The organism is Massilia sp. Dwa41.01b (genome assembly GCF_014171775.1).
GTDB lineage: Bacteria > Pseudomonadota > Gammaproteobacteria > Burkholderiales > Burkholderiaceae_D > Telluria.
The window spans coordinates 801,277-858,947 of the sequence record NZ_CP050454.1; the positions used below are offsets into that span (position 1 = coordinate 801,277).

38 protein-coding genes, 2 tRNA genes, 9 rRNA genes, 6 pseudogenes and 1 riboswitch (2 of these 56 only partly in view) are annotated in these 57,671 nt (G+C 61.7%); of the genes and pseudogenes, 23 read left to right on the top strand and 32 right to left on the bottom strand.

What is annotated here, in order from left to right:
• Positions 1 to 469: the 5' portion of a ribulose-phosphate 3-epimerase gene (rpe, locus tag G4G28_RS03655; RefSeq protein WP_182990888.1), read on the bottom strand. 203 nt of this gene lie to the left of the window's left edge; the window shows 469 of its 672 coding nt (coding positions 1-469); its start codon is at positions 467 to 469; its stop codon lies beyond the left edge, outside the window.
• 160 nt (positions 470 to 629) lie between these two features.
• Between rpe and apaG the strand changes: the two genes are divergently transcribed.
• Positions 630 to 1,004, top strand: coding sequence for a Co2+/Mg2+ efflux protein ApaG (gene apaG, locus G4G28_RS03660; protein ID WP_182990889.1), 375 nt, complete (start codon positions 630 to 632; stop codon positions 1,002 to 1,004).
• Here apaG and G4G28_RS03665 read toward each other — a convergent pair whose 3' ends face one another.
• A complete protein-coding gene (locus G4G28_RS03665) occupies positions 1,005 to 1,166 on the bottom strand; it encodes a hypothetical protein (protein ID WP_182990890.1) in 162 nt (53 codons plus the stop codon).
• Between the two features lie 11 nt (positions 1,167 to 1,177).
• Here G4G28_RS03665 and G4G28_RS03670 point away from each other — a divergent pair, with 11 nt between their 5' ends.
• From G4G28_RS03670 to G4G28_RS03690, 5 genes are all read left to right on the top strand, one after another.
• A complete protein-coding gene (locus tag G4G28_RS03670) occupies positions 1,178 to 2,410 on the top strand; it encodes a murein transglycosylase A (protein ID WP_183108058.1) in 1,233 nt (410 codons plus the stop codon).
• A gap of 181 nt (positions 2,411 to 2,591) precedes the next feature.
• Positions 2,592 to 3,035, top strand: coding sequence for a hypothetical protein (locus G4G28_RS03675; protein ID WP_182990891.1), 444 nt, complete (start codon positions 2,592 to 2,594; stop codon positions 3,033 to 3,035).
• A 168-nt stretch (positions 3,036 to 3,203) separates the two neighbouring features.
• The gene (locus G4G28_RS03680) at positions 3,204 to 4,016 is read left to right on the top strand and encodes a DUF2145 domain-containing protein (protein ID WP_182990892.1); all 813 of its coding nucleotides are present in this window, start codon (positions 3,204 to 3,206) and stop codon (positions 4,014 to 4,016) included.
• A 125-nt stretch (positions 4,017 to 4,141) separates the two neighbouring features.
• Positions 4,142 to 4,576: a hypothetical protein gene (locus tag G4G28_RS03685; RefSeq protein WP_182990893.1), complete on the top strand. Its 435-nt coding sequence runs from the start codon at positions 4,142 to 4,144 to the stop codon at positions 4,574 to 4,576.
• On the top strand, positions 4,573 to 5,388 hold the full coding sequence (locus tag G4G28_RS03690) for a DUF2145 domain-containing protein (RefSeq protein ID WP_182990894.1): 816 nt from the start codon (positions 4,573 to 4,575) through the stop codon (positions 5,386 to 5,388). Before G4G28_RS03685 ends, G4G28_RS03690 begins: the two co-directional genes overlap by 4 nt.
• A 39-nt stretch (positions 5,389 to 5,427) precedes the next feature.
• Here the strand turns inward: G4G28_RS03690 and G4G28_RS03695 are convergent, their stop codons facing one another.
• Positions 5,428 to 6,726 (bottom strand): MFS transporter, encoded by a 1,299-nt coding sequence (locus tag G4G28_RS03695; protein ID WP_229425435.1) that lies wholly within the window; start codon positions 6,724 to 6,726, stop codon positions 5,428 to 5,430.
• 70 nt (positions 6,727 to 6,796) lie between these two features.
• Here G4G28_RS03695 and G4G28_RS03700 point away from each other — a divergent pair, with 70 nt between their 5' ends.
• The 4 genes from G4G28_RS03700 (at position 6,797) to rrf (G4G28_RS03715) (ending at position 13,002) form a co-directional block, all read left to right on the top strand.
• Positions 6,797 to 7,573, top strand: a complete 777-nt coding sequence (locus G4G28_RS03700; RefSeq protein ID WP_182990895.1) for an enoyl-CoA hydratase — start codon at positions 6,797 to 6,799, stop codon at positions 7,571 to 7,573.
• A 500-nt stretch (positions 7,574 to 8,073) separates the two neighbouring features.
• Positions 8,074 to 9,604 (top strand): 16S ribosomal RNA (locus G4G28_RS03705).
• A 285-nt stretch (positions 9,605 to 9,889) separates the two neighbouring features.
• Positions 9,890 to 12,765 (top strand): 23S ribosomal RNA (locus G4G28_RS03710).
• A gap of 124 nt (positions 12,766 to 12,889) precedes the next feature.
• Positions 12,890 to 13,002, top strand: a 5S ribosomal RNA gene (gene rrf, locus G4G28_RS03715).
• The 16S, 23S and 5S rRNA genes sit together here, the layout of an rRNA operon.
• Before the next feature lie 461 nt (positions 13,003 to 13,463).
• On the opposite strand, the gene G4G28_RS03720 is transcribed toward rrf (G4G28_RS03715), so the two are convergent.
• Both G4G28_RS03720 and rtcR read right to left on the bottom strand, forming a co-directional pair.
• Positions 13,464 to 13,937 carry a DUF6328 family protein gene (locus tag G4G28_RS03720; RefSeq protein WP_182990896.1) on the bottom strand — a complete coding sequence of 158 codons (474 nt, stop codon included), beginning with the start codon at positions 13,935 to 13,937 and terminating at the stop codon, positions 13,464 to 13,466.
• Between the two features lie 90 nt (positions 13,938 to 14,027).
• Positions 14,028 to 15,632 (bottom strand): RNA repair transcriptional activator RtcR, encoded by a 1,605-nt coding sequence (rtcR, locus tag G4G28_RS03725; RefSeq protein ID WP_182990897.1) that lies wholly within the window; start codon positions 15,630 to 15,632, stop codon positions 14,028 to 14,030.
• 226 nt (positions 15,633 to 15,858) lie between these two features.
• Between rtcR and G4G28_RS03730 the strand changes: the two genes are divergently transcribed.
• The 7 genes from G4G28_RS03730 (at position 15,859) to rrf (G4G28_RS03760) (ending at position 23,706) form a co-directional block, all read left to right on the top strand.
• Complete coding sequence (locus tag G4G28_RS03730) at positions 15,859 to 17,094, top strand: RtcB family protein (protein ID WP_182990898.1); 1,236 nt, start codon at positions 15,859 to 15,861, stop codon at positions 17,092 to 17,094.
• 37 nt (positions 17,095 to 17,131) lie between these two features.
• Complete coding sequence (rtcA, locus tag G4G28_RS03735) at positions 17,132 to 18,163, top strand: RNA 3'-terminal phosphate cyclase (protein WP_182990899.1); 1,032 nt, start codon at positions 17,132 to 17,134, stop codon at positions 18,161 to 18,163.
• Positions 18,164 to 18,550: 387 nt separating this feature from the next.
• Positions 18,551 to 20,081, top strand: a 16S ribosomal RNA gene (locus tag G4G28_RS03740).
• An 88-nt stretch (positions 20,082 to 20,169) separates the two neighbouring features.
• Positions 20,170 to 20,246 (top strand) — tRNA-Ile (locus G4G28_RS03745).
• 22 nt (positions 20,247 to 20,268) lie between these two features.
• A tRNA-Ala gene (locus G4G28_RS03750) sits at positions 20,269 to 20,344 on the top strand.
• A gap of 249 nt (positions 20,345 to 20,593) precedes the next feature.
• A 23S ribosomal RNA gene (locus G4G28_RS03755) occupies positions 20,594 to 23,469 on the top strand.
• A 124-nt stretch (positions 23,470 to 23,593) separates the two neighbouring features.
• Positions 23,594 to 23,706, top strand: a 5S ribosomal RNA gene (gene rrf, locus G4G28_RS03760).
• A gap of 145 nt (positions 23,707 to 23,851) precedes the next feature.
• On the opposite strand, the gene G4G28_RS03765 is transcribed toward rrf (G4G28_RS03760), so the two are convergent.
• From G4G28_RS03765 to cobT, 14 genes and pseudogenes are all read right to left on the bottom strand, one after another.
• Entirely contained in the window at positions 23,852 to 24,268 is a 417-nt protein-coding gene (locus G4G28_RS03765) for a DUF2061 domain-containing protein (RefSeq protein WP_182990900.1), read from the bottom strand.
• Between the two features lie 94 nt (positions 24,269 to 24,362).
• Positions 24,363 to 25,817 carry a cobyric acid synthase gene (locus tag G4G28_RS03770; protein ID WP_229425437.1) on the bottom strand — a complete coding sequence of 485 codons (1,455 nt, stop codon included), beginning with the start codon at positions 25,815 to 25,817 and terminating at the stop codon, positions 24,363 to 24,365.
• On the bottom strand, positions 25,814 to 26,680 hold the full coding sequence (locus G4G28_RS03775) for a cobalamin-binding protein (RefSeq protein ID WP_182990901.1): 867 nt from the start codon (positions 26,678 to 26,680) through the stop codon (positions 25,814 to 25,816). Before G4G28_RS03775 ends, G4G28_RS03770 begins: the two co-directional genes overlap by 4 nt.
• Positions 26,677 to 27,657 carry a threonine-phosphate decarboxylase CobD gene (cobD, locus tag G4G28_RS03780; protein WP_183108431.1) on the bottom strand — a complete coding sequence of 327 codons (981 nt, stop codon included), beginning with the start codon at positions 27,655 to 27,657 and terminating at the stop codon, positions 26,677 to 26,679. The genes G4G28_RS03775 and cobD overlap by 4 nt, the downstream gene beginning before the upstream one ends.
• 12 nt (positions 27,658 to 27,669) lie before the next feature.
• Positions 27,670 to 28,601, bottom strand: a pseudogene (gene cbiB / locus G4G28_RS03785) (adenosylcobinamide-phosphate synthase CbiB); the annotation flags it as partial.
• Positions 28,595 to 29,146 (bottom strand): annotated as a pseudogene (gene cobU, locus G4G28_RS03790) (bifunctional adenosylcobinamide kinase/adenosylcobinamide-phosphate guanylyltransferase). The pseudogenes cobU and cbiB, both read right to left, overlap by 7 nt.
• Before the next feature lies 1 nt (position 29,147).
• Positions 29,148 to 30,424: pseudogene (locus G4G28_RS03795) on the bottom strand (cobyrinate a,c-diamide synthase).
• Between the two features lie 9 nt (positions 30,425 to 30,433).
• Positions 30,434 to 31,060, bottom strand: a complete 627-nt coding sequence (gene cobO / locus G4G28_RS03800; protein ID WP_182990902.1) for a cob(I)yrinic acid a,c-diamide adenosyltransferase — start codon at positions 31,058 to 31,060, stop codon at positions 30,434 to 30,436.
• 31 nt (positions 31,061 to 31,091) lie between these two features.
• Positions 31,092 to 32,101: pseudogene (locus tag G4G28_RS03805) on the bottom strand (FecCD family ABC transporter permease).
• 29 nt (positions 32,102 to 32,130) lie between these two features.
• A complete protein-coding gene (locus tag G4G28_RS25205) occupies positions 32,131 to 33,309 on the bottom strand; it encodes a TonB-dependent receptor domain-containing protein (protein WP_229507881.1) in 1,179 nt (392 codons plus the stop codon).
• On the bottom strand, positions 33,294 to 34,040 hold the full coding sequence (locus G4G28_RS25210) for a TonB-dependent receptor (protein WP_229507882.1): 747 nt from the start codon (positions 34,038 to 34,040) through the stop codon (positions 33,294 to 33,296). Before G4G28_RS25210 ends, G4G28_RS25205 begins: the two co-directional genes overlap by 16 nt.
• A gap of 63 nt (positions 34,041 to 34,103) precedes the next feature.
• A riboswitch (cobalamin riboswitch) is annotated at positions 34,104 to 34,325 on the bottom strand.
• Positions 34,326 to 34,343: 18 nt separating this feature from the next.
• Positions 34,344 to 34,850, bottom strand: a complete 507-nt coding sequence (locus G4G28_RS03815) for a histidine phosphatase family protein (protein WP_374011281.1) — start codon at positions 34,848 to 34,850, stop codon at positions 34,344 to 34,346.
• A 37-nt stretch (positions 34,851 to 34,887) separates the two neighbouring features.
• A pseudogene (locus tag G4G28_RS03820) lies at positions 34,888 to 35,671 on the bottom strand (adenosylcobinamide-GDP ribazoletransferase).
• 3 nt (positions 35,672 to 35,674) lie between these two features.
• Entirely contained in the window at positions 35,675 to 36,721 is a 1,047-nt protein-coding gene (cobT, locus tag G4G28_RS03825) for a nicotinate-nucleotide--dimethylbenzimidazole phosphoribosyltransferase (RefSeq protein ID WP_182990906.1), read from the bottom strand.
• Positions 36,722 to 37,194: 473 nt separating this feature from the next.
• Between cobT and G4G28_RS03830 the strand changes: the two genes are divergently transcribed.
• From G4G28_RS03830 to rrf (G4G28_RS03840), 3 genes are all read left to right on the top strand, one after another.
• Positions 37,195 to 38,725, top strand: a 16S ribosomal RNA gene (locus tag G4G28_RS03830).
• A gap of 277 nt (positions 38,726 to 39,002) precedes the next feature.
• Positions 39,003 to 41,878, top strand: a 23S ribosomal RNA gene (locus G4G28_RS03835).
• Between the two features lie 124 nt (positions 41,879 to 42,002).
• Positions 42,003 to 42,115 (top strand): 5S ribosomal RNA (gene rrf / locus G4G28_RS03840).
• Between the two features lie 359 nt (positions 42,116 to 42,474).
• On the opposite strand, the gene G4G28_RS03845 is transcribed toward rrf (G4G28_RS03840), so the two are convergent.
• From G4G28_RS03845 to G4G28_RS03870, 7 genes and pseudogenes are all read right to left on the bottom strand, one after another.
• Positions 42,475 to 42,816 (bottom strand): DUF1840 domain-containing protein, encoded by a 342-nt coding sequence (locus G4G28_RS03845; protein WP_182990907.1) that lies wholly within the window; start codon positions 42,814 to 42,816, stop codon positions 42,475 to 42,477.
• 179 nt (positions 42,817 to 42,995) lie between these two features.
• Positions 42,996 to 43,325 (bottom strand): hypothetical protein, encoded by a 330-nt coding sequence (locus tag G4G28_RS25215; RefSeq protein WP_229425439.1) that lies wholly within the window; start codon positions 43,323 to 43,325, stop codon positions 42,996 to 42,998.
• Positions 43,298 to 44,563, bottom strand: a complete 1,266-nt coding sequence (locus tag G4G28_RS03850) for a hypothetical protein (RefSeq protein ID WP_229507883.1) — start codon at positions 44,561 to 44,563, stop codon at positions 43,298 to 43,300. Before G4G28_RS03850 ends, G4G28_RS25215 begins: the two co-directional genes overlap by 28 nt.
• Positions 44,560 to 45,291, bottom strand: coding sequence for an ABC transporter ATP-binding protein (locus tag G4G28_RS03855; RefSeq protein WP_182990908.1), 732 nt, complete (start codon positions 45,289 to 45,291; stop codon positions 44,560 to 44,562). The genes G4G28_RS03850 and G4G28_RS03855 overlap by 4 nt, the downstream gene beginning before the upstream one ends.
• The gene (locus G4G28_RS03860; protein WP_183108059.1) at positions 45,291 to 45,818 is read right to left on the bottom strand and encodes a hypothetical protein; all 528 of its coding nucleotides are present in this window, start codon (positions 45,816 to 45,818) and stop codon (positions 45,291 to 45,293) included. The genes G4G28_RS03855 and G4G28_RS03860 overlap by 1 nt, the downstream gene beginning before the upstream one ends.
• 52 nt (positions 45,819 to 45,870) lie before the next feature.
• Positions 45,871 to 47,387: pseudogene (locus tag G4G28_RS03865) on the bottom strand (YifB family Mg chelatase-like AAA ATPase).
• A 373-nt stretch (positions 47,388 to 47,760) separates the two neighbouring features.
• Complete coding sequence (locus tag G4G28_RS03870) at positions 47,761 to 48,456, bottom strand: adenine phosphoribosyltransferase (RefSeq protein ID WP_182990909.1); 696 nt, start codon at positions 48,454 to 48,456, stop codon at positions 47,761 to 47,763.
• A gap of 132 nt (positions 48,457 to 48,588) precedes the next feature.
• On the opposite strand from G4G28_RS03870, the gene G4G28_RS03875 reads away from it, so the two are divergent.
• Complete coding sequence (locus G4G28_RS03875; RefSeq protein ID WP_182990910.1) at positions 48,589 to 51,405, top strand: pitrilysin family protein; 2,817 nt, start codon at positions 48,589 to 48,591, stop codon at positions 51,403 to 51,405.
• A gap of 130 nt (positions 51,406 to 51,535) precedes the next feature.
• On the opposite strand, the gene G4G28_RS03880 is transcribed toward G4G28_RS03875, so the two are convergent.
• The 6 genes from G4G28_RS03880 to G4G28_RS03905 form a co-directional block, all read right to left on the bottom strand.
• Entirely contained in the window at positions 51,536 to 52,132 is a 597-nt protein-coding gene (locus G4G28_RS03880) for a DUF2239 family protein (RefSeq protein ID WP_182990911.1), read from the bottom strand.
• Between the two features lie 193 nt (positions 52,133 to 52,325).
• The gene (locus tag G4G28_RS03885; RefSeq protein ID WP_183108060.1) at positions 52,326 to 52,796 is read right to left on the bottom strand and encodes an OmpH family outer membrane protein; all 471 of its coding nucleotides are present in this window, start codon (positions 52,794 to 52,796) and stop codon (positions 52,326 to 52,328) included.
• A 34-nt stretch (positions 52,797 to 52,830) separates the two neighbouring features.
• Complete coding sequence (locus G4G28_RS03890) at positions 52,831 to 53,310, bottom strand: hypothetical protein (RefSeq protein WP_183108061.1); 480 nt, start codon at positions 53,308 to 53,310, stop codon at positions 52,831 to 52,833.
• On the bottom strand, positions 53,307 to 53,750 hold the full coding sequence (locus G4G28_RS03895; RefSeq protein ID WP_183108062.1) for a hypothetical protein: 444 nt from the start codon (positions 53,748 to 53,750) through the stop codon (positions 53,307 to 53,309). The genes G4G28_RS03890 and G4G28_RS03895 overlap by 4 nt, the downstream gene beginning before the upstream one ends.
• 64 nt (positions 53,751 to 53,814) lie before the next feature.
• Positions 53,815 to 56,349 carry an adenosylcobalamin-dependent ribonucleoside-diphosphate reductase gene (locus G4G28_RS03900; protein ID WP_183108063.1) on the bottom strand — a complete coding sequence of 845 codons (2,535 nt, stop codon included), beginning with the start codon at positions 56,347 to 56,349 and terminating at the stop codon, positions 53,815 to 53,817.
• 33 nt (positions 56,350 to 56,382) lie between these two features.
• The gene (locus tag G4G28_RS03905) at positions 56,383 to 56,637 is read right to left on the bottom strand and encodes an accessory factor UbiK family protein (RefSeq protein WP_182990916.1); all 255 of its coding nucleotides are present in this window, start codon (positions 56,635 to 56,637) and stop codon (positions 56,383 to 56,385) included.
• A gap of 269 nt (positions 56,638 to 56,906) precedes the next feature.
• Between G4G28_RS03905 and G4G28_RS03910 the strand changes: the two genes are divergently transcribed.
• The gene (locus tag G4G28_RS03910; RefSeq protein ID WP_182990917.1) at positions 56,907 to 57,653 is read left to right on the top strand and encodes a TorF family putative porin; all 747 of its coding nucleotides are present in this window, start codon (positions 56,907 to 56,909) and stop codon (positions 57,651 to 57,653) included.
• Positions 57,654 to 57,666: 13 nt separating this feature from the next.
• Positions 57,667 to 57,671: the beginning of a P-II family nitrogen regulator gene (gene glnK, locus G4G28_RS03915; protein ID WP_182990918.1), read on the top strand. 334 nt of this gene lie beyond the right edge of the window; 5 of the gene's 339 nt are visible here — the first part of the coding sequence; the start codon lies at positions 57,667 to 57,669; its stop codon lies off the right edge, out of view.

Genomic DNA, 57,671 nt, shown 5'->3' on the forward strand with positions numbered 1-57,671 from the left:
TTTTTTTCAGCGCTTCGGGGATGAAGGATTGGCCGCCGAAACCCGGATTCACCGACATGATGAGGATCATGTCGATCTTGTCCATCACGTGCTCGAGGTAGTGCATTGGCGTGCCCGGGTTGAACACCAGGCCGGCCTTGCAGCCGTTATCGCGGATCAGCTGCAGGGTGCGGTCGATGTGCTCCGACGCTTCCGGATGAAAGGTGATGATGTTGGCGCCGGCCTTGGCGAAGTCGGGGATGATGCGGTCGACCGGTTTGACCATCAGGTGCACGTCGATCGGCACCTGCACGTGCGGGCGGATCGCCTGGCAGACCAGCGGGCCGATGGTGAGATTCGGCACGTAATGGTTGTCCATCACGTCGAAGTGGATGATGTCGGCGCCTGCCTCGACGACGTTGCGGACTTCCTCGCCCAGGCGGGCGAAATCGGCGGACAGGATGCTGGGAGCGATGCGGTAAGTGGTCATTGCGGTGGCCGTGCGGTTAGGGATAGCCGCTATTTTACGCCGACGTGCCCCGCAGTCGCGCGCAGCCCGGTTTTGGCACACGGAGTATCATGTTCCTTTACGCGCGGTGGCATGCCTTGGCCTGTCCGCGTTCCTGCTAATAACGAGAAGAGGGAAGCCGATGGCTGCCTACGATTTCACCGTCAACGTCCGTACCCAATACCTGCCCGAACAGTCCAAGCCTGACCGCGACCTGTACGTGTTCTCCTATACGATCACGATCCGCAACAGCGGCGAAGTGCCGGCCCAGCTGATCGCGCGCCACTGGGTGATCACCGATACCAATAACCGTGTGCAGGAGGTCAAGGGCCTGGGCGTGGTCGGGCACCAGCCGCTGCTCAAACCCGGCGAGCAGTTCGAATACTCGAGCGGCACCCAGCTGGCCACGCCACAGGGCTCGATGCACGGCGAGTACTTCTGCGTGGCCGAGGATGGCCACCGTTTCGAAGTCAGGATTCCCGAGTTCGTGCTGACGCAGCCGAGCATGCTGCACTGATCATGGTTCGCGTGGCGGCTCGCCCTGTTCCGCGGGGCGCGTCGGCAGTTCTTCGCGCAGCGGCCGTTTGCGCTCGTCAGGGCGGCCCGAGAACATCGTCCACCACACGATAAACACGAGCAGGAAGAATGCCACGCCTGCTTCCACCATCAAGATCCACATAGACTGTCCTTATGCAATCGATACGCCGCAGAATAGTGCGCAGTGTACCTGCCTCCCTGGCCGCCGTGGCCCTTTTGCTGGCCGCTTGCGGTACGCCACCCCAGCAGCCGCCGGCACCGGTGCCCCCGAAACAGCCGGATGTGGTGATGCCGCCGCCGGTGGGGCCGGTCGGCATTCCCGTTCCCACGCCTGCACCTGTTCCCGTGCCGCCGATGACGCCGGTGTCCTTCGACACGCTGCCGGGCTGGCAGCAGGACGACCTGCGCCAGGCCTGGCCGGCCTTTCTCGCCTCCTGCCGCGTGCTGGCGAAAAAGCCCGACTGGAGCGCGGCCTGCGCGGCGACAGGCGGCGTGGATGCCGGCGACAGCGACGCCATCCGCCGCTATTTCGAAACGTATTTCGTGCCGAACCAGATGCGCATGCCCGACGGCGCGGACTACGGTCTCATTACCGGCTATTACGAGCCGATGCTGCGTGGTGCGCGCAAGCGCGGCGGCGCGTTCCAGACGCCGCTGTACCGGGTGCCGGACGACCTCATCACGGTTGATCTGGGATCCGTCTACCCGAGCCTGAAGAACATGCGCCTGCGTGGCCGCCTGGTCGGCAAGACGGTGGTGCCCTACAGCACCCGCGCCGAGATCGACCGCGCCCCCATCGCAGGCAAGGAACTGGTGTGGGTGGACGATCCGGTCGAGGCTTTCTTCCTCGAGGTGCAGGGTTCGGGCCGGGTGCGCATCGAGGAAACCGGCGAGACGGTGCGCCTGGCCTTCGCCGACCAGAACGGCCACCCGTATAAAGTGATCGGGCGCTGGCTGGTGGAGCAGGGGCAGTTGCCGGCCGACGGCGTGTCGGCGCAGAGCATCAAGGCCTGGATAGCGGCCAATCCGCAGCGCCGCCAGGAACTCTTCAACGTCAACCCGAGCTATATCTTCTTCCGCGAGGAGCGCCTGCCCGACCCGGGCGTAGGACCCAAGGGCGCGCTCGGCGTGCCGCTCACACCCGAGCGCTCGGTGGCGGTCGACCCCTCGCAGGTGCCGCTGGGGGCGCCGCTCTTCCTGTCCACCACGCACCCGGCCAACGAGGCGCCGCTGCAGCGCCTGATGATGGCGCAGGACACCGGCGGGGCAATCCGCGGCGCGGTGCGGGCGGACTTCTTCTTTGGTTTCGGCGGCAATGCGGCCGAGTACGCGGGGCGGATGAAGCAGCGCGGGGCGATCTGGGTGCTGTTGCCCAAGGGTCCCTGACGAATCGGCTCCCTGCGATCTTTCCGCCAGGGGCTGGTATCGGAATCCGCACCGTGGCGGCGTGCCAGGCAATACCAGATGGAGGCAAATTGCGTGCGATAGCGGCTTCGAATAGGGTGGCGCAGTCTTGAACGACATGACACGGCCACCCGGCCGGGTCGTCCACCCCGAAGGAGTTCGCATGCGCCACGCACTGTTTGCCTTGCCACTTGCCGCCCTCTTGCTGACGTCCAGCGCAAGCGCCGGTCAAACCTATTCCCTGTCCGAAGCCAGCGTTGGCGCATCGGCCATCGTCGTCCTGGTGCCGCTCAGTGTGGTCGTGGTCGGCTCGCAAGCCATCGCGAACACGGTGGACGAGCTCAGTTCCCGCAAGCGCTGGCACGTCACCGAGATCGAACCGCAAGGCCGGAACACGACCGTGCGGATGTGCAGCGACGACGACAAGGTCACGCTGGACATGAACGTGCCGGCCGCAACCGCCCGCACCCACGCCCTGCAGGCTGGCGACGCCCTCGAGATGGAGCGCGTCGGCAAGGCCGGCTTCGCGGTCAGGAAGGGGCAGGCCACGGTGGGCGTGCTGTCCGACCCGGGCGCGGGCATGGTCCATTCGAAGGCCCGCAGCTAAGTACTCGACCGAAAATAAATGGGAATTTTGGCAAACAGAACTGGATGCGGTGCAAGACGGCGAGAGCGCCGCAGTGCGAGCACTGCCCCGCAAGCGGACGCGAGCCGACGCAGCAACGCGCCGGTTCTGGAAGCCAAAAACACATTTATTTTTGGGTGAGTACTTAGCATGCGCCGCTTTCTGCTGACGCTGGTCCTGGCGCTGGCGGCCGGCACGTCGATGGCCGGCACGCCCTGTGAAGGAACACCCGCCACGCCCGCACAGGTGCGCATGAGCCTGCAGATGGCGGACGCGACCCGCGCCGCACTCGAGTCGATCGACGACGAAGTGGTGCTGATTGCCCGCGTCGGCCAGGACCTGGGCAAGTACGGCCTGACCTATTCGCACATGGGATTTGCCGTGCGCGAGCATCCGGCAGGGGCCTGGTCGATCGTCCACAAGCTCAACGGCTGCGGCACGGCCACGTCCGGCCTGTATGACGAAGGCCTGGTCAACTTTTTTTCGGACTCGCCGTTTCGCTACCAGGCCGGCATCTGGCGCCTGGCTCCCGGCGCGCAGGCACGGCTGAAGAAAGCCTTGCTCGGCAAGAAGGCCAAGGATTATTTCGAACCGAACTACAGCCTGGTCGCCTATCCATTCAGCACGCGCTACCAGAATTCGAATGGCTGGGTGCTGGAAATGCTGGCCTTTGCCGTCGCGCCGGAAGACGAGGCGAACACCCGTCTGAGTGCCCAAGCCTGGCTGAAGGGAAGCGGCTACCGGCCGACCCAGCTCGAACTGGGCACCATGACCCGCCTGGGCGCACGCATGACCAAGGCGAACGTCGCCTTCGACGACCATCCGCCCGAGCTGCGCTGGAGCGGCCATATCCAGACCGTCACGGTCGACTCCATCGTCACCTGGCTGCGTACGCTGCCGGATGGCTGCCAGGCGATGGGGTGTCCGGAAGCGCGCGTGGTGTTGCCGGGGGCTGCGAGGTAAGCCCGAACAAGGCGTGGCGTTGCACTGCTGTTCAATATCGGCTAAGCTTGCATGTTTCCGAAAATGCAACTTTGGCGGAATCTGCCATGCGAATGTTCCGCTGCCAAGACCTGATTGGACAGACCATGCGCGCCGCATCCCTCATTGCCCTCCTGCTTTCCGCCAGCATCGCGACACCGGCATCCGCCGACGAGCAGATACCGCCATGGGCCTTGTCTCTTGCCCTGTCGATCGCACCTTTCTATATGTCTTCCCAGGCCGCTGGAGACTTGTCCAAGTCGACGTCGGGCGACCCGGCCAAGAACAAGCAGTGGCAGGTCGCGGCAATGCGCACCGAGGGCGACAGGACGGCACTCGAACTGCGCAGTGAGGATGGGGCGACGCGGGTCGACACGATGGTGAGCAGCGCCATCGCACGCGCGCACGCTGTGAAGCTGCATGACACCCTGGAGATCGAAGCGATCGGCCAGACCGGCTTCGCAGTCAAGAAAGCGGGGGCCACCCTGGTCGTGATGGTGCGTCCCGACACCGGTCTGCTGCATTCGAAGGCCCGCACGTGATCCTGCGCCGCCTCGTGCTGGCAGCCGTTCTCGCCACCGCGGCGGAAATGGCGCTGGCGGGGCGGCAGTGCGTAAGCCAGGAGGTAGCGCCTGAGCTGTCGCGCCTGAGCATGCACATCGGCGATGCGACGCGCGCCGCGCTCGGCGCGATCGATGACGAGGTCGTACTCATCGCACGCGTCGGGCAGGATTTGTCGAAATACGGGCTGACCTATTCGCACATGGCGTTTGCGGTGCGCGAGCACCCGGATGGGGCCTGGTCGGTCGTGCACGAGCTGAATCGTTGCGGCACCGGCGAATCGGCGCTGTACGACGAAGGGCTGGTCAACTTTTTCGCCGATGCGCCATTTCGCTACCAGGCCGGCATCTGGCGCCTGGCGCCGCACGCGCAGCGCCGCCTGAAAACCGCTTTGCTTGGCACGCAGGCCAAGGACTACCATGAGCGGCACTACAGCGCGGTGGCCTATCCCTTCAGCGCGCGCTACCAGAATTCGAACGGCTGGGTGCTGGAGATGCTGGCCTTCGCGTTTGCCGAGGAAGGCGAGGTAACTGACCGGGCGGGTGCCCAGGCCTGGCTGAAAACGCACGCGTATGTGCCGAGCCAGGTCGAAGTCGGCACGCTGCTCCGGTTCGGTGCGCGCGTCATCAAGGCGAATATCGCTTTCGACGACCATCCATCCGCGTTGCGCCGGGAGGGACACATCCGGCTTGTCACGGTCGATTCCATCGTTACCTGGCTGCGTACGCTGCCGGATGCGTGCCAGGCGACGGGGTGTCCGGAGATGCGGGTGGTGTTGCCTGGGGCCCGGTAACGCTGCGCATCCGGTAATCGACCTCCTATATAGACAGCGTCACTCGTTCACATGCCGCAGGCGCGTACCGCTCACGGCGCTTATCGCCAGCACGACCGCGCCGGCGGCGACGAGGACCAGCGCGGTGCGCACGCTGGTGCGCTCGGCCAGCATGCCCGCTGTCATGGCGCCGAGCGGGGCGCTGGCCACCGTCAGCGAACGCATCGTCGCCACCATCCGGCCCAGCACGGCGTCGGGCGTGACACGCTGGCGCAAGGCGACGTAGGGCACGAAGAACAGCGTTGCGCCGCAATCGAGCAGGAAGACAACGATGCCGTAGGCGATCGCGGTCGCCGCGCCGCTGCCGAACAGGCCGGCCGGAATGGCGGGCATCAGGGCGAAGCCCAGGGTGCAGACGCACAGGCCGACCAGGATTGCGCGGCCGGTGCCATAGCGTGCCGATAGCGGCTTGACGAGGATCGAGCCGGCCAGGATGCCGAGGCCGCCCAGCATTTGCGCCGTTCCCATCACGCCCGGCGCCATGCCGAGCACGCGCGTGGCGAACAGGACGTGCAGCGCGAGGTAGCCATAGAACAGCAGGTGCCAGAAGCCCGCCGTCCAGGCGAGCGTGCGCAGCAGCCGGTGATTCCAGACAAAGACCAGGCCCTCGCGGATTTCGTGCATGGGATGGGTGTTGGTGGGCGGGGGCTGCGGCTCGCGGGCACGAATCCGGCGCAAATTCCCTAACGAGGCAATGAAAGCGCCGACCGTGCACAGCAGCGCGACCGGCGCGCCGAGCAGCTGCACCAGCACGCCCGCCATGCCCGGGCCGACCAGGCGCGCTGCCGATTCGGTGGCGGCGAGCTTTGAGTGGGCATCGACCAGTCCGTTGCGGCCGACGATAAAGGTGAGGAACACCTGTTCCGCACTGCCGCCGACGACCAGGCCGCTGCCGATCACGAAGCCGACCGCATACAGCCAATGGATGCTCAGCAGACCCAGCCACCAGGCTAGCGGCACACTCGCGAGGGCGGTGGCGACCATGATGTCGCTGCACATCATGATCGGCAGGCGCCGCCGGCGGTCGAGGAGCACGCCGGAAGGCAGCCCGAACAGCAGGAAGGGGAGCGATTCGAGTGCGGCGAGCGTGCCCATCTGGCTTGGCGTCGCATGCATCAGCAGGACGGCACAGATCGGCAGGGCCAGCAGGGTGATCTGGGACCCGAAATTCATCAGCGTGCTGCTGAGCCAGAGGCGACGGAAGTCGCTGTTTTGCAGCAGGCGGTCGCTGGCCAGGGCACTGAGGGCCTTGCGGAGGGAGACGATGATGAGCTCGCGTCGAAATTGCTGAAACAGCAATGATACCCGCCTTGTTCGCGGGAGGAGGCGCTACAATCGCAGGGTGTTCAATCTACTTGAAGGGTGCCCCATGGAATATAGTGACCTGCTGATCGAAAACCACGGCAAGGTGGTCGTCATTCGCCTGAACCGTCCGAAGGCGATGAATGCGCTGAACGACAACATGATGAACGAGCTCGGCCATGCGCTCTACCAGTACGATGCCGACCCGGCCGTCAACGTCATCGTCCTGACCGGCAGCGAAAAGGTTTTTGCAGCAGGCGCCGATATCGCCGCCATGGCCAACTACACCTATGCCGACACTTATCCAGGTAACTATATTGGCCGCAACTGGGAACATATCCTCAATGTGCGCAAACCCGTGATCGGCGTCGTCGCCGGTTATGCCCTGGGCGGCGGCTGCGAGCTGGCCATGATGTGCGACTTCCTGATTGCCTCCGACGCCGCCAAGTTCGGTCAGCCGGAAATCAAGGTCGGCGTCACCCCGGGTGCGGGTGGTACCCAGCGCCTGCCGCGTGCGATCGGCAAGTCGAAAGCCATGGACATGCTGTTGACGGCGCGCATGATCGACGCGGCCGAGGCCGAGCGCACCGGGCTGGTGTCGCGCGTCTTCCCAGCCGACAGCCTGATGGAAGAGGCGCTCAAGGTGGCCAATACCATCGCCGAGATGCCGGTGTCGGTGGCGATGGCGATCAAGGATTCCGTCAACCGTGCCTACGAGACCACCCTCACCGAGGGCGTGCGTTACGAGCGGCGCTTTTTCCACGCCGCATTCGGTACGCCGGCGCAAAAAGAGGGAATGGCGGCGTTCCTGGAGAAACGCAAAGCGAATTTCGAGGGGATGTAGATTCCCGTCGGCCAATCAGGCAGCCGAGTCTGCCTGGTAATATCTTGCTGGAAATTGCAGAAAAAAAAGTGCGCAACAAGGTCTTGCGCACCCTTCGCGAACTTTGTTATGATTCGCCTCCGCTTCGGGGCTCAGTGCAAAACGTTAACGAAATCAAGTAGTTAAGTATGCAACAGGCGAAGAAGAGGAAAAAAAGAAGTTGACGACGCAAACGAAACACTGCATAATCTCACTTCTCTGCTGCTGACGAACAAAACGATTCGCGACAAAGCAGCAAGGCAGTACCGCCCTCGGCGGGAGCCAAAGTTCTTTAACAATTAACAGTCGATAAGTGTGGGCGTTTGATGAGGGTGCCGGCTGACTAGTTCAGCTGATTACTTAAATTATCAAATGTTCACAAAAGTATTAACGTTGCTTAGCAATGAGCGATGGTCAGTATCTTGAGTGGGCGACTCCGCTAGTAATAGCGGATGACACGAAAGTGTCAACAAACAGAGATTGAACTGAAGAGTTTGATCCTGGCTCAGATTGAACGCTGGCGGCATGCTTTACACATGCAAGTCGAACGGCAGCACGGGCTTCGGCCTGGTGGCGAGTGGCGAACGGGTGAGTAATATATCGGAACGTACCCAAGAGTGGGGGATAACGTAGCGAAAGTTACGCTAATACCGCATACGATCCAAGGATGAAAGCAGGGGACCGCAAGGCCTTGTGCTCCTGGAGCGGCCGATATCTGATTAGCTAGTTGGTAGGGTAAAGGCCTACCAAGGCGACGATCAGTAGCTGGTCTGAGAGGACGACCAGCCACACTGGAACTGAGACACGGTCCAGACTCCTACGGGAGGCAGCAGTGGGGAATTTTGGACAATGGGCGCAAGCCTGATCCAGCAATGCCGCGTGAGTGAAGAAGGCCTTCGGGTTGTAAAGCTCTTTTGTCAGGGAAGAAACGGTAGAGGCTAATATCCTCTGCTAATGACGGTACCTGAAGAATAAGCACCGGCTAACTACGTGCCAGCAGCCGCGGTAATACGTAGGGTGCAAGCGTTAATCGGAATTACTGGGCGTAAAGCGTGCGCAGGCGGTTTTGTAAGTCTGTCGTGAAAGCCCCGGGCTCAACCTGGGAATTGCGATGGAGACTGCAAGGCTTGAATCTGGCAGAGGGGGGTAGAATTCCACGTGTAGCAGTGAAATGCGTAGAGATGTGGAGGAACACCGATGGCGAAGGCAGCCCCCTGGGTCAAGATTGACGCTCATGCACGAAAGCGTGGGGAGCAAACAGGATTAGATACCCTGGTAGTCCACGCCCTAAACGATGTCTACTAGTTGTCGGGTTTTAATTAACTTGGTAACGCAGCTAACGCGTGAAGTAGACCGCCTGGGGAGTACGGTCGCAAGATTAAAACTCAAAGGAATTGACGGGGACCCGCACAAGCGGTGGATGATGTGGATTAATTCGATGCAACGCGAAAAACCTTACCTACCCTTGACATGTCAGGAATCCTTGAGAGATCAGGGAGTGCCCGAAAGGGAACCTGAACACAGGTGCTGCATGGCTGTCGTCAGCTCGTGTCGTGAGATGTTGGGTTAAGTCCCGCAACGAGCGCAACCCTTGTCATTAGTTGCTACGCAAGAGCACTCTAATGAGACTGCCGGTGACAAACCGGAGGAAGGTGGGGATGACGTCAAGTCCTCATGGCCCTTATGGGTAGGGCTTCACACGTCATACAATGGTACATACAGAGGGCCGCCAACCCGCGAGGGGGAGCTAATCCCAGAAAGTGTATCGTAGTCCGGATCGCAGTCTGCAACTCGACTGCGTGAAGTTGGAATCGCTAGTAATCGCGGATCAGCATGCCGCGGTGAATACGTTCCCGGGTCTTGTACACACCGCCCGTCACACCATGGGAGCGGGTTTTACCAGAAGTAGGTAGCTTAACCGCAAGGGGGGCGCTTACCACGGTAGGATTCGTGACTGGGGTGAAGTCGTAACAAGGTAGCCGTATCGGAAGGTGCGGCTGGATCACCTCCTTTCTAGAGTAGCACCGGAGTCAGCCTCAAAACTGAACTCATCATCAAGCGTTCACACTTATCGACTGTCAATAAGAACTGTATTTAGCTGAAGCGGAAAGCTTGAGCTAAGTGTAGTTTTTGTTCTTTAACAATCTGGAAGAAGTAAAGTTTTTTTAAGCGTGCAAACGCATCAGCAATGATGGGTGAGCACACTTAGGGTAGTAGTAAAGTATCAACAAACATGCAACAAGCTGTACTCCTTGAACTATGACGCTCCCTGGTGCGAACCAGGGGCTAACGTTATAGGGACAAGCGAATAAGTGCACATGGTGGATGCCTTGGCGATTACAGGCGATGAAGGACGTAGTAGCTTGCGATAAGCTGCGGGGAGTGAGCAAACACACTTTGATCCGCAGATTTCCGAATGGGGAAACCCGGCCTTTTAGGTCATTGCATACTGAATACATAGGTATGCAAAGCGAACGCGGCGAACTGAAACATCTAAGTAGCTGCAGGAAAAGAAATCAACCGAGATTCCCAAAGTAGTGGCGAGCGAAATGGGAAGAGCCTGTACGTGATAGTCGGACTGATAGTGGAAGTCTTTGGAAACAGACGCCATAGCGGGTGATAGCCCCGTACACGAAATCAGACCGGTGGTACTAAGCGTACGACAAGTAGGGCGGGACACGAGAAATCCTGTCTGAACATGGGGGGACCATCCTCCAAGGCTAAATACTCGTAATCGACCGATAGTGAACCAGTACCGTGAGGGAAAGGCGAAAAGAACCCCGGGAGGGGAGTGAAATAGATCCTGAAACCGTGTGCATACAAACAGTCGGAGCGGACTTGTTCCGTGACGGCGTACCTTTTGTATAATGGGTCAGCGACTTACATTCAGTGGCGAGGTTAACCGAATAGGGGAGCCGTAGAGAAATCGAGTCCGAACAGGGCGACAGTCGCTGGGTGTAGACCCGAAACCAAGTGATCTACCCATGGCCAGGATGAAGGTGCGGTAACACGCCCTGGAGGTCCGAACCCACTAATGTTGAAAAATTAGGGGATGAGCTGTGGGTAGGGGTGAAAGGCTAAACAAACTTGGAAATAGCTGGTTCTCTCCGAAAACTATTTAGGTAGTGCCTCAAGTATCACCATCGGGGGTAGAGCACTGTTATGGCTAGGGGGTCATTGCGACTTACCAAACCATTGCAAACTCCGAATACCGATGAGTGCGAGCTTGGGAGACAGACGTCGGGTGCTAACGTCCGGCGTCAAGAGGGAAACAACCCAGACCGCCAGCTAAGGTCCCAAAGATTGGCTAAGTGGAAAACGAAGTGGGAAGGCTAAAACAGTCAGGATGTTGGCTTAGAAGCAGCCATCATTTAAAGAAAGCGTAATAGCTCACTGATCGAGTCGTCCTGCGCGGAAGATGTAACGGGGCTAAGCCAGTCACCGAAGCTGCGGATATGCATTTATGCATATGGTAGGAGAGCGTTCTGTAAGCCTGCGAAGGTGTCTTGTAAAGGATGCTGGAGGTATCAGAAGTGCGAATGCTGACATGAGTAGCGATAATGCGGGTGAAAAGCCCGCACGCCGTAAGCCCAAGGTTTCCTGTTCAACGTTCATCGGAGCAGGGTGAGTCGGCCCCTAAGGCGAGGCAGAGATGCGTAGCTGATGGGAAGCAGGTTAATATTCCTGCACCGTCGTATGATGCGATGGGGGGACGGATCGCGGAAGGTTGTCTGACTGTTGGAATAGTCAGTTTCTGCTTCATAGAAGGCACTTAGGCAAATCCGGGTGCGTAATTCAAGGGAGCGGGACGAGCGGCCTTGTGCTGCGAAGCAATCGGAAGTGGTTCCAAGAAAAGCCTCTAAGCTTCAGTCATACGAGACCGTACCGCAAACCGACACAGGTGGGCGAGATGAGTATTCTAAGGCGCTTGAGAGAACTCGGGAGAAGGAACTCGGCAAATTGGTACCGTAACTTCGGGAAAAGGTACGCCCCGGTAGCTTGACCACTTTACTGTGGAAGGGTGAAAGGGTTGCAATAAACTGGTGGCTGCGACTGTTTAATAAAAACACAGCACTCTGCAAACACGAAAGTGGACGTATAGGGTGTGACGCCTGCCCGGTGCTGGAAGATTAAATGATGGGGTGCAAGCTCTTGATTGAAGTCCCAGTAAACGGCGGCCGTAACTATAACGGTCCTAAGGTAGCGAAATTCCTTGTCGGGTAAGTTCCGACCTGCACGAATGGCGTAACGATGGCCACACTGTCTCCTCCCGAGACTCAGCGAAGTTGAAATGTTTGTGATGATGCAATCTACCCGCGGCTAGACGGAAAGACCCCATGAACCTTTACTGTAGCTTTGCATTGGACTTTGAACCAATCTGTGTAGGATAGGTGGGAGGCTTTGAAGCGGGGACGCCAGTTCTCGTGGAGCCATCCTTGAAATACCACCCTGGTTTGTTTGAGGTTCTAACCTTGGTCCGTTATCCGGATCGGGGACAGTGCATGGTAGGCAGTTTGACTGGGGCGGTCTCCTCCTAAAGTGTAACGGAGGAGTTCGAAGGTACGCTAGGTACGGTCGGACATCGTGCTAATAGTGCAATGGCATAAGCGTGCTTAACTGCGAGACCGACAAGTCGAGCAGGTACGAAAGTAGGACATAGTGATCCGGTGGTTCTGTATGGAAGGGCCATCGCTCAACGGATAAAAGGTACTCTGGGGATAACAGGCTGATTCCTCCCAAGAGTTCATATCGACGGGGGAGTTTGGCACCTCGATGTCGGCTCATCACATCCTGGGGCTGTAGCCGGTCCCAAGGGTATGGCTGTTCGCCATTTAAAGTGGTACGTGAGCTGGGTTTAAAACGTCGTGAGACAGTTTGGTCCCTATCTGCCGTGGGCGTTGGAAATTTGAAGGGGGCTGCTCCTAGTACGAGAGGACCGGAGTGGACGAACCTCTGGTGTACCGGTTGTCACGCCAGTGGCATTGCCGGGTAGCTAAGTTCGGAAGAGATAACCGCTGAAAGCATCTAAGCGGGAAACTTGCCTTGAGATGAGATTTCCCGGAGCCTTGAGCTCCTTGAAGGGTCGTTCGAGACCAGGACGTTGATAGGCTGGGTGTGGAAGTGCAGTAATGCATTAAGCTAACCAGTACTAATTGCCCGTACGGCTTGTCCCTATAACCTTAGCAGGATGTAGATTCAAGAATACAGCGCTGTTTGTTGATACAGCTGCTACCACTTACTTCTTCCAGATTCAGAGCAGCGTTACCCACAAGGGAAACGATGCTCGTACAAGTCATGCCTGATGACCATAGCAAGTCGGTCCCACCCCTTCCCATCCCGAACAGGACCGTGAAACGACTTTGCGCCGATGATAGTGCTGCAACCAGTGTGAAAGTAGGTTATCGTCAGGCTAGTTATAAGAGAAAAACCCGCTGATTGCGATCAGCGGGTTTTTTTTCGTCTTGAAAACCCCGCCGGGTCAGGTCCGCACTGTGGAGCCTCACCTCCGCGGGGTTTTTGCGTTCGGGCGGCTGTTTTTGCGTAAGGTTCGCAACCCGTCCTCGCGGCCGCTGGTCTCGATACGCCAACGCGGAGGTAGTCTATGCATTGCTCCAGCAGCGGACTTGTGAACACGCGATCCACCCCTGCAAGCGCACGCGGAGACCGAGTCATCACTCATCCGTCGCTTCAACACAGGCTGGGCAGACACTTGTCACCGTCGCATCCCCCCCGATTATCAGGACCTCGGGTAAACAAGTGCCGCCCAGTTCTGGTATGTCTGTACCCAACTAAAAAAACAGCTGGCTTATGTACGACATTCCGATAACCCGGCGGTTCCATTCCCTCATCGATTTCTCTGCAAGCCTGCAGATCAAGGCGTGCGGCCTCGAGCCAGAACGTGCCGACGTGCATGAGTAGGCAGCACGAACCACAGTGCGATCAACAGTGCAAAGGTGCCAGCCCCCGACAAAAGGCTGAGCGGCAGCCATTCTGTGACCGCATGAACGACCGTGAACATGTCGAGGGCCAGGCCGCCGGCCAGGGGCAGGAGGGCGCCGCGGATCAGCCAGGCAGAGAGCCGGGCCATTCGCCGGTTGGCCTGGCCATGGCAGGTGCGGTAATACACCGCCGGGGTCATTACCATGGCAATCGCGGTCACCACCGTCGCCAGCCCGAGCACATGGCAAGCCTTGGCATAGTTCGCCAGTTCCGCGAACCGTTCGCTGAATACGGCGATCGTCTGGAAGCCGAATAATGCCTGGACACCAGGAAGGATGACCCGCGCTTCCTCGATGATATGACGCATTTCCGCGTCGCTGTCCTGTTCTACTGTCGCACTTTCCATAGGTGGACAGTACCTGCAAACAGGCGATTTCCGCGCACGGTTGAGCTAGATAGCGCCCACCAATGCGCCCGCGCTCGGCCCCCACACGGATCAGGCTGCCGGCGCGACAACCTGATCCCAACTCAGCGCAAAGCGCAGCAGGTATTTCTTGAGGCGGTCCGCATCGTTCGGCCTGGCTTTTGCCTCGCGTGAAACGCTGTAGAGCTTGCGTCCAGCATCGGACAGGCTTTTCGACTGGCGGCATATGGCGATCACGCTGGAGAGCTGCAGCGCATCGAACAGGTCGAGACCATCGGCCGCTTCCTGCCCGACCAGGTCCGCCAGCGCGACCGGCCCCTCGATCGCGCGCGCCGTGCGAGGACGCCATAGCCGCTGCAGGCGGGCGATTTCGTCGTCGGCAATGGCTTGCGTGACGCGCCCGGATTCGGCGAGGGTCGCCATGCGGGTGACCGACGCCCACAGGTCACGGAAATTCCCGCTCCAGGCAGCATCGGGCGACATCGCAAAGCGCATGTAACGCTCGCGCGCTTCGCGGTTCAGGCGCACCATCTGCCCGTTTTCCTCGCCGAACCGCGCGAGCAGATATTCCAGGTTCGGTTCGATGTCTTCCGCGCGCTCGCGCAGTCCCGGCAAGGCATAGGTCCACAAATTGATGCGCGCGTACAGGTCTTCGCGAAACCGTCCCGCCAGCACCTCCTGTGCCAGGTCGCGATTGGTGCCAGCAATGAGTAGGAAATCGCTGCGCACTTCGTTGTCGCTGCCGACCGGCAGGAAACGCTTCTCTTCGATGGCAGTGAGCAGCATCGCCTGCTCGTCCAGTCCCAGTTCTCCTATCTCGTCAAGGAACAACAGGCCCTTGTCGGCACTACGCAGCAGGCCGGGGCGATCGGCGGCGGCCCCGGTGAAGGCGCCTCGGGTGTGTCCGAACAGGGTGGAGGCGGCGCCGTCGCCATGCAGCGTTGCACAGTTCACTTCGACGAAACGGCCATCGATCTGGTGGCGCGCTTTTTTCAACTCGTACACCCGGCGTGCCAGGAAGGACTTGCCGGCACCGGTCGGTCCCATCAGCAGCATCGGCGCGCGCGAGCGGATGGCGACCCGCTCGATCTCGTCGATCATGGCATTGAAGCGCGGGTTGCGCGTGGCGATCCCCGACTTCAGGAAGGCGACGCCTTCGGCCTGTTCGCGCGAGTAGCGCTGGGCAATCTGGTCGTAACGCGACAAGTCCAGGTCGATCAGGGCATAGGTTCCAGGCGCTACTTGTCCCGCGCGCGGGGGTGAAGTCTGTACCAGGCGGCCCGGGAAGAAACGTGCCTCGGTCATCAGGAACATGCAGATCTGCGCAACGTGGGTGCCGGTCGTGATATGGATCCAGTAATCCTCGTTTTCCGGATCGAAGGGATAGCCTTTGGCGAAGTCGAACAGCGCGCCGTACACCTCCTCGAAATCCCAGGCGTCGCGTATTGCCAGCTGATGCGGTACTACCCGCGTCTCGGGCGATACCGAGCCGATATCAGCCGTGACCTGATCGATCAGGTTACCGATACGGCCGCTATAGAGCAGCTCGAAACGGTCGACCAGCACGTCTTCATGCTGGGTCAGCGCGACGGTCGGGCGCCAGCGCTCCCAGCGTTTTGGATCCTTGCCGCTATCGAGATTGGTGCCAACGAAGCCGAGTACCACCGTTTTCTTCATGCGTATCCGTATAAATTCTTATCTATCCGGATAATTTACCATTTGGAAACGAATTAGCAAAATAGTGTGTCGTTTACCTCTTTGCAGTAAAAACGCAGCAATAACAAGCACTTATATGAAGAGGGTGGGGCTCTGGCAAGGTGCTGGCACAGTGTTTGCAATAGAAGAGGTACAACACGAAAACGACAACCTGGGCGCAGTCCCTTCAATAAGACGAGAACGCAGAATGAAAAATCAAGACTACGATGTGATGGATGTTCCCGATGGCCGCCACCTGAAGATGTGGACCCGCGGCGTGCCGGTCGAAGAGGCGGCAAAGCAGCAGCTGACGAACACCGCGAAGATGCCCTTCGTGTACAAGCACATCGCCGTGATGCCCGATGTCCACCTCGGTAAAGGGTCGACCATCGGTTCCGTTGTGCCAACGCTGGGCGCGATCATTCCCGCGGCCGTGGGCGTGGATATCGGGTGCGGCATGATGGCGGCGAAGACCACCCTGACGGCGAACGATCTGCCGGACAGTTTGAACCCCTTGCGTACTGCAATCGAGCGCGCGATCCCGCACGGCATGTCGCCGAAGACCCGTGGATTCCGTGGCCGCGACCAGGGTTCATGGAACACGCCGCCGCAGGCCGTCGACGCTGCTTGGGCCCAATTGGCTGAAGAATTCGATACGATCTGCCTCAAAACGCCGCGGCTGCGCAATACGAATAACCATCGTCACCTGGGTACGCTCGGCGGAGGTAATCACTTCGTCGAAGTCTGCCTGGACGAGGTGGGGTTTGTCTGGTTCATGCTCCACTCGGGGTCGCGCGGCGTGGGTAACGCGATCGGCACCTATTTCATCGAATTGGCCAAACAGGACATGCGCCGCCATTTCATCAACCTGCCCGACGAGGACCTGGCGTATCTGGCGGAAGGCACGCAGCACTATGACGATTACGTCGACGCGGTAAGCTGGGCGCAGAAATTCGCGCGCACGAATCGCGAGGTCATGATGCGGAACCTGATCGCAGCCGTGCGCACGGTGATCACCAAGCCCTTCGAGACGCAAGTGGAAGCAGTGAACTGCCACCACAATTATGTGCAGAAGGAAGAGCACTTCGGGCGCGAGGTGCTAGTCACCCGCAAAGGCGCGGTGTCGGCACGTGCGGGCGAACTGGGCATCATTCCGGGCTCGATGGGCGCGAAGAGTTTTATCGTACGCGGCAAAGGGAATCCGGACAGTTTTAATAGCTGCAGCCATGGGGCCGGGCGTACCATGAGCCGCAACGAGGCGAAGCGCCGTTTTACGCTCGATGACCAGGTACGGGCGACGGAAGGTGTCGAATGTCGCAAGGATGCCGATGTCATCGACGAAATTCCGATGGCTTACAAGGATATCGACGCGGTGATGCATGCCCAGCGCGACCTGGTCGAGGTGGTGCATACGCTCAAGCAGGTGGTGTGCGTCAAAGGTTGACGTTCGCCCTATAACAATAAGAAATGGGATGTAAAAAATGATAGAACTCGATGGCGCCACCGGCGAAGGCGGCGGCCAGATACTGCGCACGGCCTTGACCCTGTCCATGATTACCGGGCAGCCTTTCCATATCGCGAATATCAGGGCGAACCGGCCCAAACCCGGATTGATGCGTCAGCACCTGGTGGCGGTCCAGGCGGCGGCCGAGGTAAGCGGCGCGACTGTCACCCATGCGCAGGTTGGCTCGACCGAGCTGACCTTTACGCCTGGGCGGATACGCGCGGGCGATTACCAGTTCGCGATCGGCACGGCCGGCAGCTGCACGCTGGTCTTGCAAACCCTGATGCTCGCCTTGCTGCATGCAGACGGTCCATCGACCATTCGCATCAGTGGCGGCACACATAACGCCATGGCGCCCCCGGTACAGTTCCTGCAGCTGGCTTACTGCCCATTGTTGGCATCCATGGGTGCGGAGGTAGAGATCGAACTTCTGCGTTACGGCTTTTATCCGGCCGGCGGAGGCAGTGTCGCAGCAAGCATCAAGCCATGCGCGAGACTAGGCCGGATTGAGCTGATGGCGCCAGGGCGCCTGGTGAGCGGGCAGGCGCAGGCATATTTTGCCGGCATTCCAGCAAGTGTCGGCACGCGAGAGCTGGACACGGTTGCAAAAATCCTGAAGTGGGAAGAGGCGCAGTTGCACATGCGCCAACTGCCGCGCGAGCAGGGGCCGGGCAACGCTTTGCTCATCACCGTCGAACATGAGGCGGTCACCGAAGTGTTTGCCGGCTTTGGCGCCAAAGGCGTCAGCGCCGAGACCGTGGCGCGCCATGCGGCATCCGAAGCGCGTGCCTACCTGGCCTCGGGCGCGGCCGTGGGCGAACACCTGGCCGACCAGTTGATGTTGCCGATGGCGTTGGCCGGAGGTGGCCGGTTCACGACATCCACCGTTTCCGGTCACGCCAGCACGAACGCGGCCGTGATCGAGCGTTTCCTTCCGGTGTCGGTATCGTTCGCAGCCGGGGAGCGGGGGTATACCTGTGCAATCGAAAGCACTTGCCAAGCCGGGTGAGCGTTTGCTATAGTTCGCCTCCGCTTCGGCGCTGATGCAAAACGTTAACGAAATCAACTAGTTAAGTATGCAACAGGCGACGAAGAGGAAAAAAGAAGTTGACGACGCAAACGAAACACTGCATAATCTCACTTCTCTGCTGCTGACGAACAAAACGATTCGCGACAAAGCAGCAAGGCAGTACCGAATAAAGTTCTTTAACAATTAACAGTCGATAAGTGTGGGCGTTTGATGAAGGTGCCAGCTGACTAGTTCAGCTGATTACTTAAATTATCAAATGTTCACAAAAGTATTAACGTTGCTCAGCAATGAGCGACGGTCAGTATCTTGAGTGGGCGACTCCGCTAGCAATAGCGGATGACACGAAAGTGTCAACAAACAGAGATTGAACTGAAGAGTTTGATCCTGGCTCAGATTGAACGCTGGCGGCATGCTTTACACATGCAAGTCGAACGGCAGCGCGGGGGCAACCCTGGCGGCGAGTGGCGAACGGGTGAGTAATATATCGGAACGTACCCAAGAGTGGGGGATAACGTAGCGAAAGTTACGCTAATACCGCATACGATCTAAGGATGAAAGCAGGGGACCGCAAGGCCTTGTGCTCCTGGAGCGGCCGATATCTGATTAGCTAGTTGGTAGGGTAAAGGCCTACCAAGGCGACGATCAGTAGCTGGTCTGAGAGGACGACCAGCCACACTGGAACTGAGACACGGTCCAGACTCCTACGGGAGGCAGCAGTGGGGAATTTTGGACAATGGGCGCAAGCCTGATCCAGCAATGCCGCGTGAGTGAAGAAGGCCTTCGGGTTGTAAAGCTCTTTTGTCAGGGAAGAAACGGTAGAGGCTAATATCCTCTGCTAATGACGGTACCTGAAGAATAAGCACCGGCTAACTACGTGCCAGCAGCCGCGGTAATACGTAGGGTGCAAGCGTTAATCGGAATTACTGGGCGTAAAGCGTGCGCAGGCGGTTTTGTAAGTCTGTCGTGAAAGCCCCGGGCTCAACCTGGGAATTGCGATGGAGACTGCAAGGCTTGAATCTGGCAGAGGGGGGTAGAATTCCACGTGTAGCAGTGAAATGCGTAGAGATGTGGAGGAACACCGATGGCGAAGGCAGCCCCCTGGGTCAAGATTGACGCTCATGCACGAAAGCGTGGGGAGCAAACAGGATTAGATACCCTGGTAGTCCACGCCCTAAACGATGTCTACTAGTTGTCGGGTTTTAATTAACTTGGTAACGCAGCTAACGCGTGAAGTAGACCGCCTGGGGAGTACGGTCGCAAGATTAAAACTCAAAGGAATTGACGGGGACCCGCACAAGCGGTGGATGATGTGGATTAATTCGATGCAACGCGAAAAACCTTACCTACCCTTGACATGTCAGGAATCCTTGAGAGATCAGGGAGTGCCCGAAAGGGAACCTGAACACAGGTGCTGCATGGCTGTCGTCAGCTCGTGTCGTGAGATGTTGGGTTAAGTCCCGCAACGAGCGCAACCCTTGTCATTAGTTGCTACGCAAGAGCACTCTAATGAGACTGCCGGTGACAAACCGGAGGAAGGTGGGGATGACGTCAAGTCCTCATGGCCCTTATGGGTAGGGCTTCACACGTCATACAATGGTACATACAGAGGGCCGCCAACCCGCGAGGGGGAGCTAATCCCAGAAAGTGTATCGTAGTCCGGATCGCAGTCTGCAACTCGACTGCGTGAAGTTGGAATCGCTAGTAATCGCGGATCAGCATGCCGCGGTGAATACGTTCCCGGGTCTTGTACACACCGCCCGTCACACCATGGGAGCGGGTTTTACCAGAAGTAGGTAGCTTAACCGCAAGGGGGGCGCTTACCACGGTAGGATTCGTGACTGGGGTGAAGTCGTAACAAGGTAGCCGTATCGGAAGGTGCGGCTGGATCACCTCCTTTCTAGAGTAGCACCGGAGTCAGCCTCAAAACTGAACTCATCATCAAGCGTCCGCACTTATCGACTGTTGAACAAGAAGAACACAGTTTCGGGGCTGTAGCTCAGCTGGTTAGAGCACCGTGTTGATAACGCGGGGGTCGTTGGTTCGAGTCCAACCAGCCCTACCAAGTTATTGGAAGTATCCGATAAGGGGGATTAGCTCAGCTGGGAGAGCACCTGCTTTGCAAGCAGGGGGTCGTCGGTTCGATCCCGTCATCCTCCACCACCACTTGGTAGTATCGAAGAGCCTGAAAGTACAAACGTAAGCAAGTCGTTGAAGACTGCCGCTTAGGTTTGGTCTTTTAGAGATCACTGTTGTTCTGTTCTTTAACAATCTGGAAGAAGTAAAGTTTTTTTAAGCGTGCATGTAAAAATGCACACTTAGGGTAGTAGTAAAAGTATCAACAAACATGCAACAAGCTGTACTCCTTGAACTATGACGCTCCCTGGTGCGAACCAGGGGCTAACGTTATAGGGACAAGCGAATAAGTGCACATGGTGGATGCCTTGGCGATTACAGGCGATGAAGGACGTAGTAGCTTGCGATAAGCTGCGGGGAGTGAGCAAACACACTTTGATCCGCAGATTTCCGAATGGGGAAACCCGGCCTTTTAGGTCATTGCATGCTGAATACATAGGCATGCAAAGCGAACGCGGCGAACTGAAACATCTAAGTAGCTGCAGGAAAAGAAATCAACCGAGATTCCCAAAGTAGTGGCGAGCGAAATGGGAAGAGCCTGTACGTGATAGTCGACTGGATAGTGGAACGGATTGGAAACTCCGGCCATAGAGGGTGATAGCCCCTTACACGAAATTCAGACGGTGGTACTAAGCGTACGACAAGTAGGGCGGGACACGAGAAATCCTGTCTGAACATGGGGGGACCATCCTCCAAGGCTAAATACTCGTAATCGACCGATAGTGAACCAGTACCGTGAGGGAAAGGCGAAAAGAACCCCGGGAGGGGAGTGAAATAGATCCTGAAACCGTGTGCATACAAACAGTCGGAGCGGACTTGTTCCGTGACGGCGTACCTTTTGTATAATGGGTCAGCGACTTACATTCAGTGGCGAGGTTAACCGAATAGGGGAGCCGTAGAGAAATCGAGTCCGAACAGGGCGACAGTCGCTGGGTGTAGACCCGAAACCAAGTGATCTACCCATGGCCAGGATGAAGGTGCGGTAACACGCCCTGGAGGTCCGAACCCACTAATGTTGAAAAATTAGGGGATGAGCTGTGGGTAGGGGTGAAAGGCTAAACAAACTTGGAAATAGCTGGTTCTCTCCGAAAACTATTTAGGTAGTGCCTCAAGTATCACCATCGGGGGTAGAGCACTGTTATGGCTAGGGGGTCATTGCGACTTACCAAACCATTGCAAACTCCGAATACCGATGAGTGCGAGCTTGGGAGACAGACGTCGGGTGCTAACGTCCGGCGTCAAGAGGGAAACAACCCAGACCGCCAGCTAAGGTCCCAAAGATTGGCTAAGTGGAAAACGAAGTGGGAAGGCTAAAACAGTCAGGATGTTGGCTTAGAAGCAGCCATCATTTAAAGAAAGCGTAATAGCTCACTGATCGAGTCGTCCTGCGCGGAAGATGTAACGGGGCTAAGCCAGTCACCGAAGCTGCGGATATCCTTTATTGGATATGGTAGGAGAGCGTTCTGTAAGCCTGCGAAGGTGTCTTGTAAAGGATGCTGGAGGTATCAGAAGTGCGAATGCTGACATGAGTAGCGATAATGCGGGTGAAAAGCCCGCACGCCGTAAGCCCAAGGTTTCCTGTTCAACGTTCATCGGAGCAGGGTGAGTCGGCCCCTAAGGCGAGGCAGAGATGCGTAGCTGATGGGAAGCAGGTTAATATTCCTGCACCGTCGTATGATGCGATGGGGGGACGGATCGCGGAAGGTTGTCTGACTGTTGGAATAGTCAGTTTCTGCTTCATAGAAGGCACTTAGGCAAATCCGGGTGCGTAATTCAAGGGAGTGGGACGAGCGGCCTTGTGCTGCGAAGCAATCGGAAGTGGTTCCAAGAAAAGCCTCTAAGCTTCAGTCATACGAGACCGTACCGCAAACCGACACAGGTGGGCGAGATGAGTATTCTAAGGCGCTTGAGAGAACTCGGGAGAAGGAACTCGGCAAATTGGTACCGTAACTTCGGGAAAAGGTACGCCCCGGTAGCTTGACCACTTTACTGTGGAAGGGCGAAAGGGTTGCAATAAACTGGTGGCTGCGACTGTTTAATAAAAACACAGCACTCTGCAAACACGAAAGTGGACGTATAGGGTGTGACGCCTGCCCGGTGCTGGAAGATTAAATGATGGGGTGCAAGCTCTTGATTGAAGTCCCAGTAAACGGCGGCCGTAACTATAACGGTCCTAAGGTAGCGAAATTCCTTGTCGGGTAAGTTCCGACCTGCACGAATGGCGTAACGATGGCCACACTGTCTCCTCCCGAGACTCAGCGAAGTTGAAATGTTTGTGATGATGCAATCTACCCGCGGCTAGACGGAAAGACCCCATGAACCTTTACTGTAGCTTTGCATTGGACTTTGAACCAATCTGTGTAGGATAGGTGGGAGGCTTTGAAGCGGGGACGCCAGTTCTCGTGGAGCCATCCTTGAAATACCACCCTGGTTTGTTTGAGGTTCTAACCTTGGTCCGTTATCCGGATCGGGGACAGTGCATGGTAGGCAGTTTGACTGGGGCGGTCTCCTCCTAAAGTGTAACGGAGGAGTTCGAAGGTACGCTAGGTACGGTCGGACATCGTGCTAATAGTGCAATGGCATAAGCGTGCTTAACTGCGAGACCGACAAGTCGAGCAGGTACGAAAGTAGGACATAGTGATCCGGTGGTTCTGTATGGAAGGGCCATCGCTCAACGGATAAAAGGTACTCTGGGGATAACAGGCTGATTCCTCCCAAGAGTTCATATCGACGGGGGAGTTTGGCACCTCGATGTCGGCTCATCACATCCTGGGGCTGTAGCCGGTCCCAAGGGTATGGCTGTTCGCCATTTAAAGTGGTACGTGAGCTGGGTTTAAAACGTCGTGAGACAGTTTGGTCCCTATCTGCCGTGGGCGTTGGAAATTTGAAGGGGGCTGCTCCTAGTACGAGAGGACCGGAGTGGACGAACCTCTGGTGTACCGGTTGTCACGCCAGTGGCATTGCCGGGTAGCTAAGTTCGGAAGAGATAACCGCTGAAAGCATCTAAGCGGGAAACTTGCCTTGAGATGAGATTTCCCGGAGCCTTGAGCTCCTTGAAGGGTCGTTCGAGACCAGGACGTTGATAGGCTGGGTGTGGAAGTGCAGTAATGCATTAAGCTAACCAGTACTAATTGCCCGTACGGCTTGTCCCTATAACCTTAGCAGGATGTAGATTCAAGAATACAGCGCTGTTTGTTGATACAGCTGCTACCACTTACTTCTTCCAGATTCAGAGCAGCGTTACCGATTGCGGAAACGATGCTCGTACAAGTCATGCCTGATGACCATAGCAAGTCGGTCCCACCCCTTCCCATCCCGAACAGGACCGTGAAACGACTTTGCGCCGATGATAGTGCTGCAACCAGTGTGAAAGTAGGTTATCGTCAGGCTAGTTATAAGAGAAAAACCCGCTGATTGCGATCAGCGGGTTTTTTTTCGTCTTGAAAACCCCGCCGGGTCAGGTCCATACTGCGGACCCTCACCTCCGCGGGGTCTCTTGCGTTTGGGGCGGCCGTATTTGCAATGACAGGTGCGTCAGCCTCCCTGCAAGCGGCCATTGTCCAGGATCGCACGTTCGAAATGAAGCCAGAGGCGGTCGTGCAGTGGAAGGATGAGCACATTACATATTGGCTCGACTACCGCGGCAATGCCACCCATCGCAAACGAACCGGTGGCAATGAACATCACCCCAAAGGCAATCGCTGCGTGAAATGCCGTCTGGCTGAGCTTTTCGGCTGCTACCGCGGCAACCTGTGCGCCCGCGGCGCCGGCCAGGCGACGCCATTTCGCCCATGCCGCTTCATGCCAGGGCAGCAGCATGACGTTGACGGCTGGCTCGATCAGCATCGCCAGGCCACCGACGATCGGCGAACCCGTCATGGCGTACGCGAGCGCATAGCCGATACCCATGTGCGCCGCCACCTGGCTGAGTCGTTTTGCCGCGGTCATCATTGTGCTGCTCCATTCCTGACAAACAGGAGCAAATGATAGCCATTCTCACATAGAAGATAAAATAAATTAACGCGAAGAAGTCGATAGTCTAGTGCTATTTTCTGAGTATTTCTCGCAAGCGTTTCATCAGCGGCTCCACCGTATCGGCAAGGCGGTCCAGGCTCGCCTCGCGCAATCGGCGCGGGTCGACGCGTTCATGCGTGCGTGCGCCAGCCCAGCGTAGCAGTGCAGCGCCCGCATCAGGATGGTCGAACAAACCATGCAGGTAGCTGCCGAGGATCTGGCCGTCCGCCGATAACGCACCCTCGGCGCGACCGGCGATGAGGAAAGCAGGCCTGGCGAGGGCATTCCCGCTCGACACACCCATGTGGATTTCATAGCCCTCGACGCGCGCCGTTTCTTCAAAGGCACAGACACCGCTGACCTGCTGTAAACGCTTGTCGCTTTCCATGACGGTTTCAAGTTCCAGCAGTCCAAGCCCTGGAGAGCTCCCGCCAGCACCTTCCACTCCATGCGGATCGCGAATCTGCGTGCCGAGCATCTGGAAGCCACCGCAAATGCCGATCAGCTTTCCCCCATAGCGCAGGTGCCGCGCGATCGCCCCGTGCCATCCTTGCGCCCGCAGCCAGGCGAGGTCGCCCCGCGTGTTCTTGCTACCGGGGAGGATGATGAGGTCAGCGGGCGGGATCGCTTCGCCCTCGCGTACGAAGCGCAGGTCGACGTCGGGATGCACGCGCAGCGCATCGAAATCGGTATGGTTGCTCATGCGGGGCAGGCTCGGCAGGATCACCCTGAAGGCGCCGCGCCCGGCCTGCATCGGCTGCACAGCGTCTTCGGCGTCCAGGTACAACCCATGCAGGTAGGGCAGTACCGCCAGCACCGGCTTGCCGGTCTGCCGTTCCAGCCAGTCCAGCCCAGGCTCGAGGAGGGCGATATCGCCGCGAAAACGGTTGATGACAAAACCCACGATGCGGGCGCGTTCGCTCTCCGACAGACAGGACAGCGTCCCGACGAGGTGGGCAAACACGCCGCCGCGGTCGATGTCCGCCACCAGGATCACCGGGCAATCCACCGCTTCGGCAAAGCCCATGTTGGCGATGTCGCGCTCGCGCAAGTTGATCTCGGCCGGACTGCCGGCCCCTTCGACGATCACGCATTCATACTGCGCACACAGGCGCGCATGCGATTCCAGCACCGCCGCCATGGCCACGGTTTTGTACTGGTGGTAGTCGCGTGCATCCATCTGCGCCCGCGCACGGCCGTGGATGATGACCTGGGCGCCGGTATCGCTCGAGGGTTTCAGAAGTACCGGATTCATGTCGGTATGCGGTGCCAGCCCGGCAGCAATCGCCTGCAGCGCCTGGGCGCGGCCGATCTCGCCGCCATCCTCCGTCACCGCGCTGTTGAGCGCCATGTTCTGCGGCTTGAATGGCACCACGCGCACGCCTTCGCGGTACAGTGCCCGGCACAGGGCCGCGACGACCGTGCTCTTGCCGGCGTCCGACGTCGTACCCTGCACCATCAGGGTCTGCACAGGGAGGCGCCTCATTTGCGGTGCTGCCGTGCCAGGTCCAGCTTTTCGCACATGGCGGCGGCGCCGGCTATCATGCGCGGTCCCGCGCGGTTGAGCAGGTTGCCGTCGACGGTGAACAGGTTCGCATTGCGCACCGCCGTCATGGTCGGGTACTGGCGCCACAGGTTCACGCCGCCGTAGTCCTTTTCGGCGGTACCGAAAATGGCTTCCGGATCGGCCTGCAGCACGCTTTCGACCGTGACAACCGGTGCGGTGATGGGCAGCTTGTCGAAGATGTTCGCGCCGCCGCACAGGCGCAGCGCGTCGGTGACGATATGCCTGCCGTTGAGCGTATAGAGTGGCTTGTCCCACACCTGATAGAAGGCGCGCACAGTGGGACGGCCTGCATATCGGGCCCGTAGCGCCGCCAGTTGCTGACGCAGCGCGGCCGCCGCCGGACGCGCCTTGTCCTCGGTCCCCATCAGCTGGCCAAGGCGCGCCACCGCTTCAGGTATGCCCTCGAGCGACTGCGGGTCGCTGTGGTACACAGGGATGCCGAGCTGACGCACCATGTCGATCTGGCGCTCCGAGCTGCCGTGCATCCAGGCCACGATCAGGTCGGGTTTCAGGGCCATGACCCGCTCGATGTCGACCTCGCGGTTCGAGCCGATGCGCGGGATGCGCTTGGCCGCTTCCGGGTAATCGCTGTAGTCGACGGCGCCAACGATGCGCTCGCCGCCGCCGGCCGCGAACAGCAGTTCGGTCACGTGGGGCGCCATCGAGATCACGCGCAGCGCCGGCTTGTTGAGGGTAACGGCATTGCCCGCGTCGTCGCGCACCGTTACCGCCGCTGCGGCAGTGCTGATCGCCAGGCTGGCCAGCAAAATACATCGCTTCATGGGTAGCTCCATTCATCCAGGGCGCGCGCCAGGCGCAGCCATTCGTCTTCGTTCGCCGGCAGACCGAGCCGGATACCGCGCGCGGCGTCCCGGAACAGGCGGCACCAGATGCCGCGCTCCGCCAGGTGCGCGTGGAAGGCTTCCGGCCGTGCTTCCGGCCAGTAGTAAAAAAGGTCCGTGCCCGCTGCTTCGATTCCGTGCGACCGCAGCAGCTCGCGCATCAATCCGCCCGCTGTCGCCAGTCGTGCACGCATGGTCGCCTGCCATGCCTCGTCATCCAGCGCCTGCAGGGCAATCGACTGGGCCGGTCCGCTGACGGCCCGGGGACCGAGCAGGTCGGCCAGCTCGCCCAACAGCGCGCGCTCGGCCGCCACGAAACCGAGGCGCAGCCCGGCCAGGCCGAAGAATTTGCCGATCGAGCGCAGCACGATCAACCCCGGCTGGTAAGCCAGTGCGGCGACGCTCCCTTCCGGCTGCGTGTCGCCAAAGGCCTCGTCGACGACAAGCCAGCCGCCGCGCCGCTGCAGCCGAGCCGCCCATTCGCGCAGCTGCTCCGGCGCGACCGTCTCGCCGGTCGGGTTGTTGGGATTGCAGACGACAAGTACGTCGCTGCTGTCGACGGCTTCGCCAAGGTGCGCGTAATTCACCTGGCGCAGCGTGTGTCCGTGCCGGGACCAGTGATGCGCATGCTCGGCATACGAGGGCGCCGACACCGTTACGCGCGAATGCACGCGCAGGCGCGGCAGCGCCTGAATGGCCGCCTGCGTGCCCGCGACCGGCAGCATGTCGACAGCGCCGTAATAGCGGCAGGCCGCCCGCACCAGCGCAGGATCGGCTTCCGGCAAACGGTGCCAGGCAGATGGTGAAGGCGGGGCCACCGGATATCCCCGGGGATTGATACCGGTGGAGAGGTCGATCCAGTCGCTGCGTGGGTGAAGCCGCATCGCCTCGCGCAGGTTGCCGCCGTGTTCAAGCATGCATCCCCCGGCCAGCAGGGCCAGGCAGGCAAATGCGGCCAGCCACAGGACGACGCCGCGCAGCACCAGCTGCCAGGCGCGCAGGATATCTGCAGGTGCCGCCGCGGGACCGATTCCCAGCGGCGGGCGATCTTCCAATACGCCGCCATACCGGGCGGCGCCGCCGAGCGCGATGCCGAGGGCTCCCGCGCCGCTGGCCATTACCGGCCCGGCGTTCGGACTGCTCCATGCGGGCGCCCGGGTGCGCCAGCAATGCCAGGCGCGCAGCTGGCCGCCGGCGGGCGCCAGCAGCAGATAGGTGAGGGCGGTCAGGCGTGCCGGCACGAAGTTGAGTGCATCGTCCACGCGTGCAGCCATCCTGCCGAACAGGTTGTAGCGTTCATTGCGGTAGCCCCACATGGCGTCGAGCGTATTCGCCAGGCGGAATAGCAGTGCACCGGGCCCGCCGGCCAGCAGGAACCAGAACAGGGTGCCGAAGACGGCGTCGTTGCCGTTTTCAAGCAGCGACTCGGCCCCGGCGCGCGCCAGGTTGGAGGCGTCTTCGTGCGCCGTATCGCGGCTGACGATACGCCCGGTCAGCATGCGTGCTTTTGGCAAGTCGCCGCCGCACAGCGCCGCGTGGATCGGCAAGGTATGCTCGCGCAGGCTGCGCAGGCCCAGGCAAAAGTACAGCAGCAGCGCATGCCCGAGCAGGCTGATATCCGATGGCAGCCAGGACAGGATGGCCCCTGCCAGCGCGGTCGCCGGCAGCACGGCCAGCGACCAGCCCGGGCGCCGCGTCCGATGCGCAACGCGCCGCGATTTAACCTGTCCTCGAGCAGACCCGCGACCTTGCCGAAGCCGACCAGCGGATGCCAGCGCCGCGCTTCCCCCAGCAGCAGGTCGAGGAGCACGCCCAGCATCAGCAGCCAGGCGAGGTTCGCGAGGGACAGTCCGCTCAGCATGGCGCGCCCTTGAGCACCAGTGGCAACCCGGCAGCCACCAGGGATGACCCGGTCCGCCCGCGCGGCCACCGCCTGGTTCAGCCAGCCGGCTTCGTCGGCGAAGCGGCGCGCGAGCGCCCCATCGGCACGATCCCCATGCCGACCTCGTTCGATACCAGCAGCAGCTCGCCGGGCAGGCCCGCGTCGAGGGCGTCGAGCAAGGCGGTACGCTCGGTATCGAAACGCGGCGGCAGCAAAGCGCCGACCTCCGGCACCGCCTCGCCGCCAGCCAGCATCAGGTTGGTCAGCCATAGCGTCAGGCAGTCGACAATCACCAGGCCATCGTCCGCGCAGGCCGTACGCAGCGCGCCGGCCAGTCCCAGCGTTTCTTCGACCGTGCGCCAGTGGCCCGGGCGCCGCGCGCGGTGCAGGGCGACGCGGGCCCGCATCTCGCCGTCACCTGCTTGTGCGGTAGCGATATAGCTCACCGGCCGCCCGGCCTCGTGCGCGATGCGTTCGGCCAGCGCGCTCTTGCCGGAACGGGCGCCGCCCAGGATCAGGTGCAGCTCATGCCGTGGCCCGCGTGAACAGGCTGGCCACGGCCTGCGGGTTCGAGGCGAAGTAGCCGTGGAAATAGGAGGCGGTGAGCGAGCCGACCCGGTACACGGCTTCGCCCTCGGTGCCGGACGGATTGCGCCGCGTGTGCCCGCTTGGCGCCAGCGCCGTCTCCATGCGCGAATAGTGAAAAGTATGGCCGCGCAGCTCGCCGGCCTCGGTCGCCAGCGCCTGGGCACCCAGGCCAGCCAGGCGCTGTTGCATCTGGACGCTGCCAGCCAGCAGGCCTGCCATCGGCCAGCGCGCGCCGTCGGCGTCGACCAGCTCGTCGGCCAGGGCCATCATGCCGCCGCATTCGGCCAGGATCGGCATGCCGGCATCCAGTGCCGCACGGATCGAGGCACGCCAGCGCATTGCGTTCGACAGCGTGGCCGCATGCAGTTCCGGATATCCGCCGGGCAGGTAGACGGCATCGGCTGCCGCGGGAACCGCATCGTCCGCCAGCGGCGAGAAGAAGACCAGTTCGGCACCGAGCGCGCGCAAGGTATCGAGGTTGGCCGGATACAGGAAGGCGAAAGCCGCGTCGCGCGCGATGGCGATGGTGCGGCCCGCCAGCAGGGGCGCGATCGGCTCGGGTGCATCGGCCTGCGGCAGCAGCCGCGGTAGCGCCTCCCACGCCAGCGCGTCCAGTTGCAGCGCATCGGCCAGCTCGTCGAGCAGGGCGTCGAGCTGCGGTAGTTCGTTCGGCAGCACCAGGCCGAGATGGCGTTCGGGCAGCGGCGTCGGCTGGCGCCCCAGCGCGCCGAGCAGCGCAATGTCGCGCAGCGATTGCGCGACCATCTGCGCGTGCCCGCTACTGGCGATGCGGTTCGCGATCACGCCGGTCAGCTGCACCGGGCCATAGTCGCGCAGGCCGCGCGCCACCGCGCCCGCCGTTTGCGCCATCGCCGAAGCGTCGATGACGGCCAGCACCGGCATGTCGAATGCGCGCGCCAGGTCCGCCGCCGACGGGTTGCCGTCGTACAGGCCCATCACACCCTCCACCAGCACGGCGTCGGCCTCGCGCGCGGCCTCGGCCAGGCGGCGCCGGCATTCCTCCAGGCCGACCATCCACAGGTCGAGCGTGTGGACTGGCGCGCCGCAGGCACGTTCGAGCAGCATCGGGTCGATGAAATCCGGGCCGCACTTGAACACGCGCACGCGCTGGCCGGACCGTACCGGCTGCGTGCCAGGGCGGCCGTGACCGTGGTCTTGCCCTGGCCTGAGGCCATGGCCGCCACCAGCACCATGCGCGCCGCTTACCATTCGGTACCCGCCTGGGCGACGATGCCGGCCGCGAAAGCGTGCTTCACCACGTTCATCTCGGTGACGGTATCGGCCACCGCCACCAGTTCCGGCGGCGCGCCGCGGCCGGTGATGACGACGTGCTGCAGCGGCGGGCGCTCGAGCAGGTCGCCGATGACGGTATCGAGGTCGAGGTAGCGGTACTTCAGGGCGATGTTCAATTCGTCGAGCACGACCAGCTTGACCGCGGGGTCGGCAAGGAAGCGTTTCGCCTGCGCCCAGGCCTCTGCAGCCTTGGCCATGTCGCGTTCGCGGTTCTGGGTTTCCCAGGTATAGCCTTCGCCCATGGCGTGGAAGCTCACCTCCTCGGGGAAGCGGCGCAGGAACAGTTCCTCGCCGGTCGACATCGCGCCCTTGATGAACTGGACCACCCCCACGCGCATGCCATGGCCGAGCGCGCGCGCCACCATCCCGAAGGCGCTCGAGCTCTTGCCCTTGCCGTTGCCGGTGTTGACGATGATGAGGCCGATCTCCTTGTCGGCCGCGGCGATGCGCGCGTCGATGATGGCCTTCTTGCGCTCCATGCGCACGCGGTGGCGTTCGTTCAGGGCGGCCGTCTGTTCGGGTGTCATGTCGTTCATGCTGGGGCTCCGTTGGGTGTCTGTGCCGGCGCTAGCCGCGGCGCAGGCGATGCAATTGGTAGAGAAAGATGGGGGCGCCGATGATGGCGGTGACGGCGCCGACCGGCAGCTGCTGGGGCGCGACGACGGTGCGTGCGAGCGTGTCGCACAGGACCAGGAAACTGCCGCCGGCAAGCGCGGCAGCGGGAACCAGCACCCGGTGATCGGGACCGAAGGCGAAGCGGCAGGCGTGCGGCACGATCAGGCCGACGAAGCCGATCGATCCGGCGCTGGTGACGGCGCTGGCGGTCAGGATCCCGGAAACGAGAAAGAGCGAGCGCCGCAGGCTGCCGACCTGCACGCCCAGCGTCACCGCGCTTTCCGCATGCAGGGCCATCACGTTCATGCCGCGCGCATTGCGCAGGGCGAACAGCAGCGCGCCCGCCAGCACGATCCAGGCAGCGCGCGCACTGGTGCGCCGGCGACGTCGCCGATCATCCAGAACACCATGCTGCGCAGCCGGCTTTCGGGCGCAATCGACAGCATCAGCGTGATCAGGGCCACGCACAGCGAGGAAATGATGACGCCCGTGAGCAGCAGCGTCGACGTGCCGCCAGCCGCGCCGGCGCCGCCGCGCAGGTCGTGCCGCGCCAGCGCATACAGCAGCATCGACACGGCGATGGCGCCGCCGACCGCCGCCATCTCCACCGTCGCCATCGCGCACATCAACAGCATCGCGGCCAGCGCGCCCACGGAGGCGCCCGCCGAGATGCCGAGGATGTGGGGGTCGGCCAGGGGATTGCGCAGCAAGGCCTGCATCAGCACCCCGGCCAGGGCCAGCGCACTGCCGGTGGCAAAGGCAACCAGTGCGCGCCCGGCACGCAGCTCGAGCAGCGAGGCGGCCAGCGACTGCGGCCGGCCCTCGAACAGCTGGCCCAGCGCCGCCGGTACCTCGGCCACCGCCACCGCGATGGAACCGGTCATGCCCGCATACAGCAGGGCGGCAAGGGCGACCAGCAGCAGCGAACCGGTGACTAGAAAGGCGCGTCGTTGCGGCGGCAGGCTGAGGGGCGTGCTCACAGGCGCCAACCTTAACGGATACCGTAGCGCAGGCCGGCGAACCAGCTGCGGCCACCGCTGCCATAGTTGCGCGCCAGCTCGTATGACTTGTCGGCGGCGTTGTTGACGCGTGCCAGCAGCGAGAAGTCGGCATTGATGCGCCAGGTCGCGTACAGGTTGAGCAGGCCATAGCCGCCGAGACGGCGCAGGTTGGCCGCGTCGTCGAAGCGCTCGCCGGACAGCACCCATTCGGCACCAAGGTCCAGGCTGCCGGCGCGATACGCGGCGCTGAAGTTGGCATGCTTGCCGGCGCGGCGCGCCAGGCGCTTGCCGGTGCCCTCATCCTGCGGATCCTGCCAGTCGAGACTAGCACGCAGGTTCAGCGCGCCGATGCGGGTGCCGCCCGCCAGCGTGACGCCTTCGAGCGTGGCCGACGCCACGTTGTAGGCGCAGCTCCCGGTGCGGCCGTCCCTCTGGTCAGGGCAGGGCGTAGCGGTCACGATCATGTCGGTCAGGCGGTTACGGAACCAGGTGGCGTCCAACTGGACAAGGGAGCTGTCGTAGCGCAGGCCCAGTTCGGCGTTGCGGCCGCGTTCCGGCTGGTTCGATTCGACCCCATAGCCCGGGTAGTACAGCTCATTGAAGGTCGGGGCGCGGAAACTGGTACCGACGCTGGCGCTGGCGCGCAATCCACCGCCGAAGTCGTAGCCGTAACCGGCGGCACCCGTGTTCCTGGCACCGTAGTCCGAGCGGTCCTGGCGCGCGCTGACATCGAACAGGTGGCGCGCGCGGCGCAGCGCATAGGCCGCGGCATAGGAATTCGTGATGCGTTCGCGCCCCAAGGCGCGGGTGGCGCTCGCTTCCACCGCTTCCTTGCGATGGGCGGCCAGCAGCTGCAGGCGGTCGGTGCCGAGCGTGATCGTGTTTTGCCAGGTCAGTTCGTCCTGGCGGGTGTCGATCTGGCTGGTGCCGCTGGCCGTCGCGTTGGCAAAGCTGCCCAGCTTGTCCTCGGAGCGCGCCAGCTGCACGGTGCTCTGCCAGTTCGGCAGGAAGCGGTTGCTCATGTGGAGCGAGGCGCTGTTCAGGTCCTGGCGATTGTTCGTGTCGAAGCTGCCGGCACCGCTGTCGTACTGGGCGCGCAGGCGGCTGTGCAGGAACTGGACGCCGGCTTCGTGGCCAGGCGCGAGCAGGACCCCTACGCGGCCATGCACGCTGCTGCGGCGGTAGCCGTCGTCGTCCGGGTTGTAGCCAAAGGCACCCGGTTTGGTGGCGGAGAAGCCTTCGGATTCTTCGTGACCGGCCCCGAGCGCGTAGCTGACGGCATGCTCGCCACCACTGGCGCCGGCAATGCTGGCGCTGGCCTGGCGTGTGGCATCGCTGCCGGCGCCGAGCGCGGCGGTGGCCGCCAGGCCGGCTTCACCCTTGCGCGTGAAGATCTGGATGACGCCGCCGATCGCATCGGCACCGTACAGGTGCTCAGCGGCCCGTAGACGACTTCGATGCGCTCGATCGCTTCCAGCGGAATCGCATTCCAGCTGGCGACGCCGCTGGTGGACGAGCCGATGCGCACGCCGTCGAGCAGGACGACGACCTGGTTGCTGTTGGCCCCGCGCAGGTAGACGCTGGTGCTGGCGCCGGCACTGCCGTTGCGGGTGATTTCGATGCCGGGCTGGCGCTGCAGCACATCGGCGACCGAGCCAGCCCCAAGGCGCGCGATTTCCTCAGCCTCGATGACGGTCGTCTGGGCGATGACGTCGGCCGCGCGTTGCGGCGTGCGTGTCGCGGTGACGACGACGGTATCGATGGTGGCGTCCGATACGGCGTCCGTTACGGCGTCCGTTACGGCATCGGCGGAAGGGTGGGCGGAGGCCTGCGCGAAAGGCGCAAGCATGGCGAAGACAAGCGACGAGGCGGCCGCTTGCCGGGTACGGTGAAAGTGCATGACGAAGTATGGGTTGGACAACCAGCCCACGTCCCCGTAGGCCAGATTGAACAGAAGCGCGCACGCGCGCCTCCACCTTTTGGCCGGTATCCGGGCTGGCAAGTGGGGCCGTCCGACCTTCCCATGCAAACGCACAGTGGTCTGGGTAGACGGTTTGCCGCGTGAACGCGGCACTTGCTTACCGTTGCGGGGGCAGCACACGTTGGCTTGCAAAGCAGGCTTCGTGTTTCCCGTTTAACTGCACCTGTGGACACAGGCGCGAGCACCAAAACAGGACGATTATACGGTGTCGTCCCGGCGTTGTCAGTCTTTCAGCAAGATGACTTCGCCATAACCGACCTGGTGTGGGGTACTCGCCGCCTGCAGCGCGGCCATCTCGAGTGACTGGCCGCCCTGCAGGGCGGACAACAGGCGAATGGTGCCGGCGTGGCAGAGCACCAGCGCTTGCGCGTGGCCGCGCGCACGCAGGTCGCGCCGGAATGCCGCCACCCGCTCTGCCACCTGCAGCACGCTTTCGCCGCCGCCGGGACGGTAGCGCAGCAGGTCGGCGGCCCAGGCGTCGACTTCGGCGCGAGGAATTGCGTCCCAGCTGCGCATCTCCCAGCTGCCGAAGTCCATCTCGGACAGGCGTGCATCGAACACGGGCGCCGGGCCCAGTCGGCGCGCCAGCTCGGCGCAGCGGCGCAGCGGGCTGGCATATACAGGCATGCTGCCGGGCAGGCCTTGGGCGCGCAGTGCAGCGTGAACCTGCATGGCCTGCGCTTCGTCTGCCTCCACATCGCTGCTGCCGTAGCACAGGCCGGGGAGCATATCCGGCCGTGGATGGCGTACCAGGAACAGCCGCATACTAAGCCAGTGCGCCGTGCTTGAAGCTCGCGAGCACCGCCAGGTACACGGCCACCTCGGCCAGCTGCTGTACGGCCCCGAGGCAGTCACCCGTATAGCCTCCAATGCGCGCCTGGAAGATACGTGCCAGCCAGAAGGCGGCGCAGGCTGCGGCGACGAGGGCGCCGCCGATCGCCCAGGGCGTGAACACGCCGTACGCCACCATCGCGGCGGCGGGAAGCAGCGCGGTCGCCGAGGCGATGCCGAATTCGCCGCCGCTTATTTCCTGCGCGCGAGCGGCTTGGACTTGCCTTCGCCGCGGGCGTAGGTCATGCGCCAGATCAGGCTCGTTGCGGCCAGGCGCGAGATCGGGTGCGCCAGCAGCAGCGCGGCGATGGCGCCGGCGGGCGGCAGCATCGCCAGCGCCGTGCATTTCAGCCCGAGCATGCAGGCGATGCCGATCGCACCGTAGGCGCCGACCCGCGAATCCTTCATGATCTCGAGCACGCGCTCGCGCGTCAGGCCGCCACCGAAACCGTCGCAGGTATCGGCGAAGCCATCTTCGTGGAAGGCGCCGGTGAGGTAGATCGACGCCGCGGTCGATAGCACCGCCGCTACTGGCGCGGGCAGCACACGAGCGCGGCGAGCGCGTACACGGCAGCCGCGATAGCGCCCACTACCCAGCCGACCAGGGGGAAGTAGCGCGACGCATGGTGCAGCCACTCGGGCTGGAAGCCGACCCAGCGCGGGATCGGCAGCCGCGTGAAGAACTGCAGGGCGATGAAGAACAGGCGCAGCTGCTGCATGGCTTATGCCGCGCCGGTGCCGGCCTGGGTACTGACTTCGGCCGATGCAAAGGTCGCCATCTCGTTCAGGAAGTTCACAGCCGCGTGCAGCAGGGGCAAGGCGAGGGCGCTGCCGGTGCCTTCGCCCAGGCGCAAGCCCAGTTGCAGCAAGGGCTGGGCGCCCAGGTGCTCCAGCATCAAGCGGTGTCCATGTTCGCTGGAACAGTGCGCAAACACGCAGTAGTCGAGGATGGCGGGCTGCAGGCGCGCCGCAACGAGCAGGGCACTCGTGACGATGAAGCCGTCGATCAGCAGCACCTTGCGCAGGTGCGCCGCCTGCAGCATGGCGCCGGCCATCGTCGCGATTTCGAAGCCGCCGAAGGTGGCCAGCACGTCGAGCGGTGCGGAGACGTCGCGATGCAACTCGATAGCCGCTTGCAGCACCTTCTGTTTATGCAGGACGCCACTTGGCGCCAGGCCGGTGCCCGCACCGACGCAGCTGGCGAGCGGGATGCCGCTCAGCTTGTGCATCAGCGCCGCGGCGGAGCTGGTGTTCCCGATGCCCATCTCGCCAAAACCCACCACGTTCCCCGGCAAGTCGCGCACGAGTGCCATGCCGCCTTCCATCGCCTGCGCACACTCGTCAGGCGACATGGCCGCTTCCCTGGCGAAATTGCGGGTACCGGCCGCCACCTTGCGGTTGAGTAGTCCGGCGCGTTGGCCGAATACGTGGTTTACGCCTGCATCGATGACCTGGATGGTCCAGCCGTTCTGGCGTGCGAACACATTGATGGCCGCACCGCCGGCGAGGAAGTTCTCGACCATCTGCCAGGTTACTTCCTGCGGATAGGCGGAAACACCCTCGGCAACAATGCCGTGGTCGCCGGCGAACACGAGCATGGCAGGGGTATCGATATGCGGCTGGGCCGATTCCTGGATCAGGCCAACCTGTATTGCCAGTGCTTCCAGGCGCCCCAGGCTTCCGAGCGGTTTGGTCTTATTGTCGACGGCAAGGGCAAGCGACTTGGACAGTTTGGGATTCTCGATAGGAAACACAGCGGGAATAAACATTGTTGTCGTTTTATATAGTGAACGGGCCGCGCAAAGATAGCACAGGCGAGGGGCTTGCAAGCTGCCTGCGGCTTTGTTATGATTCGCCTCCGCTTCGGCGCTCAGTGCAAAACGTTAACGAAATCAAGTAGTTAAGTATGCAACAGGCGAAGAAGAGGAAAAAAAGAAGTTGACGACGCAAACGAAACACTGCATAATCTCACTTCTCTGCTGCTGACGAACAAAACGATTCGCGACAAAGCAGCAAGGCAGTACCGCCCTCGGCGGGAGCCAAAGTTCTTTAACAATTAACAGTCGATAAGTGTGGGCGTTTGATGAAGGTGCCAGCTGACTAGTTCAGCTGATTACTTAAATTATCAAATGTTCACAAAAGTATTAAGCGTTGTCTCAGCAATGAGATAACGGTCAGTATCTTGAGTGAGCGACTCCGCTAGCAATAGCGGATGACACGAAAGTGTCAACAAACAGAGATTGAACTGAAGAGTTTGATCCTGGCTCAGATTGAACGCTGGCGGCATGCTTTACACATGCAAGTCGAACGGCAGCACGGGCTTCGGCCTGGTGGCGAGTGGCGAACGGGTGAGTAATATATCGGAACGTACCCAAGAGTGGGGGATAACGTAGCGAAAGTTACGCTAATACCGCATACGATCTAAGGATGAAAGCAGGGGACCGCAAGGCCTTGTGCTCCTGGAGCGGCCGATATCTGATTAGCTAGTTGGTAGGGTAAAGGCCTACCAAGGCGACGATCAGTAGCTGGTCTGAGAGGACGACCAGCCACACTGGAACTGAGACACGGTCCAGACTCCTACGGGAGGCAGCAGTGGGGAATTTTGGACAATGGGCGCAAGCCTGATCCAGCAATGCCGCGTGAGTGAAGAAGGCCTTCGGGTTGTAAAGCTCTTTTGTCAGGGAAGAAACGGTAGAGGCTAATATCCTCTGCTAATGACGGTACCTGAAGAATAAGCACCGGCTAACTACGTGCCAGCAGCCGCGGTAATACGTAGGGTGCAAGCGTTAATCGGAATTACTGGGCGTAAAGCGTGCGCAGGCGGTTTTGTAAGTCTGTCGTGAAAGCCCCGGGCTCAACCTGGGAATTGCGATGGAGACTGCAAGGCTTGAATCTGGCAGAGGGGGGTAGAATTCCACGTGTAGCAGTGAAATGCGTAGAGATGTGGAGGAACACCGATGGCGAAGGCAGCCCCCTGGGTCAAGATTGACGCTCATGCACGAAAGCGTGGGGAGCAAACAGGATTAGATACCCTGGTAGTCCACGCCCTAAACGATGTCTACTAGTTGTCGGGTTTTAATTAACTTGGTAACGCAGCTAACGCGTGAAGTAGACCGCCTGGGGAGTACGGTCGCAAGATTAAAACTCAAAGGAATTGACGGGGACCCGCACAAGCGGTGGATGATGTGGATTAATTCGATGCAACGCGAAAAACCTTACCTACCCTTGACATGTCAGGAATCCTTGAGAGATCAGGGAGTGCCCGAAAGGGAACCTGAACACAGGTGCTGCATGGCTGTCGTCAGCTCGTGTCGTGAGATGTTGGGTTAAGTCCCGCAACGAGCGCAACCCTTGTCATTAGTTGCTACGCAAGAGCACTCTAATGAGACTGCCGGTGACAAACCGGAGGAAGGTGGGGATGACGTCAAGTCCTCATGGCCCTTATGGGTAGGGCTTCACACGTCATACAATGGTACATACAGAGGGCCGCCAACCCGCGAGGGGGAGCTAATCCCAGAAAGTGTATCGTAGTCCGGATCGCAGTCTGCAACTCGACTGCGTGAAGTTGGAATCGCTAGTAATCGCGGATCAGCATGCCGCGGTGAATACGTTCCCGGGTCTTGTACACACCGCCCGTCACACCATGGGAGCGGGTTTTACCAGAAGTAGGTAGCTTAACCGCAAGGGGGGCGCTTACCACGGTAGGATTCGTGACTGGGGTGAAGTCGTAACAAGGTAGCCGTATCGGAAGGTGCGGCTGGATCACCTCCTTTCTAGAGTAGCACCGGGAGCTAACGCTCCATCATCAAGCGTTCACACTTATCGACTGTCAATAAGAACTGTATTTAGCTGAAGCGGAAAGCTTGAGCTAAGTGTAGTTATTGTTCTTTAACAATCTGGAAGAAGTAAAGTTTTTTTAAGCGTGCAAACGCATCAGCAATGATGAGTGAGCACACTTAGGGTAGTAGTAAAAGTATCAACAAACATGCAACAAGCTGTACTCCTTGAACTATGACGCTCCCTGGTGCGAACCAGGGGCTAACGTTATAGGGACAAGCGAATAAGTGCACATGGTGGATGCCTTGGCGATTACAGGCGATGAAGGACGTAGTAGCTTGCGATAAGCTGCGGGGAGTGAGCAAACACACTTTGATCCGCAGATTTCCGAATGGGGAAACCCGGCCTTTTAGGTCATTGCATGCTGAATACATAGGCATGCAAAGCGAACGCGGCGAACTGAAACATCTAAGTAGCTGCAGGAAAAGAAATCAACCGAGATTCCCAAAGTAGTGGCGAGCGAAATGGGAAGAGCCTGTACGTGATAGTCGACTGGATAGTGGAACGGATTGGAAACTCCGGCCATAGAGGGTGATAGCCCCTTACACGAAATTCAGACGGTGGTACTAAGCGTACGACAAGTAGGGCGGGACACGAGAAATCCTGTCTGAACATGGGGGGACCATCCTCCAAGGCTAAATACTCGTAATCGACCGATAGTGAACCAGTACCGTGAGGGAAAGGCGAAAAGAACCCCGGGAGGGGAGTGAAATAGATCCTGAAACCGTGTGCATACAAACAGTCGGAGCGGACTTGTTCCGTGACGGCGTACCTTTTGTATAATGGGTCAGCGACTTACATTCAGTGGCGAGGTTAACCGAATAGGGGAGCCGTAGAGAAATCGAGTCCGAACAGGGCGACAGTCGCTGGGTGTAGACCCGAAACCAAGTGATCTACCCATGGCCAGGATGAAGGTGCGGTAACACGCCCTGGAGGTCCGAACCCACTAATGTTGAAAAATTAGGGGATGAGCTGTGGGTAGGGGTGAAAGGCTAAACAAACTTGGAAATAGCTGGTTCTCTCCGAAAACTATTTAGGTAGTGCCTCAAGTATCACCATCGGGGGTAGAGCACTGTTATGGCTAGGGGGTCATTGCGACTTACCAAACCATTGCAAACTCCGAATACCGATGAGTGCGAGCTTGGGAGACAGACGTCGGGTGCTAACGTCCGGCGTCAAGAGGGAAACAACCCAGACCGCCAGCTAAGGTCCCAAAGATTGGCTAAGTGGAAAACGAAGTGGGAAGGCTAAAACAGTCAGGATGTTGGCTTAGAAGCAGCCATCATTTAAAGAAAGCGTAATAGCTCACTGATCGAGTCGTCCTGCGCGGAAGATGTAACGGGGCTAAGCCAGTCACCGAAGCTGCGGATATCCTTTATTGGATATGGTAGGAGAGCGTTCTGTAAGCCTGCGAAGGTGTCTTGTAAAGGATGCTGGAGGTATCAGAAGTGCGAATGCTGACATGAGTAGCGATAATGCGGGTGAAAAGCCCGCACGCCGTAAGCCCAAGGTTTCCTGTTCAACGTTCATCGGAGCAGGGTGAGTCGGCCCCTAAGGCGAGGCAGAGATGCGTAGCTGATGGGAAGCAGGTTAATATTCCTGCACCGTCGTATGATGCGATGGGGGGACGGATCGCGGAAGGTTGTCTGACTGTTGGAATAGTCAGTTTCTGCTTCATAGAAGGCACTTAGGCAAATCCGGGTGCGTAATTCAAGGGAGTGGGACGAGCGGCCTTGTGCTGCGAAGCAATCGGAAGTGGTTCCAAGAAAAGCCTCTAAGCTTCAGTCATACGAGACCGTACCGCAAACCGACACAGGTGGGCGAGATGAGTATTCTAAGGCGCTTGAGAGAACTCGGGAGAAGGAACTCGGCAAATTGGTACCGTAACTTCGGGAAAAGGTACGCCCCGGTAGCTTGACCACTTTACTGTGGAAGGGCGAAAGGGTTGCAATAAACTGGTGGCTGCGACTGTTTAATAAAAACACAGCACTCTGCAAACACGAAAGTGGACGTATAGGGTGTGACGCCTGCCCGGTGCTGGAAGATTAAATGATGGGGTGCAAGCTCTTGATTGAAGTCCCAGTAAACGGCGGCCGTAACTATAACGGTCCTAAGGTAGCGAAATTCCTTGTCGGGTAAGTTCCGACCTGCACGAATGGCGTAACGATGGCCACACTGTCTCCTCCCGAGACTCAGCGAAGTTGAAATGTTTGTGATGATGCAATCTACCCGCGGCTAGACGGAAAGACCCCATGAACCTTTACTGTAGCTTTGCATTGGACTTTGAACCAATCTGTGTAGGATAGGTGGGAGGCTTTGAAGCGGGGACGCCAGTTCTCGTGGAGCCATCCTTGAAATACCACCCTGGTTTGTTTGAGGTTCTAACCTTGGTCCGTTATCCGGATCGGGGACAGTGCATGGTAGGCAGTTTGACTGGGGCGGTCTCCTCCTAAAGTGTAACGGAGGAGTTCGAAGGTACGCTAGGTACGGTCGGACATCGTGCTAATAGTGCAATGGCATAAGCGTGCTTAACTGCGAGACCGACAAGTCGAGCAGGTACGAAAGTAGGACATAGTGATCCGGTGGTTCTGTATGGAAGGGCCATCGCTCAACGGATAAAAGGTACTCTGGGGATAACAGGCTGATTCCTCCCAAGAGTTCATATCGACGGGGGAGTTTGGCACCTCGATGTCGGCTCATCACATCCTGGGGCTGTAGCCGGTCCCAAGGGTATGGCTGTTCGCCATTTAAAGTGGTACGTGAGCTGGGTTTAAAACGTCGTGAGACAGTTTGGTCCCTATCTGCCGTGGGCGTTGGAAATTTGAAGGGGGCTGCTCCTAGTACGAGAGGACCGGAGTGGACGAACCTCTGGTGTACCGGTTGTCACGCCAGTGGCATTGCCGGGTAGCTAAGTTCGGAAGAGATAACCGCTGAAAGCATCTAAGCGGGAAACTTGCCTTGAGATGAGATTTCCCGGAGCCTTGAGCTCCTTGAAGGGTCGTTCGAGACCAGGACGTTGATAGGCTGGGTGTGGAAGTGCAGTAATGCATTAAGCTAACCAGTACTAATTGCCCGTACGGCTTGTCCCTATAACCTTAGCAGGATATGGATTCAAGAATACAGCGCTGTTTGTTGATACAGCTGCTACCACTTACTTCTTCCAGATTCAGAGTAGCGTTACCCACAAGGGAAACGATGCTCGTACAAGTCATGCCTGATGACCATAGCAAGTCGGTCCCACCCCTTCCCATCCCGAACAGGACCGTGAAACGACTTTGCGCCGATGATAGTGCTGCAACCAGTGTGAAAGTAGGTTATCGTCAGGCTAGTTATAAGAGAAAAACCCGCTGATTGCGATCAGCGGGTTTTTTTTCGTCTTGAAAAAACGCCGCCGGTTCATGTCCATACTGTGGATCCTCACCTCTGCGGGGTTTTCTCGCGTTCGGGCGGCTGTTTTTGGATCCCTGATTGGTCTCGATGGCCGAGCTGCGTCGCCCATGCAGGGATTGGCTACGTCAAGACTGCGCCGACAGCCGCCTTCTCCGGAACTGCCGCGCTTCAATTCTCGGCAAATGCACGCTCGAAGAAAAAGCCCCGCCAATGTGGCAGGGCTTCCCTCGTCTCAAAGGCAAGACATGGTCAGTCGGAACACGCCGCTTCAAGACACAGCGCATTCGTCACCTGATCAAACACCCCACAGAATGTCAGCCTTGTGATCCCGCGCCGATCGCAGCATTTCCAGCATCGGGTAAGCGCGGGTCGAGAAGCTCACGACCTGGGCCTGCTCATGATCCGTGTCATCATCATCGCCCGTATGCGCTTTAACGTCCTGCTCGACCTCGTCGCTCGACGGGTGCTTGCGGCTCTCTTCGATCTCGTTTTCCAGCAACTGGGCCGCACGGCCAGCTTCTTCCGAAGTGATGACACCGATCTCCGGTTCCTTGCCCAGCAGGTCCAGGATCCGTTTGGCATGATCCTGATACATCATCACGTCAGGATAGGCCTTGCATTTAAAAGTGATTAACATAATGCGTTCTCGTCGTGTTTTTGTCGTAACTAAACGATAACACGACTACCCGAGACGGTCACGGCCCGCACACAGTTAGAGCGCCTAACAAAACCGCCATAGCCGCGTTGCGGCTCCTAGCCGTACAAATGTACTGTCGTCGTCGCCGCGCCTTGCTCTGACGGTTTTGTTAGACGCTCTTAGTCGCGCGAGCCCCGGCCGACGCGATGGCGCAGCAGGAAAGCCAGCGGCGCCATCCCGAGCGCGATCCCGGCTGCGGCACCGGTGCCGGCAACCGCACCAAGGTTCACCTCGGCACCGCTTGCCGCGTTCAACAGCAACATCGCCAGCGCAGCCCAGGCCAGCAGGCTGCACAATTCAAGCAAGGTGGTGACGACATTGCGTTTGCCCCGCTTCTGGAACTCGCCTCGCGCGATCGGCCGTCCCGTCCACAGGTTGATGAGTGCGGCGTTGACGGCCGCGCCGCTGACCGTGGCCGCGGTCAGCGCACCGGCTGCGGGCGCACGCACCGTGAGCCAGAGCAGGGGAGGGCGACCAGCGCCAACACCGGCATCACCGCCGCTGCCAGTTTCGCAAAGCGCACGGCAGCGGCGTTGGCCGGCGCGGTGTGCAAGAGGTCGGGCGCCTCCTCGGCCAGCAGGATGATCGACGCCAGCGCAGCGCTCAGCGAACCGCAGAGCATCGTCAGTCCCGCCCCCGTACCCGGCAGTTGCAGGCTGCCCTCGCGAAAAACGACAAGGCACAGCGGCAGCAGATACAGAAGCTGCAGCAGCACCTGCGAAATCAGATGCGGGTCACGCGCAATCAAACGCCATTCCTTGACGACGACGATGGCCATCAGGGGCCGGCCGAAGCGGTAGCGGGCAGCGCGGGTACGGCTGGCAGCTTGTCCGCTGCCCGCGGCAAGCTGCAGGCCGCGTGCGAAGAAGCCGTGTGTCATGCGTACCGTCAGCCAGGCTGCCGCCGGGGCAAGTGCCGCCATCAGGACCACCGCGCCCGGGTTCCCCAGCGCTGCACGCGCCGGCAACCAGAGCGGATGGCCTTCCCCGAGCGTGGCGACGGCGGCCATCGCCCGCTCGGCGGTGGTCTTGCGCGCGGTGCCATCGCCCTGCGACATCATGCTTCCCGCCTGCGACAACAGGAACAGCAGGGCGCCGGCGAGTGCGCCGATCACCTGGGCGATCACCCGGGTGCGGCGCGCACCGAACATGCGCACCAGCGCCAGGGTCAGCAGCATCGCACCGGAGGTGGCCAACGCCGCCATCGACAGCAACAGCGGATAGATGGCCAGCAGGTCGAACTGGCCGAGGAACAGTCCAACATGGGCGAAAGGCGCCAGGAAAAACAGGTAGAGTGCCGCAACGCCCAGTACCATGCCAGCCAGTTTGACGGCAAAGACACTGCGCGTGGAGAGCGGCGAAGACAGCAGCAAGTCCATGTCGCAGCGGTCGAACAGGGTTTCGACACTGTTTTTCAGCGCAGTCGAGACCATGAAAAGCGCCGTCGCCAGCAGGATCACGCTGACCGCCGCCAGCAGGGTGGCCGGCCGGTTGCCTGCCCCGGCAGCGGTCGTGCGCAGCAGCGCCAGCGCACCCAGGTGCAGCAGTGTCCACAATACCAGCGCACCCACGATCACGCGCCAACGCGTGCGCCGCGTACCGGCGTGGCTGCTGCCCAGCGTCGCGTACCAGAACAGCCGCATTTCATGGCGCAGCAGCCATCCGGTACTGCCGGGCCGCAGCTTCATGCGCCGCCCGTCAGTTGCAGGAACATGTCTTCCAGGGTCGCGCCCGGCGCCAGTTCGCGCAACTGCTCGAGCGTGCCTTCGGCGATCAGGCGGCCATGCTGGATGATGCCGATGCGCTGTGCCAGGCGCTCGGCGACCTCGAGGATATGGGTGGTCAGGATGACCGTGCCGCCCTTCTCGACATGCGAGAGCAGCAGGTCCTTCACCTGGCGCGCGGCGCCGGCATCCAGCCCGGTCAGCGGTTCGTCCAGGATCAGCAGCTCCGGTTCGTGGATCAGCGCACCCGCCAGCGCCAGCTTCTGCTTCATGCCGCGCGAAAAACCCTCGGTCAGCTCGTGCGCATGCTTTTCCAGGTCGAGCCAGGCCAGCAGCGCCCGCGCCCGCGGCTCGGCCACTTCCGCGTCGACACCCCACAGGCCGGCGACGAATTCGAGGTACTCGGTCGGCTTGAGCTTCCCGTACAACATCGGGTCGTCCGGCAGATAGGCCATGCGCCGCTTGGCGGCAGCCGGGTCGCGCGCGAGGTCGATACCGAAGACGGCGACGTGTCCAGCATCCGGCGCCACCAGGCCCGTCACCATGCGCAGGGTCGTGGTCTTGCCGGCGCCATTCGGTCCCAGCAGGGCATACAGCTCGCCGCGCCGCACCGTCAGGTCCAGGCCATCGACTGCCGGGCGTCCGTAGGCCTTCCGCAGTCCGGCCAGCACGAGTGCGGGTGCGTCCGCCATCAGAGCAGCTTGAACGAGGAGATGAACTGGTCGGCCTGCTCGGCGCCGTCCGCCTTCTCGCGGCCGAGCACGATCACCTGGTAAAAACGCTTGCCGCGCGCTTCGAAGTGGCCGCGCAGCCTCGTCGGCTGGCCGTGCGCATTGCCGAGGGCCTCGATGTCGATGCTGGTACGCGCTTCCTCGCCGCTACCGCTGGCCGCGCGCGCATCTTCGCGTTGTACCGTCGCGCCGATATTGCGCACCATTGCCGTCTTCATGGCGGCCACCGCGGCCTGGGCCCGGGCCGTATCCGGTGCCATGCCGGTACCGACCGCAAAGGTCACACCCTCGACCTCGGCCGCCGTCATCGTCATCTCCACCCGCATGCCGTCCAGGTTGACGCTACGCGTGTGGGTCGAGGGCTTGGCCGGGAACATGACCCGGAAAGGTGCTTCCGGACTGCTGTAGTCGCGCCAGTTATAGGTAGGGTTGCAGCCCAGCAGCAGGGCGCCCGCCAGCGCGAGCGCGAGAAATGGTCGTTTTTGCATGCCCCGATGGTAGCAGGGCGGGTGGCCGGGCGCCACCACGGACGGCGCCGCCTCAGCGCTCGTTCAGCCCCCGGCGGTACTGCACGGCCTCGGCCATGTGGCTGGCGTCGATTGCCGTCGCCCCAGCCAGGTCGGCAATCGTACGTGCCACCTTCAACACGCGGTGATAGGCGCGCGCCGACCAGTTCATCAGCGACATGGCCGAGCGCAGCGTCCGCGCCGCACCCGCATCGAGCGCGCAATGGCGCTCGATCTCGTGCGTGCCCAGACGCTGGTTCGGCTTGCCCTGGCGTGCCAGCTGCAGCGCATGCGCCTCGACCACACGTTGCGCAATATGTTCCGTGCTTTCGCCATCGGGACGCGCCCCCATCGCATCGGGCGACATTGCATTGACTTCGATCTGCATGTCGATGCGATCGAGCAGGGGGCCGGAAATACGGTCGCGATAGCGTTGCGCGCTCTCGTTGGTGCAGTGGCATTTGCCGGACGGGTGGCCTTGCCAGCCACAGGGGCAGGGATTCATCGCCGCGATCAGCTGGAAGCGCGCCGGGAACTCGGCCTGGTGCGCCGCGCGCGAAATCGTGATCCGGCCGGACTCGAGCGGCTGGCGCAGCACCTCGAGTACCTTGCGGTCGAACTCGGGCAGCTCGTCGAGAAACAGCACGCCGCAATGCGCCAGCGACACCTCGCCCGGCCGCGGCACATTGCCGCCTCCCACCAGGGCCACGCCCGAACTGGTGTGATGCGGACTGCGAAACGGCCGGGCACGCCAGCGCTCGGCCGAGAAACTGCCGGTGAGCGATTGCACGGCCGCGGCTTCCAGCGCTTCCTCGTCCGTCATCGGCGGCAGCAAACCAGGAAAACGCGAGGCCAGCATGCTCTTGCCGGCGCCTGGCGGGCCCATCAATAACAGCGAATGGTTGCCCGCCGCGGCAATCTCGAGGGCGCGCTTGGCATGCTGTTGCCCCTTCACTTCGGAAAAGTCGGGATAGCTGGGCGGCACCGGCGGCAGGACGTGGCGATAACGCGGCAGCCGCGCCCGTCTTCGCTGGCGGCGAAGTGGGCGCACACCTGCAGCAGTGTGTCGGCCGGATGGATCTCGGCGTCGGCAACCAGCGCGGCCTCGTCGGCATTCGCCCGGGGCAGGATGAAGCGGCGCCGGCTGCCGGCGCTGCTGCGTCCGATTGCAAACGTCATCGCTAGCGCGCCGCGCACCGGCCGCAGCTGTCCCGACAAGGACAGTTCGCCGGCAAACTCATAGCGGTCGATCTCGTCAGCCGGAATCTGGTTCGACGCGGCCAGGATGCCGAGGGCGATCGGCAGGTCGAAGCGGCCGGACTCCTTCGGCAGGTCGGCCGGCGCCAGGTTGACCGTAATGCGTTTTGCCGGAATCTCGAAACCGACGTTCTGCAGCGCCGCCCGTACACGGTCCTTGGCTTCGCGCACCTCGGCGTCGGGCAGGCCGACGATCGTAAAACTGGGCAGCCCGTTCGCCAGATGCACCTCGACGCTGACGGGCAAGGCTTCCATGCCGGCGAGGGCGCGGCTTCTCAACACGGCGAGACTCATCGGTTTCCTTCATGGGGCTGGGCAAAGTCGCCACATCTTAAGAAGTATTGAGGAGGGACGTTTGCGAGCGAGCAGAGGTGCGCGTGTTGATGCGATACTCGGTACTACTGGGAAAGTTTGCGATACGCTTACCATCCCCAAAACGCGATTTCCGATCAAAAAGAGGACTCGATTGAGCTGCATTCTCCGCATCGCAGGGGTGATCTCCCACTACGCGTGCAGTGAGGACGATGTGTAGATGTTGAACCGGCAAGATGGGGGGGGGCCGACGCCTTATCAAACGCTCCAACCGCGCGTTGTGGCCCGGTTTCGCTTGCCCTCGTAGCGCGCACCCAGGCCCGTGTCGCGCCGGCTCAGGGGGCGGAAGGAAGCGTCACACGTCGCGCAAGCTCACGACGGGCATCGTCAGCACGCGCTTGTCCTTGAAGAACGCGATATCGAACAGGGCCGCCGCGCCGACGACCTCCTTGCCAAGCTGGCGCAGCAGGGATGCCGCCGCTTCGATGGTGCCGCCGGTGGCCAGCACGTCGTCGACGATCAGGACGCGCTGGCCCTTGATCCGCTCCGGCTGGATCTCGATGGTCGCGCTTCCGTACTCGCGCCTGTAATCGATGCTGATGGCCTTGCCGGGCAATTTGCCAGCCTTGCGCGCCATCGCGAAGCCGACCTTGCGCTCATAGGCAAGCGCGCCGGCGATCATGAATCCGCGCGCATCCATGGCAAGGAGGAAGTCGAAGTGCAATGCCTCGGTCTTCGCGTGCAGGGTGTCGATGGCGAGGCGCCAATGCTCAGGACTATCGAAAATGCAGCCGACGTCGATGAAATTGACGCCCGGCTCCGGGTAGTCCTGAAAAAATTCCAGCGGAACGCTGTCGAAATCGTTCATGAGAGTGCAGTCGTGGTGCCGGTGGGGCAAATGGCTCGTATTATCGCCGGTTTGCAGGAAGGCGGCGCCGCTGACGCTGACGCCATGGGGATCCAGCCAGCACGACCTTGTCCATTTTGTATCCAACATGTTTCCAAAGGCTTTTTGGTATTGACTTCCAGTAACTGAGACTTCATTGTTCAAATTCCAATGAGGGATGCGGGAAGCGGCGTTTGCGCGATCGGTGTATCGAGGGGCGCAGCTTTTTGCTTGATGGCGAAACGAAGGATGCTCATCCTCGTTTTTTCGCTCAATAAATAAAATCGGGATAAATACGTGAAAGTACTCGTTGCGTTGATGGTCAGTGCCGGCATCCTGTCGCCGGTTTTCGCCGCAGGTGCCACCGCGGCCGTGCCTGTCCAGGCCAGGTCCGCCGTTTCAAACAAGCCGCTCAAGGTCACGTCGGTCGAGGGCATCACCGAATACCGCCTGGCCAATGGCATGCGCGTGCTGCTGTTCCCGGATGCGTCCAAGCCGACGCTGACGACGAACATGGTCTACATGGTCGGTTCGCGCCACGAGAACTACGGCGAAACCGGCATGGCCCACCTGCTGGAGCACCTGCTGTTCAAGCCGACCGCCAACTTCGGCGTCAAGAAGGGCACCAGCAGCCCGGTCGAGGTACTCAAGGCCCTCGGCGCCGATTTCAACGGCACCACCTGGTACGACCGCACCAACTATTACGCCACCTTCCCGGCGAATGACGACAACCTGCGTACGATGCTGGCGCTGGAAGCCGACCGCATGGTGAACGCCCCGATCTCCCAGGACGACCTGTGGAACACCAAGACCAACAAGGGCGAGATGACGGTCGTGCGCAACGAGTTCGAGATTGGCGAGAGCAATCCGATCGGCGTCACCACCGACCGTCTGCAGGCCGTGGCCTACGACTGGCATAACTACGGCAAGTCGACGATCGGCGCGCGTTCGGACATCGAGCAGGTCAACATTCCCCGCCTGCGCGCCTTCTACAAGCAGTACTACCAGCCGGACAATGCCGTGCTGATCGTCGCCGGCCGCTTCGACGAAGCGAAAACCCTCGCGCAGATCAATGCCCTGTTCGGCAAGATCGCGAAACCGTCGCGCGTCATCCAGCCGACCTATACGGCAGAGCCGGTGCAGGACGGCGAACGTTCCGTCACCGTGCGCCGCGCCGGCGGTACCCAGTTCGTCGGCGCCGGCTACCACGTTGCGCCGAGCGGACACCCGGACGCCGCCGCGCTGCAGCTCCTGGCCCACGTGCTGACCAACGCGCCTTCCGGCCGCCTGCACAAGGCGCTGGTGGAAACCAGACTTGCGACCAGCCTCGACTACAGCGGCGTCAGCAATCTCGAGCCCGGCTACCGCATCTTCGGCGCGGTGGTGCCGACGGGGCAGCCGCTGGCACCAACCCAGGAAGCCCTGCTCAAGGTGCTGGAAGACCTGAAGTCCAATCCCGTGACCGAGGAAGAGGTGGCACGCGCACGCCAGGCGGTGGCGAAGAACATCGAACTGGCCCTGAACGACAGTGCCAGCCTGACCATCGCCCTGACCGAGTCGATGGCGGCGGGCGACTGGCGCCTGTTCTTCCTCAACCGCGACCAGGTCGAGAAGACCGACGTCAAGGCCGTGCAGGCGGCGGCCGAGAAGTACCTCAAGGCGTCGAACCGCACCCTGGGCGTGTTCATTCCCACCGATGCCCCGGATCGCGCCGCCGTGCCTGGCGTGACCGATGTCGCGGCCATGGTCAAGGACTACAAGGGCCGCGCCGTGGTGGCGCAGGGCGAAGCCTTCGACCCGAGCCCGGCCAACATCGAAGCACGTACTCAGCGCTTCCAGCTCGCCAACGGCTTGAAGGGCGCGCTGCTGCCGAAGAAGACCAAGGGCAGCGTGGTCACCGCGACCATCAAACTGCGCTTCGGTTCGGAAGAAGCGCTGCGCAACACGGCAACGGCCGGCAGCTTCGCCGCGGGCTTGCTGAGCTACGGCACCCAGGAGAAATCGCGCCAGCAGCTGAAGGACGCGTTCGACAAGCTCAAGGCCCGAATTCAGGTGTTCGGGAGTGCGGAAAATCTCAACGCGACGGTCACGACCACGCGCGAAAACCTGCCGGCCGTGATGGACCTGCTGGCCGAAATGCTGCAGAAGCCGGCCTTCGCGCCGGCCGGATTCGGCGAGTTCCAGCGTGCGAACGTCAACGCCACGGAGCAGGCCATTCCGGAACCGAATCCGCAAGCGAGCACCGCGCTCGGCCGCCTGCTCGACCCGACACCGGAAGGCCACGTCAAGCATGTGCGCACGCTGCAGGAAACCCTGGCCGCGCAGAAGGGCGTTACCGTGGAAGAGGTCAAGGCCTTCCACGCCGCCTTCTACGGCGCGGACAATGCTACCTTCGCCGCGGTAGGCGACTTCGATGCCGCGGCGCTGCAGGCGCAGGTCGAGCGCCTGTACGGTAACTGGCACGCGCAGCAGAAGTATGTGCGGGTGCCGTCGGCCATGAAAGCCGTGGCGGGCCAGAAGCTGACGCTGGCGACCCCGGACAAGGCCAGCAGCCTGCTGCTCGCCGTGGTGCCGGTACCCCTGAAGGACGATGCCAAGGCCTATCCCGCGCTGCTGATGGCGGACTACATGCTGGGCGGCGGCGCACTGCGTTCGCGCCTGGCCGACCGCATCCGCCAGAAGGAAGGGCTGTCGTATGGCGTCGGTTCGCAGCTGAACGTACCTCGCCGCGACCCGGCAGGCATGTGGATGGCCTATGCGATGAGCGCACCCCAGAACACGGCCAAGGTGGAAGCGGTGCTGCGCGAGGAACTGCAGCGCGCCGTGAGCGAAGGCTTTACCGAAGCCGAACTGCAGGAAGCGAAGAAGGGCTGGCTGCAGGGCGAGGAAGTATCGCGCACCTCCGATGAGGCGCTGGCCGGCGCCCTGTCCGAGTACCTGTCGCTGGACCGGACGATGCAGTTCGATGCGGCCGTCGAAGACCAGGTGCGCAAGCTGACGCTCGCGCAGGTGAACGAGGCAATGCGCCAGTTCATCAAGCCGGACGCCATCTCGATCGTGGCGGCGGGCGACTTCGCGAAGGCGGAGCCGCAGGCGGTGGGCGGCGCCAAGTAAGGGCGCCTGTTCCGATAAAAACGCCCGGTCAGGTACCGGGCGTTTTTCATGGCGGGAACGGTCTCCCGGGCTTGAAAGTACGCACCTGCGTGTCGGGTGTGCCGAGGTTGGTCACGCCTGAGCGGCGCTGCTACTTCGAAGAGCGTGCGGCACCGCCGGCGCCGGCTCGGCCAGCGGCGACAAAGGAAGGTTCGGCCAGTTCCAGCAGGTGGGCGCGCACCGCTTGCGGCCAGGCTGCCACCAGCGCACGAAACCGTTCGCCATCGCCTGCGAACAGCGCACGCGAAGCTTCCTCGAAACCGGGCGCGTCGCCCATCAGTTCGTGCATGAAGCGGTAGGCCGCGTCACGTGCTTCACGCCGGGCGTCGTCCCCGCTGGCGTCGCGCGACGCCAGTTCGACCAGCTTGCGCAAGGCCACCGAGGCGCCGCCCGGCTGCGAGGCCAGCCATTCCCAGTGCCGCGGCAGCAAGGTCACTTCCCGGGCGACGACGCCCAGCTTCGGCCGGCCGGCACTACGCGGCGCTGCGCGCGGGATGCGCTGCAGGACCTCTTCTTCCGTTCCGGTGAAATTGATCTCGACGGGGCGACTGGTGCGGCTGTCCAGCAGCGCGATCGACTGTTCGCTGCCACTGTCGATGGCCGCCTTGACGGCGCGCACGACCTCGATCAGGGGGCCTCTGGCCAATCGTTCGGTACCGAGAAAGGCAATGCAATCGGTGGGCAACATGGGTGACTCCTCATGCGGGGCAGCGCGCCGGCGGAACGCTTGTCCTAATATTACCCGGATAAAAACACGCCAACAATAAGGCTTGGGTAACATGTCAGGCGAGCGCCACACCCACCGGCGACCGGTCAGCGATCCAGCATGGCCGCCACCTTCTCGGTGACATCGATCGCGGGACGATGCCAGATGGTGCGCGTCAGCACCAGGTCGACGCCCAGCCGGGCGGGCAGGGTCTGCATGACCTCGTGGATGCGGCTGGCAAGTGCGGCGCGTTCGGTCGCCTTGCGTTCGGCAAAATCTCGCCGATCTGCGCCTGGGCGCGGCGCACTGCCCGCTCCAGTTCGCCCAGCTCGCGCGAACGCAGCAGCTGCTCGCGCTCGCTCAGCCCGGGCGCGTCGCGCGTGAGCTGCTCGGACCTGTCGCGCAACTGGCGCAGTTGCGCCGCCACTTGCTGGCGCCGCGGCGCGAACTCGGCCTCGATCCTGGCGGCGGCCGCACGGGCCTGGGGCGATTCGACCAGCAGGCGTTCGACGTTGACCACCACGGCCCGCACGTCACCGGCACGGCCGGGTTGCGCCGCGGCCGGCGCCGCGCCAAGATCCGCCAGACCGAGCACGCAGCACAGGTCGAGCAGGATGTTGGCGAGGGCTTTCGGAATCGTTTTCAAGATCGTCCTTTGCGATGAATGCAGTGCGGTGTGCTCAAGCCTGCGCATCGGCGTGCGCCGCCTGCGCCGTGCGCGCGGCAGGCATGCCTTGCCAGAGCAGGGCGGAAGCATCGTCGGCGCTTTTCAGCGCCTGCGCGCCGCCGGGGGCCGGCTGCTGCGCCTTCTCCTGTTCGAACCCGCGCAGTTCGCGCATCAAGGTGGCCACGCCCTCGATGCGGCAGCGACGTGCCAGCTGTTCGAGTGTCATCAGGCCGTACACGTCCACCAGCCGATAGAAGCCGTCGGTCATGCCGAGCACCGCGGAACCCGGCGGCAGCTCGCGCGTGACCTGGCGCGCCGCGAAGGCGCCCCGGGGCGCGAGGCACAGCACGTTCGGCGCGTCGGCCTGGTGCTGGGATTCGCGGCGGGCACGCAGCATCGGCAACAGGCGCTCGCGCCGCAGCGCCGGGTCGACGATGCCTTGCGCGGTCAGCTCCGCCATCGCCGTGCGCAGCACGTCCTCGTGCGGATTCACATACGGGTCGAGGTCGATGACGCTGTCATCGGCGCCGATCGCCAGCGTCTTGCAGTCGCCCAGGCAGTAGAGCGAGAGGGGGCGAGATGGCCGGACCGGGGCTGCACGCGGATCCAGGTCAAGGCCGCGAGCGGGTAGGCGTACAGGGGAATGGCGCGTCCGCCGGCGGCGGCAAGGTAGTGCGCGCGCACCGCCGCCAGGGCCTCAGGCACGGCCTGCGCCTGCTCCAGGCCGCGCCCGATCGCCAGCGCCAGTTCGGCGGCGAAAGCGTGGGTGAACCAGGCGACGTCGCCCTGGACCGTATCGATATGGTTCGTGTCGGCGACCGAGGTGGCGCCGTCGAGCACGATCAGGTCGACACGACCGCTGCCTTCGATCACGGTGAGCAGGTCTTCGTTGATGCCGCCGTGTGGTGCAGTGGAGAGGAGTTCGGTGGTCATGCGTTCGTTCGAGGCTGCCGGATGAGCATGATGGTATCACCCCGCCGGCATCCTGGAACGGCGCTCAGCCGCATTCGCCCACATATTGGCAGTTGTCGCAGCGCGTGCAGCCTTCGGCCTTGCGCAGGGCGCGCGCGCCGCATTCGGGGCACTTCGCCGCCGAAGCCGAGACGACGGGCAGGCCTGTCGTTGCCACGCCTTCCGGCATGCCGTCCGATTCAGTCTCGCCACAGCGCGCCGCCAGCGCTCGCGCCAGCTGCGCGACCGGCACCCCGTTGCCCTGCGCATCGAGAAAACCGCGCTTGATCAGGATCCGCTGCAGCATGAAGCCGACCGCCGCCGCTTCCGAGTCGTGGTAGACCGGTACCCGGGTGCCATCCTCGCGGGTCAGGTGGCCACAGCGCACCGGGCCCTTTTCCCACACGACGTCGCGCATGTCGGCCAGGGCCTTGGCGATCGGCCCGCCGGCCCGCGCCAGCATCGACAACAAGCGCATCGAGGAGGTGATCCATTGCTGGCCCTCGGTGCGCTGGCCGGCCGGCATGAAGAATTCGAAGGGGCGCTCGATCGTCACCGGCACGCCGTCAACCATGCCCTCGACGCGGATGAAACTCACGGTGAGATAGAAAGTCTTGCGGCCTTCCTGGGTCGAGTACTCGACTTTCGAGGTGACCGACTCGAGTTCGCCCAGCGGCCGGCCCTCGAAGCGCTTGCGCAGCGGGTCGTTGTCCAGCGCCGCCGGGGTGTCGTGGCTGGCGACCTCGGGCTGCGGTGTCGCCGTCGGTAAGCCGCCAGCCGCGTTCTCCAGCACGCTGCCCAGCACCGCATTCGGGCGGTAGGTGGCCAGGCCCTTCAGCCCCGCGCGCCAGGCTTCCAGGTAGAGGTTGCGGAAGTCCTCGTAGGGGTAGTCGGCCGCCACGTTCACCGTTTTCGAGATCGCCGTGTCGACGAAGGGCTGCACCGCCTCGAGCATGCGCAGGTGGTCGCTTGCCCCCATCTGCAGGGCGGTAACGAATTGCGGCGGCAGTGCCTCGCCCACCTGCGCCCCAGGCTGGCGCTGCCGGTACAGGCGCCAGGCGTGGTCTTTCACCTCGTAGCTGCGCATGCTGTCGTCGGCCATGCGCTTCTTGCGCTGGTAGGTCCAGGAATAGGGTGGCTCGATGCCGTTCGAGGCGTTGTCGGCAAAGGCGAGCGAGATGGTGCCGGTGGGCGCGATCGACAGCAGGTGCGAATTGCGGATGCCGTGCGTGCGGATGGCCTCGCGCAGCGCCTCGGGCAGGCGCGCCACGAAACGGCCCTCGAGGTAGCGGTCCGCATCGAACAGGGGAAAGGCACCCTTCTCGCGCGCCAGTTCGACCGAGGCGGCATAGGCGGTGTCGCGCAGTTCCTCGGCGATGCGCGCGGCGAGCAGCCGGCCCTCCGGCGCATCGTAGCGCAGTCCCAGCATCACCGGGGCGCTGCCGAGACCGAGGAAACCGAGGCCGATGCGGCGCTTGGCGCGCGCCTCGTCCCTTTGCTGGGGCAGCGGCCACTCGGTGGCGTCGAGCACCAGGTCGAGCATGCGTACCGCCACGGTGACGACCTCGCGCATCCTGGCGAAATCGAAGCCGGCATCGGGCTCGAAAGGCTGCTGGACGAACCGCGTCAGGTTGATGGAGCCGAGGTCGCAGCAGCCGTAGGCGGGCAGCGGCTGCTCGCCGCAAGGGTTGGTGGCCGCCAGCCGCTCGCAGTACCACAGGTTGTTTTCACTGTTCATGCGGTCGAGGAAGAGCACCCCTGGCTCGGCATGGTCGTAGGTAGAGGCCATGATGCGGTCCCACAGCGCGCGTGCGCGGACGCTGCGGTAGACCCAGAGGCCATCGCCGCGCTGGAAGGCACCGGCGGCGACCAGTTCTTCTCCCGGCTCGGCGCGGTGCACCAGCGGAAAATCGGCGTCGGCCTCGAGCGCATGCATGAAAGCGTCGCTCACGCCCACCGAGATATTGAAGTTGGTGAGAGCGCCGTGGTCCTTGGCGGCAATGAAGCGTTCGATGTCGGGATGGTCGATGCGCAGCACGCCCATCTGGGCGCCGCGGCGGGCGCCGGCCGATTCCACCGTCTTGCAGGAGGCATCGAAGAGCTCCATGTACGACACCGGCCCCGAGGCGCGCGAGCGGGTGCCACGCACCAGGCTGCCATGGGGACGGATGGCGGAAAAATCGTAGCCGACGCCGCCGCCGCGGCGCATGGTCTCGGCTGCCTCGGACAGTGCCGTATAGATGCCGGGCAGGCCGTCGTCAACGCCCGTGACGGAGTCGCCGACCGGTTGCACGAAACAATTGATGAGGGTTGCCTTGATGGCGAGGCCGGCGGCGGAGTTGATGCGTCCGCCCGGAATGAAGCCGGCTTCCTGGGCAGCGTAAAACTGCTCGGCGAATCCGGCGCGGTGTTCAGCCGGCTCCAGTGCGGCGAGGGCGTCGGCGACGCGCCGGCGGACATCGGCGATCGTCGTTTCGCCGTCTTTCGCGTATTTCTCGCGCAGCACATGCATCGAGATTTCCTGCGTCGATACCTCCTGGGGAGGCAGGCGCGTGCCGGGCGTTTGGTCTTTCGCATTCATGGGTTCGCTCCTGCATGAATGCCGAAAGCACGCTTACACCTTCGGAGCGCGCTCCGTCAGCTGTGCTTCCAGCGCGGCCACGCGCAACTCCAGCGCTTCCAGCTTGGCGCGCGTCTTGGCCAGGACCTGGGCCTGGATATCGAATTCCTCGCGGGTCACCAGGTCGAGCTTGGAAAAGCCCTGGGTCATCATCGCCTTGACGTTGCGCTCGATGTCCTTGGCGGGCGAGCTTTCCATGGCCTGGTTGATCTTGCCCTGCAAGTCATTGAAGAAGTTGTTCATGTCCATCAGTCCTAGTCAATCAGCCCGCGCACCAGGGTGGTGCGCCGCGGCCAGGTTTGGTGCGTCGTGGCGGTGTGCCCGGCCAGCGCGCACGGTTTTATGGTGATTTTGTTGTGTCTATCAGCAGAAGTGGGGCGTCTTGGCGAGAAATCAAGCACATGGCTTTGCTGCCAAAGGCTGGCACGCATCCTGCTAAAGGAAGGAGAAAGCCGCGACGCTACAGCGACAGATTGTAAACCATCCGACCATCCGTTCCATTTCGAGGGGTATCGATCATGAAGAGCAAGGCAGCAGGGAAGGCGGCCGTGTTGGCGCTGGTAATGACGGGAGCGACGCTGGCCCGGGCCGAGGAAGCGGCGCCCGAGCACCAGCTCGGCTACAACGTCGCGCTCGCCAGCGAATACCGCTACCGCGGCCTCTCGCAGACGCGTTTCGACCCGGCCCTGCAAGGGGGCGCCGACTATACCCACACTCCCAGCGGCTTCTATGCCGGTACCTGGCTGTCCACCGTCAAATGGACGAAGGACCTGGGCGGCGACGGCAATGTGGAAGTGGACTTGTATGCCGGCAAGCGCGGGACGCTCAGTGGCATCCCTGGCGGCGCCGTCACCTATGACGTCGGCGCTTTGTACTACTGGTATCCGTCGAACGACCTGCACCCGAACGCGAACACCTTCGAGCTGTACGGGCAGGTGGGCGTGGGGCCGGCCTACCTGAAGTATTCGCATGCGACCACCAACCTGTTCGGCACGCCCGACAGCAAGCAGAGCGGCTACCTGGACCTGGGGGCGAACGTGCCGGTGGCCGAGGGACTGGTATTGAACCTGCACGCGGGCCGCCAGCGCGTGAAGAACAACGGCGCGCTCTCGTACACCGACTACAAGATCGGCCTGACGAAAGACGTCGGTTTCGCCAGCGTGGCGCTGGCCTGGGTCAAGGCCGACACCGAAAGCTATCTCAGCCCCCAGGGCCGCAACCTGGGCAAGTCGGCGGCCGTGCTGACCGTATCGAAAACTTTCTGAAAGAGGCAATGCGATGAA

What these genes read in the sequence shown, in the direction of transcription:
- G4G28_RS03685 (WP_182990893.1), top strand. Translation starts at nt 4,142, where the DNA reads ATGCGCGCCGCATCCCTCATTGCCCTCCTGCTTTCCGCCAGCATCGCG.
- G4G28_RS03860 (WP_183108059.1), bottom strand. Translation starts at nt 45,818, where the DNA reads ATGCAAAAACGACCATTTCTCGCGCTCGCGCTGGCGGGCGCCCTGCTG.
- cobD (WP_183108431.1), bottom strand. Translation starts at nt 27,657, where the DNA reads ATGCTTGAACACGGCGGCAACCTGCGCGAGGCGATGCGGCTTCACCCA.
- cobT (WP_182990906.1), bottom strand. Translation starts at nt 36,721, where the DNA reads ATGTTTATTCCCGCTGTGTTTCCTATCGAGAATCCCAAACTGTCCAAG.
- G4G28_RS03675 (WP_182990891.1), top strand. Translation starts at nt 2,592, where the DNA reads ATGCGCCACGCACTGTTTGCCTTGCCACTTGCCGCCCTCTTGCTGACG.
- G4G28_RS25210 (WP_229507882.1), bottom strand. Translation starts at nt 34,040, where the DNA reads ATGCACTTTCACCGTACCCGGCAAGCGGCCGCCTCGTCGCTTGTCTTC.
- G4G28_RS03765 (WP_182990900.1), bottom strand. Translation starts at nt 24,268, where the DNA reads ATGATGACCGCGGCAAAACGACTCAGCCAGGTGGCGGCGCACATGGGT.
- G4G28_RS03900 (WP_183108063.1), bottom strand. Translation starts at nt 56,349, where the DNA reads ATGAATGCGAAAGACCAAACGCCCGGCACGCGCCTGCCTCCCCAGGAG.
- G4G28_RS03720 (WP_182990896.1), bottom strand. Translation starts at nt 13,937, where the DNA reads ATGGAAAGTGCGACAGTAGAACAGGACAGCGACGCGGAAATGCGTCAT.
- G4G28_RS03855 (WP_182990908.1), bottom strand. Translation starts at nt 45,291, where the DNA reads ATGGCGGACGCACCCGCACTCGTGCTGGCCGGACTGCGGAAGGCCTAC.
- G4G28_RS03730 (WP_182990898.1), top strand. Translation starts at nt 15,859, where the DNA reads ATGAAAAATCAAGACTACGATGTGATGGATGTTCCCGATGGCCGCCAC.
- apaG (WP_182990889.1), top strand. Translation starts at nt 630, where the DNA reads ATGGCTGCCTACGATTTCACCGTCAACGTCCGTACCCAATACCTGCCC.
- G4G28_RS03905 (WP_182990916.1), bottom strand. Translation starts at nt 56,637, where the DNA reads ATGGACATGAACAACTTCTTCAATGACTTGCAGGGCAAGATCAACCAG.
- G4G28_RS03845 (WP_182990907.1), bottom strand. Translation starts at nt 42,816, where the DNA reads ATGTTAATCACTTTTAAATGCAAGGCCTATCCTGACGTGATGATGTAT.
- G4G28_RS03670 (WP_183108058.1), top strand. Translation starts at nt 1,178, where the DNA reads ATGCAATCGATACGCCGCAGAATAGTGCGCAGTGTACCTGCCTCCCTG.
- G4G28_RS03815 (WP_374011281.1), bottom strand. Translation starts at nt 34,850, where the DNA reads ATGCTCCCCGGCCTGTGCTACGGCAGCAGCGATGTGGAGGCAGACGAA.
- cobO (WP_182990902.1), bottom strand. Translation starts at nt 31,060, where the DNA reads ATGAACGACATGACACCCGAACAGACGGCCGCCCTGAACGAACGCCAC.
- G4G28_RS03700 (WP_182990895.1), top strand. Translation starts at nt 6,797, where the DNA reads ATGGAATATAGTGACCTGCTGATCGAAAACCACGGCAAGGTGGTCGTC.
- G4G28_RS03680 (WP_182990892.1), top strand. Translation starts at nt 3,204, where the DNA reads ATGCGCCGCTTTCTGCTGACGCTGGTCCTGGCGCTGGCGGCCGGCACG.
- G4G28_RS03850 (WP_229507883.1), bottom strand. Translation starts at nt 44,563, where the DNA reads ATGAAGCTGCGGCCCGGCAGTACCGGATGGCTGCTGCGCCATGAAATG.
- G4G28_RS03895 (WP_183108062.1), bottom strand. Translation starts at nt 53,750, where the DNA reads ATGACCACCGAACTCCTCTCCACTGCACCACACGGCGGCATCAACGAA.
- rtcR (WP_182990897.1), bottom strand. Translation starts at nt 15,632, where the DNA reads ATGAAGAAAACGGTGGTACTCGGCTTCGTTGGCACCAATCTCGATAGC.
- G4G28_RS03775 (WP_182990901.1), bottom strand. Translation starts at nt 26,680, where the DNA reads ATGAAGCGATGTATTTTGCTGGCCAGCCTGGCGATCAGCACTGCCGCA.
- G4G28_RS03880 (WP_182990911.1), bottom strand. Translation starts at nt 52,132, where the DNA reads ATGTTGCCCACCGATTGCATTGCCTTTCTCGGTACCGAACGATTGGCC.
- rtcA (WP_182990899.1), top strand. Translation starts at nt 17,132, where the DNA reads ATGATAGAACTCGATGGCGCCACCGGCGAAGGCGGCGGCCAGATACTG.
- G4G28_RS03665 (WP_182990890.1), bottom strand. Translation starts at nt 1,166, where the DNA reads ATGTGGATCTTGATGGTGGAAGCAGGCGTGGCATTCTTCCTGCTCGTG.
- G4G28_RS03770 (WP_229425437.1), bottom strand. Translation starts at nt 25,817, where the DNA reads ATGAGGCGCCTCCCTGTGCAGACCCTGATGGTGCAGGGTACGACGTCG.
- G4G28_RS03910 (WP_182990917.1), top strand. Translation starts at nt 56,907, where the DNA reads ATGAAGAGCAAGGCAGCAGGGAAGGCGGCCGTGTTGGCGCTGGTAATG.